43 protein-coding genes and 1 riboswitch are annotated in these 55,674 nt (G+C 47.0%); of the genes, 13 read left to right on the forward strand and 30 right to left on the reverse strand.

Going from position 1 to position 55,674, the window contains the following annotated elements; genetic code table 11:
* Positions 1–123: 123 nt before the first annotated feature.
* The gene (locus K5Q99_RS09150) at positions 124–567 is read right to left on the reverse strand and encodes a copper resistance protein NlpE (RefSeq protein WP_220776689.1); all 444 of its coding nucleotides are present in this window, start codon (positions 565–567) and stop codon (positions 124–126) included.
* A gap of 417 nt (positions 568–984) precedes the next feature.
* Here K5Q99_RS09150 and K5Q99_RS09155 point away from each other — a divergent pair, with 417 nt between their 5' ends.
* From K5Q99_RS09155 to K5Q99_RS09170, 4 genes are all read left to right on the forward strand, one after another.
* Positions 985–2,346 carry a sensor histidine kinase gene (locus K5Q99_RS09155; protein ID WP_220776690.1) on the forward strand — a complete coding sequence of 454 codons (1,362 nt, stop codon included), beginning with the start codon at positions 985–987 and terminating at the stop codon, positions 2,344–2,346.
* 381 nt (positions 2,347–2,727) lie between these two features.
* Positions 2,728–3,618: a glucose-1-phosphate thymidylyltransferase RfbA gene (gene rfbA, locus K5Q99_RS09160; RefSeq protein WP_126491583.1), complete on the forward strand. Its 891-nt coding sequence runs from the start codon at positions 2,728–2,730 to the stop codon at positions 3,616–3,618.
* A complete protein-coding gene (rfbC, locus tag K5Q99_RS09165) occupies positions 3,605–4,144 on the forward strand; it encodes a dTDP-4-dehydrorhamnose 3,5-epimerase (protein WP_126491584.1) in 540 nt (179 codons plus the stop codon). The genes rfbA and rfbC overlap by 14 nt, the downstream gene beginning before the upstream one ends.
* A 33-nt stretch (positions 4,145–4,177) precedes the next feature.
* Positions 4,178–5,272: an NADH:flavin oxidoreductase/NADH oxidase gene (locus tag K5Q99_RS09170; protein WP_126491585.1), complete on the forward strand. Its 1,095-nt coding sequence runs from the start codon at positions 4,178–4,180 to the stop codon at positions 5,270–5,272.
* Positions 5,273–5,389: 117 nt separating this feature from the next.
* Here the strand turns inward: K5Q99_RS09170 and K5Q99_RS09175 are convergent, their stop codons facing one another.
* The 7 genes from K5Q99_RS09175 to panB form a co-directional block, all read right to left on the reverse strand.
* Positions 5,390–7,747: a YjbH domain-containing protein gene (locus K5Q99_RS09175; RefSeq protein ID WP_107948324.1), complete on the reverse strand. Its 2,358-nt coding sequence runs from the start codon at positions 7,745–7,747 to the stop codon at positions 5,390–5,392.
* Complete coding sequence (locus tag K5Q99_RS09180) at positions 7,747–8,532, reverse strand: capsule biosynthesis GfcC family protein (protein ID WP_220776691.1); 786 nt, start codon at positions 8,530–8,532, stop codon at positions 7,747–7,749. The genes K5Q99_RS09175 and K5Q99_RS09180 overlap by 1 nt, the downstream gene beginning before the upstream one ends.
* A 10-nt stretch (positions 8,533–8,542) precedes the next feature.
* Positions 8,543–9,250 carry a YjbF family lipoprotein gene (locus K5Q99_RS09185; RefSeq protein ID WP_107948321.1) on the reverse strand — a complete coding sequence of 236 codons (708 nt, stop codon included), beginning with the start codon at positions 9,248–9,250 and terminating at the stop codon, positions 8,543–8,545.
* Positions 9,251–9,397: 147 nt separating this feature from the next.
* Positions 9,398–9,676, reverse strand: coding sequence for a hypothetical protein (locus tag K5Q99_RS09190; RefSeq protein WP_107948318.1), 279 nt, complete (start codon positions 9,674–9,676; stop codon positions 9,398–9,400).
* A 210-nt stretch (positions 9,677–9,886) separates the two neighbouring features.
* Positions 9,887–11,008, reverse strand: a complete 1,122-nt coding sequence (locus tag K5Q99_RS09195; protein ID WP_220776710.1) for an ISAs1 family transposase — start codon at positions 11,006–11,008, stop codon at positions 9,887–9,889.
* 162 nt (positions 11,009–11,170) lie between these two features.
* Positions 11,171–12,322, reverse strand: coding sequence for a patatin-like phospholipase family protein (locus K5Q99_RS09200; RefSeq protein WP_106651022.1), 1,152 nt, complete (start codon positions 12,320–12,322; stop codon positions 11,171–11,173).
* A 136-nt stretch (positions 12,323–12,458) separates the two neighbouring features.
* Entirely contained in the window at positions 12,459–13,301 is an 843-nt protein-coding gene (gene panB / locus K5Q99_RS09205; protein ID WP_107948315.1) for a 3-methyl-2-oxobutanoate hydroxymethyltransferase, read from the reverse strand.
* Between the two features lie 183 nt (positions 13,302–13,484).
* On the opposite strand from panB, the gene K5Q99_RS09210 reads away from it, so the two are divergent.
* On the forward strand, positions 13,485–14,372 hold the full coding sequence (locus K5Q99_RS09210) for an AraC family transcriptional regulator (RefSeq protein ID WP_107948313.1): 888 nt from the start codon (positions 13,485–13,487) through the stop codon (positions 14,370–14,372).
* Positions 14,373–14,525: 153 nt separating this feature from the next.
* Here the strand turns inward: K5Q99_RS09210 and K5Q99_RS09215 are convergent, their stop codons facing one another.
* The 7 genes from K5Q99_RS09215 to K5Q99_RS09245 form a co-directional block, all read right to left on the reverse strand.
* Complete coding sequence (locus K5Q99_RS09215) at positions 14,526–16,241, reverse strand: proline--tRNA ligase (RefSeq protein ID WP_220776692.1); 1,716 nt, start codon at positions 16,239–16,241, stop codon at positions 14,526–14,528.
* Between the two features lie 166 nt (positions 16,242–16,407).
* A complete protein-coding gene (locus K5Q99_RS09220) occupies positions 16,408–17,052 on the reverse strand; it encodes an acyltransferase (protein WP_220776693.1) in 645 nt (214 codons plus the stop codon).
* On the reverse strand, positions 17,053–17,787 hold the full coding sequence (gene tsaA / locus K5Q99_RS09225; RefSeq protein WP_220776694.1) for a tRNA (N6-threonylcarbamoyladenosine(37)-N6)-methyltransferase TrmO: 735 nt from the start codon (positions 17,785–17,787) through the stop codon (positions 17,053–17,055).
* Between the two features lie 199 nt (positions 17,788–17,986).
* Complete coding sequence (rcsF, locus tag K5Q99_RS09230; protein WP_006082342.1) at positions 17,987–18,367, reverse strand: Rcs stress response system protein RcsF; 381 nt, start codon at positions 18,365–18,367, stop codon at positions 17,987–17,989.
* Between the two features lie 78 nt (positions 18,368–18,445).
* Positions 18,446–19,792, reverse strand: coding sequence for an amidohydrolase family protein (locus K5Q99_RS09235; protein ID WP_220776695.1), 1,347 nt, complete (start codon positions 19,790–19,792; stop codon positions 18,446–18,448).
* Positions 19,792–22,881: an amidohydrolase family protein gene (locus tag K5Q99_RS09240; RefSeq protein ID WP_220776696.1), complete on the reverse strand. Its 3,090-nt coding sequence runs from the start codon at positions 22,879–22,881 to the stop codon at positions 19,792–19,794. Before K5Q99_RS09240 ends, K5Q99_RS09235 begins: the two co-directional genes overlap by 1 nt.
* Positions 22,882–23,096: 215 nt before the next feature.
* Positions 23,097–23,489 (reverse strand): H-NS histone family protein, encoded by a 393-nt coding sequence (locus tag K5Q99_RS09245; RefSeq protein ID WP_006082339.1) that lies wholly within the window; start codon positions 23,487–23,489, stop codon positions 23,097–23,099.
* Positions 23,490–23,800: 311 nt separating this feature from the next.
* Between K5Q99_RS09245 and K5Q99_RS09250 the strand changes: the two genes are divergently transcribed.
* The 3 genes from K5Q99_RS09250 (at position 23,801) to K5Q99_RS09260 (ending at position 27,417) form a co-directional block, all read left to right on the forward strand.
* Positions 23,801–24,550, forward strand: coding sequence for an electron transfer flavoprotein subunit beta/FixA family protein (locus tag K5Q99_RS09250; protein WP_220776697.1), 750 nt, complete (start codon positions 23,801–23,803; stop codon positions 24,548–24,550).
* Entirely contained in the window at positions 24,551–25,477 is a 927-nt protein-coding gene (locus K5Q99_RS09255; RefSeq protein WP_106651011.1) for an electron transfer flavoprotein subunit alpha/FixB family protein, read from the forward strand. It abuts the gene before it with no gap.
* 95 nt (positions 25,478–25,572) lie between these two features.
* A riboswitch (Lysine riboswitch) is annotated at positions 25,573–25,769 on the forward strand.
* Between the two features lie 79 nt (positions 25,770–25,848).
* Positions 25,849–27,417 (forward strand): Na+/H+ antiporter NhaC family protein, encoded by a 1,569-nt coding sequence (locus K5Q99_RS09260; protein WP_220776698.1) that lies wholly within the window; start codon positions 25,849–25,851, stop codon positions 27,415–27,417.
* A 184-nt stretch (positions 27,418–27,601) separates the two neighbouring features.
* Here the strand turns inward: K5Q99_RS09260 and K5Q99_RS09265 are convergent, their stop codons facing one another.
* A complete protein-coding gene (locus K5Q99_RS09265) occupies positions 27,602–29,752 on the reverse strand; it encodes a M3 family metallopeptidase (protein WP_220776699.1) in 2,151 nt (716 codons plus the stop codon).
* A 202-nt stretch (positions 29,753–29,954) separates the two neighbouring features.
* Positions 29,955–32,060, reverse strand: coding sequence for a multiheme c-type cytochrome (locus K5Q99_RS09270; protein ID WP_220776700.1), 2,106 nt, complete (start codon positions 32,058–32,060; stop codon positions 29,955–29,957).
* 543 nt (positions 32,061–32,603) lie between these two features.
* On the opposite strand from K5Q99_RS09270, the gene K5Q99_RS09275 reads away from it, so the two are divergent.
* Together K5Q99_RS09275 and K5Q99_RS09280 are read left to right on the forward strand one after the other, a co-directional pair.
* The gene (locus tag K5Q99_RS09275; RefSeq protein ID WP_220776701.1) at positions 32,604–33,182 is read left to right on the forward strand and encodes a thymidine kinase; all 579 of its coding nucleotides are present in this window, start codon (positions 32,604–32,606) and stop codon (positions 33,180–33,182) included.
* 134 nt (positions 33,183–33,316) lie between these two features.
* Entirely contained in the window at positions 33,317–36,394 is a 3,078-nt protein-coding gene (locus K5Q99_RS09280) for a transglycosylase domain-containing protein (RefSeq protein WP_220776702.1), read from the forward strand.
* A 148-nt stretch (positions 36,395–36,542) separates the two neighbouring features.
* Here the strand turns inward: K5Q99_RS09280 and K5Q99_RS09285 are convergent, their stop codons facing one another.
* From K5Q99_RS09285 to K5Q99_RS09345, 13 genes are all read right to left on the reverse strand, one after another.
* On the reverse strand, positions 36,543–37,760 hold the full coding sequence (locus K5Q99_RS09285; protein WP_220776703.1) for a PQQ-dependent sugar dehydrogenase: 1,218 nt from the start codon (positions 37,758–37,760) through the stop codon (positions 36,543–36,545).
* Positions 37,761–37,916: 156 nt separating this feature from the next.
* Positions 37,917–38,675, reverse strand: a complete 759-nt coding sequence (locus tag K5Q99_RS09290) for a sulfite exporter TauE/SafE family protein (protein ID WP_105252043.1) — start codon at positions 38,673–38,675, stop codon at positions 37,917–37,919.
* Positions 38,676–38,866: 191 nt separating this feature from the next.
* Positions 38,867–39,184, reverse strand: coding sequence for a hypothetical protein (locus tag K5Q99_RS09295; RefSeq protein WP_028761115.1), 318 nt, complete (start codon positions 39,182–39,184; stop codon positions 38,867–38,869).
* Positions 39,185–39,222: 38 nt separating this feature from the next.
* Entirely contained in the window at positions 39,223–39,825 is a 603-nt protein-coding gene (locus K5Q99_RS09300) for a DJ-1/PfpI family protein (RefSeq protein WP_113940987.1), read from the reverse strand.
* 136 nt (positions 39,826–39,961) lie between these two features.
* Positions 39,962–40,984, reverse strand: coding sequence for a hypothetical protein (locus tag K5Q99_RS09305; RefSeq protein ID WP_220776704.1), 1,023 nt, complete (start codon positions 40,982–40,984; stop codon positions 39,962–39,964).
* Positions 40,985–41,555: 571 nt separating this feature from the next.
* Positions 41,556–42,212 (reverse strand): 3-oxoacid CoA-transferase subunit B, encoded by a 657-nt coding sequence (locus tag K5Q99_RS09310; protein ID WP_173243940.1) that lies wholly within the window; start codon positions 42,210–42,212, stop codon positions 41,556–41,558.
* Between the two features lie 113 nt (positions 42,213–42,325).
* Positions 42,326–43,030 (reverse strand): CoA transferase subunit A, encoded by a 705-nt coding sequence (locus K5Q99_RS09315; protein ID WP_063884906.1) that lies wholly within the window; start codon positions 43,028–43,030, stop codon positions 42,326–42,328.
* Positions 43,031–43,099: 69 nt separating this feature from the next.
* Positions 43,100–44,038: a hydroxymethylglutaryl-CoA lyase gene (locus K5Q99_RS09320; protein WP_220776705.1), complete on the reverse strand. Its 939-nt coding sequence runs from the start codon at positions 44,036–44,038 to the stop codon at positions 43,100–43,102.
* A 1-nt stretch (position 44,039) separates the two neighbouring features.
* Positions 44,040–46,082, reverse strand: coding sequence for an acetyl/propionyl/methylcrotonyl-CoA carboxylase subunit alpha (locus K5Q99_RS09325; protein ID WP_220776706.1), 2,043 nt, complete (start codon positions 46,080–46,082; stop codon positions 44,040–44,042).
* Positions 46,082–46,951, reverse strand: a complete 870-nt coding sequence (locus tag K5Q99_RS09330; protein WP_220776707.1) for an enoyl-CoA hydratase-related protein — start codon at positions 46,949–46,951, stop codon at positions 46,082–46,084. The genes K5Q99_RS09325 and K5Q99_RS09330 overlap by 1 nt, the downstream gene beginning before the upstream one ends.
* A gap of 43 nt (positions 46,952–46,994) precedes the next feature.
* Entirely contained in the window at positions 46,995–48,602 is a 1,608-nt protein-coding gene (locus K5Q99_RS09335; protein ID WP_105252050.1) for a carboxyl transferase domain-containing protein, read from the reverse strand.
* A 116-nt stretch (positions 48,603–48,718) separates the two neighbouring features.
* Positions 48,719–49,888 (reverse strand): isovaleryl-CoA dehydrogenase, encoded by a 1,170-nt coding sequence (locus K5Q99_RS09340; RefSeq protein WP_113940993.1) that lies wholly within the window; start codon positions 49,886–49,888, stop codon positions 48,719–48,721.
* 140 nt (positions 49,889–50,028) lie between these two features.
* Positions 50,029–50,436, reverse strand: coding sequence for a MerR family transcriptional regulator (locus K5Q99_RS09345; protein ID WP_006082318.1), 408 nt, complete (start codon positions 50,434–50,436; stop codon positions 50,029–50,031).
* A gap of 315 nt (positions 50,437–50,751) precedes the next feature.
* Between K5Q99_RS09345 and K5Q99_RS09350 the strand changes: the two genes are divergently transcribed.
* From K5Q99_RS09350 to gnd, 3 genes are all read left to right on the forward strand, one after another.
* Positions 50,752–52,710 carry a propionyl-CoA synthetase gene (locus tag K5Q99_RS09350; RefSeq protein ID WP_220776708.1) on the forward strand — a complete coding sequence of 653 codons (1,959 nt, stop codon included), beginning with the start codon at positions 50,752–50,754 and terminating at the stop codon, positions 52,708–52,710.
* A 330-nt stretch (positions 52,711–53,040) separates the two neighbouring features.
* Positions 53,041–53,355, forward strand: a complete 315-nt coding sequence (gene sugE / locus K5Q99_RS09355; RefSeq protein ID WP_011847232.1) for a quaternary ammonium compound efflux SMR transporter SugE — start codon at positions 53,041–53,043, stop codon at positions 53,353–53,355.
* Between the two features lie 207 nt (positions 53,356–53,562).
* Positions 53,563–55,089 (forward strand): NADP-dependent phosphogluconate dehydrogenase, encoded by a 1,527-nt coding sequence (gnd, locus tag K5Q99_RS09360; protein ID WP_220776709.1) that lies wholly within the window; start codon positions 53,563–53,565, stop codon positions 55,087–55,089.
* The last annotated feature ends 585 nt before the right edge of the window (positions 55,090–55,674 follow it).

Consider the following 55,674-nt stretch of genomic DNA (forward strand, 5'->3'; position numbering starts at 1 on the left):
GCCCGATTAGCCTGTGAAGTGAGTGGTGCAACAATGCCGCCAGCAGCAGGAACCCACCGAAGCGAGTCCGGCGTTCGCGCCTAACCGCAGTAGGAATCCTCGTCGTTTACGGCGAGGAGGATGTCAACAACCTTTCTTCTTCAATACATAATGCTCGGCAAGTTCACCGGTAATGCGTTTGCCCTCAGTGTCTAGCATGATGAGTTGGTTTTCACCGACCAAATATTGACTACCATCCGCTAGGGTGATGTTGCGCCCTTGTTCATCCCAAACTGCGGTGCCTGTTACTTTGAAAATCCGCTCATCTTTGCCTAAATAAACAGTCTTTAGCTCGAAGCTGTTATCTGCCCGCAGGCTGATATGGGTTTGGATCCCCTCACAGCTTGCACAGGGAACGACGCCTTCATATTCACCGGGCCAGTCGAGTGCATTTTTGCTGGTATCGCCAAGGGAAATGCTGGCCGTTGCCTCGGTTTGTGCCGCCGTATTTGCACTTGGTTGTGCGGGCTCTGAGCAGGCGGTGGTGAACAGGGCTAAAAAGGTGATTGTTAAGAGTGATTTGTTCATACCCGATCCCATTTGTTGAGTAAAATTTAGCATGTCAGTTGTTATCATACTCGGCAAGGTGTATTGAGCAAAATTTCTCTTATTATCATGTTATAACAATGTGTTATTTGCACCTCGATTGTTTATTTAGCTGATGGAACTTGCCCTTGGTGAAGATAAATTGTTGAAGTGATTGCATGCTCTCGCTCTGATTTTTCACTCTAACGACTCATCATTTGAGTTGAATAATGGCACTTCACTCCTCGTTTCGTGTTTATGAATTGGCAATAGAGAACAAAATTTAATCTCGAAATGTCAACATGGCCTCGTCACTTCCTAGATTGAATCTATACTAAAATCTATCTCTTAGCGCTTGGGAGGTGGGCTTGTGGCGTTATCCAAAAACAATACAGAATCTTTAGGTGGATCAATATCATTATGACGCGCATGTTAGACAGAATTCTATTCGATGTGAGTAAGTCCCAGGTGATCGATCAGGGGGATTTAACACAGGCATCGCAGTTGATTGTGTCATCCGTCTGCAAGGGACTTAATATTTCCCGCGCCGGGATCTGGCTGTGGAGTGAAGATCACCAAAGTATTCAGTGTTTTTTCCTGCTCGATAATGCGCGCGTGCAGGAGCCATTAGTCATAACCCGCAGCCAATATCCTCATTATTTCAGCTTGCTAGATAACGAACGCACTATCGTTGCTAATCACGCGCAAACGGATCTTGCTACCCATGAGTTTTTGGCTGGGTATTTGCAGCCAAATCACATCACCTCAATGCTCGATAGCCCAATACGACGCAGTGGCAAGATGGTTGGGATTATTTGCTCTGAACATCAAGGCACACCCCGTGAATGGACTCGGGATGAAAAAGCATTTGCTTCCGCGCTAGCCGATTTGTTTGCACGTGCAATGAGTGCGAAGGAAATTTTTGATTATCAACAACAACTAAAGGCCATCAATGCGGATCTTGAAAGCCAAGTTGAACATAGAACAAAAGAATTAGAGGCGGCATTAGCTAACCTGAGTGCGACCCAAAACCACCTCGTCGAGAATGAAAAAATGGCGGCACTGGGAAGCTTAGTCGCTGGGGTCGCCCATGAGGTCAATACACCATTGGGGATAGCGGTGACGTCGGTAACCCATTGTTTAGATGAACTGGCGTTATTGAAGGGATTTTTTGAGCGTAATGAACTGGATGAAGATAAGTTTTTAAGTTTTATTAATACTATGCAAGATGGATTAGGGTTAATTGAACGCAATCTTTCACGGGCGGCTGAGTTAGTGCATAACTTTAAACGTACGGCGGCCGATCAGTCCGTTCTGGAGCGTGAACGCTTTAATCTAAAGACCTATATATTCCAAATTTTTAGCTCGTTAAGACCTTTAATGCGCAAGAAAAACATCACCTTAACTGTTGAGTTAGATGACAATATTTTTATCGATTCTTATCCCGGTGCGATTGCGCAAATATTTACTAACTTAGTGGCTAATAGTTTTCGCCATGGATTTCCTGATGATTTTACTGGAGATAAAGCAATCACTGTTCGAGTTGACAAGCTCAATGAACAAATTCGAATGATGTATCAGGATAACGGTGTGGGTATGTCCGATGAGGTTAAGGCTAAGGCGTTTGAGCCCTTTTTTACTACCGCGCGTAAGGAAGGCGGCACTGGGCTTGGTATGTCCATTATTTATAATCTGGTGACTCAGAAATTAAATGGCAGTATTTTGCTTACTTCCCACCCCAATCAAGGCGTGAAAGTCGAAATTCAGATCCCCGAGCGGTAAATAGGACGGCCGTCGGTCTGTTAGAATCTAGGACGCTTCGTTTTAGAATCTAGAACGTTGCTTCGCAACTGCTAGGATGCTCGCAAGCTCGCTGCTAGGATCTTGGAACGCCGCTTTGCGGCTACGGAACGTCACTGCGTGACAGACGGTTTACTGCACGGGCTTCGCCCTGAGGGTGAGTGAACTTGCGAGCGTTCCGCAATCAGTAATCTGTCTTCCGTCAGCGCAGCGTTCTGTCAGCCGTAAACGAAGTGTTCTGTAATCTAGGGTGTTGCTTCGCAACTTCTAGAACCTCGCAAGCCTTTGGCCGGTCTGCTTTTCCATGCGTTTGTATGCTACACTCTTTGCACTTTAATTGAGTCACTAATCCTAGATATATCAATGAGAAAAGGCATTTTACTGGCGGGGGGCACTGGCTCTCGGCTCTATCCTATGACGCAGGTTGTGTGTAAGCAACTGCTGCCAATCTATGATAAACCTATGATTTATTACCCCCTTGTCACCCTAATGCAGGCTGGCATTCGGGAGATATTGATCATTTGCACTCCCCATGATTTGCCGCTTTTTCGTGCCCTGTTAGGGGATGGTTCCCGTTGGGGGATTCGGCTCGAGTATGCCGAGCAGTCGTCGCCAAAGGGCTTGGCTGAGGCATTAATTATTGCCGAGTCCTTTTTAGCAGGGGATGCATGTGCGCTCATCTTAGGTGATAACTTATTTTATGGTCAGCATCTTAGCGCGAACCTACAAAAAGCATTACAAATGCAATCGGGTGCGACTGTCTTTGGCTATCATGTGGCAAACCCTAATGCCTATGGCGTGGTTGAATTTGATGATTCAGGGAAAGCCATTTCAATCGAAGAGAAACCCTTAGCGGCGCGGTCTTCCTATGCGATTCCTGGATTGTATTTTTTTGATAGTCGAGCCTGTGATTTTGCCAAGAGTGTGCATCCTTCGGCGCGGGGAGAGTTGGAGATTGTCGATGTGATCAGCCGTTATTTAAGTTTAGGTGAACTACAGGTTGAGATTATGGGGAGAGGAACCGCCTGGCTTGATACTGGGACGCCCGACGCTATGGCTGAGGCAACACAATTTGTTGCCGCGATTGAAAAACGGCAAGGGCTTAAAATCAATTGCCCTGAAGAAACCGCATTTTATCTCGGCTGGATTGATGTTGTACAGTTGCAAGCATTAGCGCAACCTTTATTGAAAAGTGGTTATGGCGAGTATTTATTAGGACTGCTTAATAAACAGGTATTTAATGAAGTGTATTGAAACTGAGTTAGCAGAGGTGCTGGTATTTGAGCCTCGGGTATTTGGCGATGAACGCGGCTTTTTTATGGAAACCTTTAGGCAATCCTATTTTGATGACTGCCTAGCCAATCGAGGACTTCCAGCTTCTGTTTTTGTACAGGAAAATCACAGCCGATCGCAGCAAAATGTCCTGCGGGGATTACATTATCAATTGCTGCAGCCCCAAGGGAAACTTGTGCGAGTGTGTGCCGGTCGTATTTTCGATGTGGCCGTGGATATTCGTAAACACTCATCGACCTATGGGAAATGGGTGGGGCGAATATTATCGGCCGATAACCACTTGCAGATGTGGATCCCACCCGGTTTTGCCCACGGTTTTTACGTGCTGAGTGATTATGCCGATGTGATTTACCGTTGCACCGATTATTACGCGCCGCAGGATGAATATGTGCTTGCTTGGGACCATGCCGACTTCGGCATCGATTGGCCCTTGCTAGCTGCACCGATTTTATCGACGCGGGATAGCGACGCCAGCGCCGCATCATAAAACCAATCAGGCTTTGTATTAGAAGGAATGACAATGAGCTTATTATTTTCGCCTTTGACCTTAGGTCAACTCGAGCTAGCGAACCGGATTATTATTGCGCCTATGTGCCAGTATTCGGCGGAAAACGGCCAAGCAACCGATTGGCATACGATTCACTTAGGCAGCATGGCGTTATCGGGGGCGGGAATGCTCATTTTAGAGGCGACTGCTGTTTTGCCCAATGGCCGGATCTCCTATGCAGATTTAGGCCTGTGGGATGACAAAACGGAAGCTGCCTTAGATAAAACTCTCAAATCTATCCGCAAGTATTCAAATATGCCGATGGCGATACAACTTGCCCATGCGGGACGTAAAGCATCAACTCGAAAACCTTGGGAAGGTGGCGGCACTATTGCACCCGATGAATTTAATGGTTGGCAAACGATAGCCCCTTCAGCGCAGGCATTTTATCAAGACGCAGTGTTACCCCGGGCGATGACATTCGATGACATTGATGAGCTTATCGCGGCATTTGTTAGTTCTGCACAAAGAGCCGAACGATTAGGACTTGATGGAATTGAAATTCATGCTGCCCATGGTTATTTGCTGCATCAGTTTTTATCACCATTATCGAACCAACGCACCGATAAATATGGTGGTAGCTTAGAGAACCGTCTGCGCTTATTGTTAGCCGTGTTTGATGCCATTAAGGCCGTTATATCACCTAAAATGGTGCTCGGTGTGCGGATTTCGGCAACCGATTGGGTCGATGGTGGTTGGGATTTAGCCCAAAGCCTCGTCTTGGCAAAAGCATTAGAGGCCCGAGGCTGTGATTTTATCCATGTGAGTACCGGCGGGTTAAGTCCACTGCAGCAAATCCCTGTGGCAGAACACTTTCAAGTGCCTTTTGCCGAGGCCATTAAAGCTAAGGTCAATATGCCTGTGATTGCCGTGGGGTTAATCACGGATGCTAATAAAGCGGAAACGATTCTGGCACAGGGGCAAGCCGATGCTATCGCGCTTGCTCGCACTATGCTCTATGACCCCCATTGGCCTTGGCATGCGGCAGCAACACTCGGTGCAACGGTTAAAGCGCCGCCACAGTATTTACGCTCATCGCCACATGGGATCAAGTCGCCAATAGAGTAGAGCGCTTAACTTGATATTTATCGGTGGCATTAAGTCCTCGATTTTTTAAACCGTTTTTATGGGCAGAAAACAAAACGGGCAAGAATTATCTTGCCCGTTTTTAGTTTTAGCTAGGTACTATTTTGCTGGTTCAACACTCGGTCTGGTATACCAGGGCGCACGAGCGTCAGTGACATCAAATAAGTTGTACTTACGGCCGAGCATTTGACCACCGTCGCGGGTCAGCGGCATCCATGATAGGAAGGCGCGGCTGTGGGTGGACTTGATGGTCATTAGATCGAATGGCACCGAAATATAGAAGCCCTTAGTAAAGCTGCCTTCACCATATTCTTCTGCCGATAGGTCAGTCTTAGTCGCAAATGCGCCGACAATCACACCGCTATCAAACTGTTTAGAGAAGTCAACCGTCACGCCTTTATCTTCGGTAAGATACTGCCCCGCGCTTATTCTAAGCAAAGTATTGGGGAACCACTCCGGCTGGTAATAAGCCGTTGCATGCCCAGTCACAACACCGGTTTGCACTCGATAAGCCCGATTGGTTAGAGGGTCAAATTGGTTTTCGTCACTAAAAAAACCGAACATACTGTCGGGATCTCGCTGTTTCGCATAGTTAATATCAAAACCAAATGCCCATTGGCTATTGAGTGGACGATAGAGAAATTCTGTCCCCACACCGCCATACATCATCTCTAAATATCCGCCATAGGCTTGGTAGGAAATGTTATCACTAAGATTATCCATCCATGTCAATTGGAGGTTATTAACCCGCACTGGGTTATCATGAACGTACTGGCGTATTAACGTTCTTACTCGTTTCAAGTCGGTACCGTCTGGTGGTACGTCATATAAAAACTTATCGTAGTTATCGTATAAGTTGAGATAAAGAGAACCGCCAAATTCGAAATTATCGGTAAACTTATAGTTTGCACTCCCAGTAACACCGATATTAAACATGTAGAAGCCTTCTGAGCCTCCGAAGGATTGCACCATAGTGGGAGCAACATCGAAGCCTAATTTATCCAGCCAATCTTCATTAGTACGCGTTACTAACTCACCTTGGGGTAAGCGTGGGACAACAACTTGACTCGCATCAGTAACCTTAGCATTGAGGTAACCAAAGCTGGCTACTTGGGCAAATTTTTCTGCATCAATACGCGTTTCTGTAATCGGCTGGCTATAATGGGTCTCAATTAAGCGATATTCTTTGATTTGAGATAATTCACTATTATTAGCGAGTATAGTAGCGGCCCTTTGATGGGCTTCATTTCTATCACGATATTTAGTTTGCTCTCCAACCACGGTAATACTGTCAGAGTCGAGGTAAATTTTAGCGTTGCTATAGCCTGAAATCGTTTGCAGATCCTGCGCAACCTTATTCCAGTCAATTGTTGTTTTTAACATTGCTTCTTTAGGCTGAACGATTAAATGTGTGTCAGCTATTTCTGCTTTGATGTGTAGAGTGGTGTCAGCCTTCGCAATGATATTTTCTGAAGGGCTAACACTATCTAATGGAATATTGGCTGTTTGCACATGCGTTAATGGTGCCGCTGGTATTGGCTTATATTTAGCTGCAGCAGGATCGCGCTTTATCTGAGTTAAGGTATTGAAATTCGTTTGTAAACTAAAACCGAGCGTCCAAGTATTACCACGTTCATAACTTAAATGCAGATCGCCCCAGTCACCAAATCGGTATAGTAAACCATAGTTGAATTTGCTGTCCTGTGGCATAGCAATATCACCTCGAACAACAGGGAAGTCGGATTGATAATCGTTGCCGTCATATTCAAGCTTTAGACGCAACGGTTTCCATGGAGTTTGATACTCAACGCCACCGAATAGTGCAGCACAGCCCTTAAACCAACGCTGATAATCAACCGTTCCCCCTTTACCTCCATAGGAAGTGTCACGATCGCAGTTATAGTTAAGATCCTTTTTATCTGAAGTTAGGTTGCCGCTATTACCGATATAACCCCAGCCAATCCCTAAGGTGAAGTCTAGTGGGCCGACTCGTTTAGTCGCTGCAATAAACTCGCCATCGAACAAGCCTGTTCCGCCAAAGTCGCGTACACCAATAGAGGTTTCTGGAAGCCAGTTTGTTTCTTCAAGCAACCGAACTTTAAAGTCAATACCTTTATCGGTGTACTTAGTGTTACCACTGAAATTGGGGTCGTTACTATAGAGTAAATCTTGCACTTGGGTGTAACGAACAGTGGTCTCAAACCAAGGAAACAGCTGAACTGAGGCTGTGAAGTGCTGATATTCGTCGTTATAGCTAGTCGCAAAATTAAATTCGCCTTCAGGCGCCATACGGCCTGTGGGCATTTGCATTAAACCAACACCGCCAAAATCTGATTGCGAGGCTAACAGTGTTGGATAAGAAAACTCATCTGCAGTTACCTGGAGTAATGGTAATAATGCCAAAGACAGTGCAGATAATCGGCCTAAGGTATGGATTGTGTGGCTAGACTTTTTCATTACAGAGCCCGATTCCTAAGTAATTCAACAATGTTTTCATTCAGTTGAGTGTAGTCATCAAATAGACTTGAAAACTCAACGTAGAGACTTGCTCCAGGAGCAATATCTTGCTCTTGATGATTCCAATAAGCGATGGGTTGTTTTATCGCTTTGCCATCGGGTTGAATAATCCACACAAAACTTGTTTCAGCATTATCGAGTAACCCTGCTTGTTTGAGGTAATCTTTGCTAGTCTTTTGGCCTTGCCATGTCAAATCCCCTGTTTGAGCTACTGCACCAAGCACTGTGACAGTGCTTGGACGAGGCGGTAAGACTAATAGGAAACGACCATCAATTAGCGAGTTGTATGAATCATTGATACGAATAAGGTCAATATCTAGAGGCTGCATTACGCGCTGCCCAAGTTGTAGACTGCGAATAAGTTGTGCGAGCTTAGCCAGTTTTGCGATGTAAGCACTGTCGTCTTTTACTTGGCCTATTTTAGCTAACTGGCTCAATACTTGCTGACGTTTCGTTTCTAAAGCGGCGGTATTTTGAATATCGAGTAATGCCGCACCTAACCAATAAATAGGAACAATCTCTTTATTCGTGGTTTTATTATATGCTGGGAGTTGCTGTAATCCGTCTTGTACTATTTTATCTATACGCACTGCTGTCGGATAGTTTAGTTGAACCTGAGCATCCTGATTCGTAGATGTACTGATGAATAACTGGGTTTCAGCATGAACGGTTGCCGTTAGTGCTGAACTAAGTACAAGTGCCAATGGCGCGATGTAATATCTCATAATGGTTCCACTAAGATGCAAATGGCTTAAGTAAAGTTATATCGATAAAAGGCAGATTGGGTGCTATCTTCTGGCGGCTTTTAATGACGTGCCCATTATCCGGTTTTAACCAAAACTCATTTAAATATTGAATATTAAGACCTTCAACAGATACTAACTCGCTGTAATGCAATGCTTGAGTGGGAGTATCATTTATGAGTATCTTTTCCTCAGCGATAAAATCAAACTGTGAATTAAGTTTATACCCATAATGGTAGCCGGGTTGCCAGTCAAGTGTGCGAGTCCAAGTTTTAGGCGTACTATTTAGATGCAGACCTAGGAGAATAGGATCAGGTTCTGAACTTTCAATCGCGGCTAAATTGCCTGAGAGCAGACTATGAGTTCTCACCAAGCGCCCGTTCACTGTCACTAACATTGCTTTATCTGCAGAGAGCCATTTTAGCTCCATTGCTTCTGGCGCCGGTCTGACAGAGGTAAGAGTTTGTTTTGGTTCAGCAAATGCTAAAACTACAAATGCTTGAGGTGTCCCTTCTATCTTGACATAGATGCTGGAGTAGGGATTGGCTTTTATTTGCTCGGTGGTGAGCTTAATATCGTTCTCTCCAATAAAAGCCAACTTCATCGTATCGTTGAGGGCGCTAATTCGTTGACTACAGCCAGCAATACTCATTAATGCAATTGAGGCTGTGAGTAAGAGTAGTTTTTTATTTATACGCATCCGAGTTGCTTATTCTCAATAGTAATAAATATCTAATGTAGAGATATCTGAGACTTATTTCAATGAATGAAGTGATTCTCACTTTCTCTAAACGAGCAAAAAAAACAACCGCCAATAGGCGGTTGTTTAAAAGTCATTAATAACTGATTAGTTGCCAGTACCAGTGGTAGTATTAGTACCTGTGCTAGTGATAGGGTTACCATCAGAGCTGTTAGATACGATTACAGCCCCAGCAATCACTGCTCCAGCAGCAATACCACCTGCAGCAATACCACCAACTGCGCCACCTACACCGCCGCCAGATGCACCGCCAGCAGTAGTACTTGTAGTAGATGTAGTAGATGTATTTTCTTCACCTACCGCCTGAACTGCAACTGAACTGAACATAGCGATAGAAGCTATAAGTGCTAGTGAAGTTTTTTTCATCGTGATTCCCTTTTAGAAAAAATTTAAGTGATTTTAGCTAATCTAGTAAAACATGATAGGGGATACTAGCTAAATGATCAATCTTAAATCCTAAAGAGGATTCAGGCTTTCGATTGAAATTTTACTCAACTTTAGCTAAGCCCATTTATTTTAATGAGTTATTTATATTTGCTATGAACACGCCATAGATCAGGGCAACCGCATGAATGTTTAAAATTCGTCCAACTGCAACCCTGCTAATAGAACCGATTCTAGATATTCAGGTTTCATCCAAGCTCTTTTCTGTTTCGCCGGAATGCTTCCCTTAGAAGGTTCTGCCCTAAGCATATTGAGTGATATTTGCCTAAGCATGGCCCAATTTTCTGCCCCATGATGTTGGTAAATCTGGCAACTATCTTCTTTCATTGAGACATCTAGCACCCAGTGTAAGCTGTTTTCAATACCCCAATGGCCACGAACTGAATCGGCTAACTGTTGCTCATCGAGTGTGGCTGAACTGATATAGTAACGGTAGGTCAGCTCTGCTTCTTTCCCTTTTGTATGCCGATAACTCAAACACATTCCTAATGTGTTCAATTTCATCCACTTAGGAAAATTATCTTGGAGCTGGTTTGCAGGCATTACATAGTAGGCTCTTGCCTCGATACGGCCTCTATTTTTCTCGATAACGAGCCCATCAAGAGGATTGCTTCGCGCTTCACTGAAAGCAGAAATGATTGCCTCATGCAAGCAACCTTGGTTCGCCTTCACTGCAAGTAGATAGTCCCCTCCTTGATTTACAATCTGCGTTGCAATCTCTGTCTGGCAACCCATGGCGTCGATTGATACCAGTGCTCCTTCCACATCTAACAACTGGAGCAACTCTGGGATTGCGGTTATCTCATTGGATTTATTGTCAGTTTTTACTTGCCCCAGTACCACTTTATTGGCACAGGCAAACGCATTGACCATATGAATGGTTGAGCGCCGATCTTCACGATTGTATGAGGCTCGAAGCGTTTTACCATCGATAGCAATAAGATTACCATCACTCATCTCATGGACGGCTCGCATCCAATTGGCGAAGCACAGTCGGAACTGTTCCGGCTCGATACGAGAGATAATACGTGCAATGGTGTCATCGACAGGGACACCTTCGGTCAGAATTCCCTTTTCTTTAAACCAATTATGGTGCCCGACAGCATAATCGTGGATCTCAGACCAACCTTCGGCGCCAGCAATCACACCACACAGAGTGACGAACAATACATCATGCAACGGGTAAGTCACTTTGGCAGATTGTCGGCTGTCAGCAATCGAGTTGAAATGTGATGTGAAGGCTTCAAGGTACATGCTCTTATGCTCTCTATAAGAAAAAGAGAGCATAAGATCATAATCGATGCCGTCCGTCAAATTTAGCTCAGAACGGTTAAAATATATTCACGATCTCGCCCTGCGCCATAGATACTTGCCATTATAAATCTGCTTTAGTCAATGAGTGCTGCATCATAGCTGTTAGCGATGAGATTCTGCGCTATTTTCTGACTTTAAACCAAAAAACGCTTTTAGTTCGTCGATTTGCTCCATGGCATCTTTGTAGCCTAGGTCGATCAACGCGCTGGTGTAGGTTTTTTCGAATAGTAGGTAAGACACTATACTCGAGTCGGATTGTCTATCAATGCCGATAAAACCGAGTAAGGTTTTTACTGCCCATGGCATGTCATCGTAGAAGCGGGCGGCAATTTTACTGAGGTCTTCGCTGGGCTTGATGACTAAGGTTTTAATCGGATGTAAGGCGAGCTTGTTACGGCTTGACTCGGGGATCAGGCTTAAGGTGTTATTGATCCTTTCGAGCCGCTCAAGGTCACTGTTTAAGGTATCTGAAAAGATAGTATCGAGCAGGTGGCCTGCTATGGTTGCTGTTTTCGGGTGATATTCCAGTTCCATTGGGAAGTGTTTGTGTGGGCTCTCTAGGTTAATGACTAAGAGTTTTTCAGCGCCTAAATGGATAGGGCTTGAGAGTGGTGCTAGCTGGTGGACTGAGCCATCGCCATAATAGGCTTGGTTGAGTTTAATCGAAGGAAACACCATAGGGATGGCCGAACTGGCGAGTAAGTGTTCAGTATTGAGCATCATACGTTCGCCGCTGCGCCGAGCGCGGGTCCAGTTTTCGATATCCCGTGAAGCTTGGAAAAAACTCACCGAACGTGAGTTGTTGTAGCAAGAGGCATCGACACTGAGAGCTGTGAGTGCGCCGCTGCGAATATTACGGTCGATGCGTTTGAAATCGATTAATTCATTGAGCAGTTTTCGCAGTGGATCGTTATCGAGCAGACTGCCCGCATCGGTATTCACCTTATCATCCTGCATGCCTTTGAGAGCCATTTTCCCAAGATGGCCAAGCACGCCTGTGATGGATGCGCGATAGACTTTGCGAGTTTCAAAATGGCGCCACACCCATTCGAGCTTTTTGACGCCAAGATGAAAACAAGAAGCATGAGTGGCAATAGAAGTACCATTGATGGCGCCTGCCGAGGTGCCACAAATGATTTTAAAGGGAATGCCGTGATTACGCGGATAAAGCTGAACCAGTGCTTTTAGCACGCCGACTTGATAGGCGGCTCTTGCGCCGCCGCCACCTAATACTAATGCAGTTGATGTAGGCAATCTTCAGACTCAATTTATTGTTTTAATAGTTTTATTAAAGCAACGCCGCCCTATAAAAAGCAAGTCGATAGACTTAATTAGTTGTAAATTTCGATTTCTCCTTTATTCGATTGCGACAACATTTCGCTTTAGACAATTAATCAGTACTTACCTTCGTTGTTGGGCTGAGGCCAAAGCAATGCTCTGCTGTTGGAAACTCAGCGGTTCTGACTTCTCTGGCGTATTCGGCGCAGGCGTGAGTGATTAAGGGACCTAAGTCGATATAGCGTTTAGCAAATTTAGGCGTGTAGTCAGAAAATAAGCCTAAAATGTCCTCAGTTACGAGCACTTGACCATCGCAGGCGGGGGAGGCGCCAATGCCGATGACTGGGATTGAGACTTCAGCGGTCACTGTGCGCGCCGCGAGTTCGGAGGTGCCTTCTATCAGTATGCTAAAAGCGCCAGCCTGTTCAAAGTCTTTCGCTAAACTAACGAGGGCTCCGATAGCGGCAGTATCCCTTGCTTGGGTTTTAAATCCACCCAATTGATTCACGTGCTGCGGCATTAATCCTATGTGTGGCATCACAGGGATCCCTCGCTGGGTTAAAAAGCGAGTGGTGTCGAGCATCTCTGCGCCACCCTCGAGTTTTACCGCCTGCGCTCCAGTACGTATCAACACTTGGCTGGCATGTCTAAAGGCTTGCTGAGGCGATTCTTGATAACTTCCAAAGGGCATATCGATAATCACGCAGGCATGTGCTGCGCCGCGAGTGACAGCAAGGCCATGATTAATCATCATTTCTAAGGTAACTCCGAGTGTGGAGTCTTGCCCATAAACCACCATGCCGACGGAGTCGCCGACGATAATCATATCCACATGGGGATCGATAAGTTCCGCCATCGGTTTTTCATAGGCGGTGAGGGCGACTATTGGCGTTTTGCCTTTCATTTTCTGTAAGGTCACGGGCGTGACTCGGTTTTGATTCATGTGGATGCTCATGTCATCTCCAATTTGTTAAATCTGAGAAAGCATGTTAGCGCTTGCCGCTTTGGCATTCGCTCGATAAATTGACTTAATGTCTAGATAAAAAGACATTTCTTAAAATAAAAGACGTTGCTAAATTGGCGTTGCTAAATTGAGAGGCACGCTAATACGAAAAGAAGCTTCGATATAAAAATCACCTTGGGCGATAACACCTTGAATCAAGCCAGCGACACGCATTTATCCCAGCAGCATATTACTCAGCACACTCAGGTCGCACCTTCACGTTTAGCCGCCGCAGGGCTAAGCGCGTCCATCATGTTGCTTAAGCGAGCGCTCAAGCCGTTTGAACATGTGCAGCGCCATAGTCATTCTTGGGGACAGGTCATTTATGCCAGCCAAGGCGTGTTGAGTGTGATTACGCCTGCGGGGCGTTACATAGTGCCGCCTGAACAAGCTGTGTGGGTGCCGCCCTTTGTCGATCATGAGGTTATCGCGCTAAGTCAGGTGCAATTGAGCAGTCTGTATTTGGATGACACCCAAATCGGCGGGTTTCCACCCGACTGTACTTGTTTGAGTGTGAAGCCTGTTTTGCAGTTGTTACTGCAAGAGGCTAATGCCTTGATGAGGAGTGAGGCTGGGCTGATTGAGCCTGATGATAAGGATAGCGTCATGCGACTCTTGATGGTGATCCGTGACTTTATGGTACTCGCCCCTAAGGTCGCCTTGGATTTACCTTATCCTAAGGATAAAAAATTACTGCGCATTACCGAGGCTTTGCTTGCAGATCCGAGCGAGCAACGCACTTTGGTGGATTGGCAGCGGGAGGTCGGCGCCTCGGCCCGCACGTTAGCGAGATTATTTAAACAGCAAACAGGGCTGAGTTATAGCCAATGGCTGCAAAGGCTTAGATTGCAGGTGGCGATTCAAATGCTCAGTCGAGGTGAATCTGTGCTCACTACAGCGTTATCTTTAGGTTATGCCTCGGGTTCAGCCTTTGGTTATATGTTTAGGCAGTTGATGGGCGTCGCTCCGAGTCAGTACCTGTTAGCGCAAAGTACCTTGCCAAAAGTACAGTGCCAAAAATAAAAAGATAAACAGCCACAGATAAAAAGTATTGTCGCGAGTGATCGACGAAGGTCAATAAAAGTCCAATAAAAAGCCAAGAAAAAACGCACTTAAGCTGGGCTTAAGTGCGTTTCGTTTTTGATCGTTAAGCTTTTCTATATTTCGCGTTGAGGCTTAGCCTTTCACTGCGTTTTTCAGGAAGTCGAGCAGTTGATCAAATGGAATATCTTGCTTTTCACCGGTACGGCGGTTTTTGTATTCAAATACGCCAGCATCGATATTGCGATCGCCAATCACCACTGTGTGTGGGATACCAATCAGTTCCATATCGGCGAACATCACACCTGGGCGTTCTTTACGATCGTCCAGTAACACGTCAATACCCGCTTCGTTTAAGTCTTTATATAACTGCTCGGCGATATCGGTTACGCGGTGCGACTTGTGCATGTTCATTGGCAGAATGCCCACGCTAAATGGTGCAATGGCTTCTGGCCAAATGATGCCACGGTCATCGAAGTTTTGCTCGATGGCTGCGGCCACAATACGGCTTACGCCGACGCCGTAACAACCCATCAATAGCACCTGTGACTTGCCGTTTTCGTCAAGTACAGTCGCGTTCATCGATTTAGAGTAGTTAGTACCCAGTTGGAAAATATGACCCACTTCGATACCGCGTGCCATAGCATACGTGCCTGAACCATCTGGTGTTGGCTCGCCTTCGACTACGTTACGGATATCGGCAACTTGCGCTAATGGCAGATCGCGTTCCCAGTTGATACCAAAATAATGTTTGTCATCCACATTCGCACCGGCGGCAAAATCGCTCATGACGCTAACGCTGTGATCGATAACGATAGGGATGTTAAGACCGATAGGGCCAAGTGAACCAGGACCTGCGCCAATGGCGTCACGGATCAGCGCTTCTGGCGCCATTTCTACTGGTGATGCCACTAAGTCTAACTTGTCGGCTTTAACTTCATTGAGTTCATGGTCACCGCGAACAATCAGTGCCACTAACGGCGTCGCTTCTGATGCACCGACGACGATCAATGTTTTGACGGTTTTAGTGATATCCAGATCAAACTGCTCAACCAATTCAGCAATGGTCTTCGCATTTGGGGTATCGACTAAACGCAATTCTTCAGTGGCTGCGCCGCGAGGCTCAGTGGGTACTGGTGATTCAGCTTTCTCAATGTTAGCCGCGTACTCGCTGCCCGTTGAGTAAGCAATTAAATCTTCACCGCTTTGGGCCAGAACGTGGAACTCGTGTGACATGCTGCCACCGATAGAACCTGTGTCAGCTAATACTGGACGGAAGGCTAAGCCCATGCGCGTTAGAATGTTGCTATAGGCGTTGTACATGGCCTCATAGGTTTCATTCATGGTATCGACGTCAAGGTGGAAAGAGTACGCGTCTTTCATCAAGAATTCGCGTGAGCGCATCATGCCAAAACGTGGACGAACTTCGTCACGGAATTTGGTTTGGATTTGGTAAAGGTTCAGCGGTAATTGCTTGTATGAGCTGACTTCTTTACGGATTAGATCGGTGATCACTTCTTCGTGGGTTGGGCCCAGTACGAAGTCGCGATTATGGCGATCTTTGAGGCGCAGCAGCTCGGGACCAAACTTTTCCCAACGACCTGTTTCTACCCACAAGTCTGCCGGTTGCACCATAGGCATTAGAATTTCAATTGCACCGGCTTTGTTCATTTCTTCACGAACAATGGCTTCGACTTTACGCAGTACGCGTAAGCCCGTGGGGAGATAGCTATAAAGGCCCGACGCATTACGACGGATCATGCCCGCACGTAACATTAATTGATGACTAATGACTTCTGCGTTGGCAGGAGTTTCTTTCTGTGTTGATAGCAGGTACTTGCTGACGCGCATTACCGATGTCCAAATTTGAGTTGAATGGTCGCCATTTTATCACCTGCTTTGATGATGTCACCTACGTATTTAGGTTAAATTCAACTAGCTGGGAGACAAATAGCATTTTTGAGAAGATTACTGAGGCAAAGGAAAGCGATTTTATCGGCGATTTGTACCAGCCGATTTAGCTTTTATCACGCCTATCGCCAATCACTTTGGCAGGGTTGCCAGCCACTATCGCCCAGTCGGGCACATCTTTAGTTACTATGCTACCCATACCCACCACAGCGTGATCGCCAATCGTCACACCATCGACTATGCCGGCCTGAGCGCCAATCCACACATCTTTACCTATAACAATGCCTTTGGAGTTGGCAGCTTGTTGATAGATGGGCGTATCTGGCGCCATGCCATGGTTGAAGGCATAAATAGTGACATTATTAGCGATGCGGGTCTGGCTGCCAATCTGAATACCGACTCTACCGCCATCGAAGGAGCAACCATGATTAATCGCCACTTCATCCCCTAGCGTGATGGGCCCGTGTAAAAAACAGTCGGCGGCGATCATGCAGCGATTACCCATGCGGATATCGCGATTGGGTTCGGCAAATAACTGCGCTTCGGGGGCGATAAAACAGTGCTCGCCGATGTTGACTGTTTCGAGGGCACAAAGCATTGCTTGGATCTCATCCTGCCAAGGTTTTGCCCAGACTAAATGTTTCTCTTTTAAAGAAAAATACAGCCACGGCATCCAAGAGAGACGCTTTTTATGCTGGCTTTGATAATCAGGCAAAGATGTCGGCTCTGATCTAGGCGTTGGCGCAGACATTTAGCCACATTTCCCCGGTTTGAGTTCTAATACTAAGATGTATTCTTGGTTATTATCATCGACCGCCATGTGCCAGAACACATCTAAATCATAGAGCGCGACTTGATATAACTTAGGATCATCCTTGGCTTTTTTATAGGCGGGGCGCGGATCTTGCCCCAACACTCCGCGGATAAGTACGGCTAAATCTGTGTAGGTTTCCTGCTCGGCGTAACGTTCAATCTGCGCCTTAGCATGGTCAGAATACACCACTGAAATCAGTTTAGGGGCATCTTGAGCAATGCCGCCCACTGCATCGGTAATCGAATCCGAGAAAGGGATGTAAGGCTTAATATCGATAATCGGCGTGCCATCGACCAGATCCATACCGGAAATTTCGAGGCACACTTTGCCCTTGCGTTGTACTACGCCGTGCAGTTTCACCACTGACTGACCTATGCCATTAGGGCGAAAAGTGGAGCGAGTGGCGAATACGCCGAGTTTTTCATTGCCGCCTAATCGCGGCGGCCTGACTGTGGTTTTCCAACCTTGGGCAAGATTTTCATGGAAGTAAAACAGCAACCAGAGATGGGAATATTGCTCTATGCCACGCACCGCATCGATATGATTGACATGGGGTTCAAGTTCGACATAGCCGCGTGCCTCAACGAGTCCGGGTTGTCTTGGAATGCCAAACTTTTGTTTATACGGCGTGCGGCATGTCGCTACTGCGACAATTTGGTTGGTAAATGTCATGCAAAAAATTACCTAAAAAGATAAATATAACAACCGCCTAAGCTCATCATTCTAAACTCATCATTAAGGCCCATCTTTGAGCGCTAATTATGTAGCGTTAGCCATGAAGCGTTGGTCATGAAACATTAGCCATTAAGCGGTTGATACGGGCAATCTCAGATCATCGAATAGCGAGCAGTTTGTTTGCTCAGCGTGGGATTTACTCTGCGGTAGCCGTTTTAACTGCTTGGCCGACGCACAGGGCGCGGCTGATACAACCTTGGGCGGCTTCATCTAACATCACACATTGTTTGATGATAATGCCGTTAGCGCCTTTATCTGCGGCGTTACGGCGGGCTTCAGTTCTGGCATCGGCTAATGACGCAGGTACGCTGTTGACATCGGCCTGACAGGATTCCCCTTGGACCAAACCTTTTAATTCGTAATGACCTTTTGGCAAGGTATCGCCTTCATAAAGGGTGACATCGGATGCCTTGAAATAGTCATTGATCGCCTCACCGTCCAAATTACTGTTAAAACTGTAGTCGCTTGCACAGGCACTGAGTAGGAGCACTAATGCACTTGAGAGGATAATTTTCATGGTTTGACCTGACATTGAGGGGAAAACTGCGCAGCCTTGGTAGGCTGCGCCGATGCGATATTATTATCTGAGTAAATTCTACCGCTTAAGGTACTTTTGATAAAGCTGCTGATGGCGATTATTCAGATCTATCTGCCGTCCTTCAATCCAGATAGCCTCTATCTTATTGGTCATAGGGTCGAGAATGTCCCCCTCGGACAGTACAACACTGCCTTGGTATCCCACGGCAATCGCCCCTAAATCCTCGACACCTAACAGTTTTGCGGCATCTAAGGTGATCGACTTAAGCGCTTGCTCAGGCGTTAAACCATAGGCGGCGCTATAACCTGCTGCATAGGGTAAGTTACGGCTATTCCAGTCCGATGAGAACCCAAGGGCGAAGGGAACTCCTGCATTGGCGAGCAAGGAGGGGATTTTAAAGGGCAAATCCACCGGCTCATCTTTACGCTTAGGCAGACTCAAGGTATGAGGATAAATGACCCCCGCCTTAACTTCCCTCAGGCTTGAGGCCAAACGCCATGCATCGTATCCGCCGACAATCACCAATTTGAATTGGTATTTTTTCGTCAAGGCAATCACTTGCTCAATTTGGCCAACACTGTCGGCATGGGCAAACAGTGTCGCTTTACCTTGGTATAGCGGCAACATGGCCTGCCAGCGCAGGTTGTTGGTCGCGGACTGTGGATCTTCATCCTTGGTTTTATCTTTGCCCTTGGCTTTATCACTTAAGAAATAGCGATAGCCATCCTCAAAGGCGATATTGAGCTGGTCGATCGCCTGCTGATTTTTCTCGATGGCTTTGGCTTTCTTTTTTTCATCTTCTGGCATGCGTTTAATTTGCGGCCAGTAGACATGGAACTGTCCTGCACTTTGTGTCAGTGCATCCTCAATCGTCCACGCATCGAGATCCACTAGTACCGATTGGCCAGCAATACCATCGCCGCTCGGGACGATTTGCGCGTGGGTGATGCCGTTGAACCGTATGGTAGGGATGAGCTCCGAATCCGCATTGTAAGCTGTGGCTGAGCTGATCTGCGGATTGATATAACCCACCTCGGCGTTATCGACCGTGGGGCGGCTCATTTCAATTTCAACTAAGCCCAAGCTGGTATCGAGGGCAATTAAGCCCGGATACAAGTGTTTACCGCTGGCATCGACGACTTGAGTGTCACTGGTTTCTGCGGTTGCACTGTTGGTTTGGCTGGTGAGTTGAGGTCCAACGGCCGTGATCTTGCCATTTTCAATCAAGACATCAGTGTTGCTGAGCACGCCTTGACTGACTGTGTGCACTGTGGCGTTTTTTATCAGTACGCTGCGGATTTGTTTAGGTGTAGGCACGATATCGCTGGCCATAACTGGGGCCAGCGTGGTGCAAATCGCGCCCAGTAGCGCCGCAAACAAAACGGGTTTAGATGAATGTTGCATTATTTGGCTCCCTCATGAGTGTGGCCCCATGCCTGATAGTGGGTGTCGCAGTGCCACTGTGGCTCGTTAAGTGGCGTGACTTTTTCACCCGCTTTGGCTTGCTCATCACTGCTGAGAATTTTTTGGATCAGTGCGGCGCGCTCGTTGACTACGGCGAGCTGGGCGACTTGGTCTTGGTCGCGGTCAAAGTAGCGTTTTCCTTCAACCCATGCCTGAGTCACTTTGGCATAAATCGACAGAGGCTCTGCGTTCCACAGTACGATATCGGCCATTTTGCCTGGGGTGAGTGAACCAACAAATTCATCGACTCTTAATTGCTTGGCTGGATTGATGGTGACCATGTTCCAAGCACCTTCCTTCGACATATTGCAATACATCATAGACTTCGCCGCTTCTTGGTTGAGTCTGCGCTGCATTTCATAGTCGTCTGAGTTTATGCTGGTGGTCACGCCTTTGTTTTGCATCAGGCAAGCGTTTTGCGGAATCGCGTCGTACACCTCAAACTTATAGGCCCACCAATCGGCAAAGGTCGATGCGCCAGCGCCATGGGCGGCCAGTTCACTCGCCACTTTGTAACCTTCGAGCACATGGGTAAAGGTTTGCACTTTAAAGTGATAAGCCTCGGCTAAGCGGATAAACATCAGGATTTCTGACTGCACATAGGAATGAATGTGCACATCACGCTGCTGATTTAATACTTCGGCCACTGCTTGCAGACGGTAACTTGGGCGCGGTGCAACGGTTTTTTTCTTATCGCTGGAGCGCAGGTCATCATAGGCTTTTAACGCATTTTCATAGGCGATGGCGGCATCGAAGGTCTCTTCAAATAACGCTTTGACTCCCATACGCGTTTGCGGGAAGCGTTGTACAAATTTCTCTCCCCAGTTGCTCTGCTTAACGTTTTCACCAAGCGCGAACTTGATACTGGCGGGCGCGTTAGCAAATTTAAGTTGCTCGGCCGTTTCGCCCCATTTCATTTTGATCAGTTGCGATTGGCCGCCAATAGGATTGGCGCTGCCGTGCAGAATTTGTGCGCTGGTGACGCCGCCCGCTAAGGCGCGATAGAGTGAAATATCGTCGGGATTAATCACATCACCAATCCGTACCTCAGAGGTTACGGCATCCGTGCCTTCGTTGGTGCCACCATTAATGGCGATATGCGAGTGTTCATCAATAATGCCCGCAGTAAGATGCTTACCCGTTGCATCTAGGACTTGATAACCAGAAGGCGTACTGAGTTGCTGGCCAATTTTTTCGATGCGGCCATTGGCCATCAAGAGATCTGCATGTTCGAGAATGCCTTGCTTATCCGAGGTCCACAGGGTGGCATTTTTTATGTGCAGCTTCTCAACCTTAGGCGCTTCGCTCAGTCCGTAAGCGACGTTAGGGTAGGTGAGGTGACTCACTAGACTCGTGTTGGCTTTATCCTTGGGCGTTTGATTGTCTGCTTGAGTGGCATTATCAACCGCTGCAGTTTGCGCTATCGCAATACCGGCAACATTTGTGGTGCGACTCTTAGCGTCGACCATGCGGCCCTGAATACCGTCATCGGCCATCCACAGCGTAAAGCGGCTAAGGCCATTGATGCCTGCGGCGCTCAAATCGGCAGTAAAGCTTAATCGACCGTCGTCATCTAACTTAAGTTGAGTGAGCGCGATGCTTTGTTCGCCACTGCTTAAGCTGCCTTGGATTTTGGGTTTATCCCCTTTACTCACATCTTGCAGCGATAAATCCAGCGTGAGGTTATTGAGGCTTAATTGATAATCGCCCAGTAATCGTGCTTGGGGCAGTGAGCGAAGACTTTGCTGCTGACCTTGCAACCAAACACTGTATATCTGACCTTCTTTAAAAATATTGCCCTTAGTGACTACAAAGTCTGCCATGTAACCGGGGGCGAGTTTGCCGGTAAAATCGGCGGTGCCTGTCATCTCGGCGGCTTGGGTGGTCAGTGCGGCTAAGGCTTGCTCTTCACTCAAACCTTGAGCAATGGCTTGGCGCAGGCGCGGCCAAAAAGCATCGGTCTTAATACCAAATTGCGTTAGCGCGAAGGGAATACCTGCTTTGGCAACTTCTGCTGGATTGGTTGGCGCACGTTCCCATTGTCTTAAATCCGCCAGGGATACTTCACGATCGGCATCATCTGTCCCGACATCGGGCGCCTGTGGATAGTTTAAAGGTAAGATTAACGGGTAGTTCAGCGCCTTTAACTCATTGATGCGCGAGTATTCTTGACCATTACCGAGCAGGTTGGCTGGCAATTTATGTTCTTTGAGTAAATGGGCGGCACGCAATTGATCGTTGAGATTTTTGGTTTCAAAGATAATTTGCTTATCGGTTAAATCATCTAAGCGTTCAAAGGCGATATTAAATTCGACTTGATTGTTTATTGCGCCATTGCCTTGTTTGTTTTTATTTTGGTTATACCAATTGGCGTCGGCAAAGGTTTGTCTAATAAGTGCAATACTGCCCATTAATGATGACGGATAATCTTGTTCAGATGAGCCTTTATCGAATGCCATAAAAGGTTGACTGCGGGCACGATAAATCACTTCGTTGGCGGTTTTGTCTGCTAATGACAGGCTGACAGCCGTCCCTCGGAAGATTCCGTCGAGTTTGCTACTTTGCACACTCGTAAAACCATTATTGATCCACTCTTTCGCGCGTTCTTTATTGGGATAAACGTAATTAAACCATTCTTTTTCAGAATGAATTGCGCCATTGTCTGCATTGCCGCCGATACGTTTAATATCGTAGACAGGACGAGTGAGCCCAAGTTTTGGATATTCGAACTCAATCCCATAATCGGTGAAAGGATCGATAAATCCAGGGTAAATAGTATAACCACTCAAATCGATTTTAAATGCGCCAGCGGGAATGTCACCGTGCTCAATAATGGCTTTAATTCGATTATTTTCAACCAATAAAGTGGCATCGCTTAAACGCTTACCCGGCGCAATCATTAATTCAGCATGGGTAAAAGCCGTGAGTTTATTGGAGGTTGTCCCTGTATTGATTTGGGCATATGTGGTCTGTGAGACTAAGCTAGCGATCATGCTGCAGCTTATAATTATCTTATTGTTTATCTGCATTATTTTATTCAATCGAGTGAGGGTGAATAAAGAGTAACTGAAAGCAGATGTAAATACTAAGGTTGAATTGTAACGCAATTTGAGCGGGAATGAGGTGTGGGATTAACGCTTGTTGTTTTAGATTGCAGCCAATAATGGATATAAAAAAGCCCGCAATGAATGCGAGCTTTTATGCAAATAGGTGTTGGTTACTCGAACCGCCACACCGAATTGGATTAGATTAAGAAATCTTCCATAGAACGACCTTTGTTGATCTCGTTCTTAAATACGGTTGGCATACGGCCTTGGCCAGTCCACTGAACCATTTCACCGTCAACTTCGATTTGGTATTTAGCTGGACGAGGAGCGCGTTTTTTCGCGGTTGCTTTAACAGCTACGCCACCTAAGTCATCAATGGATAAACCAACGGCTTCCATTTGTTGACGGATTTCTTCAATCTTAGCATTACGAGCTGCCATGGCTTGTTCTTCTTCCTCAGCCATAGACTCGCGTTCTACTAAAATTTTATCTAATTTGTCGGCTAAATCACGTAACTCTTCAACGCTAAGTTCTTTAACTGCTGCTTTAAAACGACGGCCGTGAGTTAATATCTCTAAAAATTCGCTCATATCTATTTTCGTCCCACTCTAATTTTTAATACAGGATAATGGTGAACAACAGCTAAATGATAGAAACTAATATAGCTCGAATCAAATAAAATTATGCATTTTAAGTAAATTAAATATTATTTATATTTTGAACTTTTCTTATTTCCTCAAATAAGTGTTCAAAAAAGTAGCCGTTGCTGAGGATTAAAAAATGCAAACAGGCGTTTGACTTTGGTTGACGTTAACGTTAACAGGACGTAAAGTTGCTCTATCCTGCATTGGTATTAACCAATGTTTTGTCCATGTACATGAAAGTGTAGGAAGGAAACCCTATGAAAGTATTGGTGCCCGTTAAGCGCGTTGTTGATGCCAATGTGAAGGTCAGGGTCAAAGCTGACAATACAAGTGTTGACACCGCAAACCTAAAAATGGCGTTGAACCCTTTTTGTGAAATCGCAGTAGAAGAAGCGGTTCGTTTAAAAGAAGCGGGTAGCGCAACTGAAGTGGTTGTTGTCAGTATTGGTAATAAAGCCGTTCAAGAACAATTACGTACTGCGCTCGCATTAGGTGCAGACCGTGCGATCCATATCGATACTGAAGACGAACTGGTGCCAGTATCTATCGCCAAATTGCTCAAAGCGGTACAAGACAAAGAACAAGCCGAACTGGTGATTTTTGGTAAGCAATCTATCGATGGCGATAACAATCAAACCGGTCAAATGTTCGCAGCGCTGATGGATATGCCACAGGCGACCTTTGCTTCAGAAATCAAATTAGAAGCGAATACATTACAAGTCACCCGTGAAATTGACGGCGGCATGCAAACTCTCAAACTGCCTTTACCTGCTGTCGTGACCGCCGATCTACGTTTGAACGAACCCCGTTACGCTTCACTGCCTAACATTATGAAAGCCAAGCGTAAGCCATTAGAAGTCTTTACTGTGGCCGACTTAGGCGTGACATTAAAGAGTCACCAAACGGTCGTGAAGGTCACTCCGCCAGCAGAACGTAAAGCAGGCATCATGGTAGCGTCGGTAGCTGAGCTAGTTGAAAAGTTAAAAAATGAAGCGAAGGTGATCTAAATGGCCATTTTAGTATTAGCTGAACATGATAATGCCGCACTGAAACTCGATACGGCAAAAATCGTCACTGCCGCTCGCGCCATTGGCGATGAAGTGCATGTACTGGTTGCGGGTCACCAATGTGGCGCGGTTGTCCAAGCTGCACAAGCACTTCAAGGCGTTAGCCAAGTGCTCGTTGCCGATGCTAGCGTGTATGAAGCGCATTTAGCGGAAAATTTTGCCAAATTGCTGGTGGACTTAGCCCCTAACTATAGCCACATTCTGGCTTCGGCTTCGAGCTTAGGTAAGGACACGCTTCCGCGCGTAGCGGCATTATTAGATGTTGCGCAAATCTCTGAAGTCATTACCGTCGTCAGTGCGGACACTTTTGTGCGCCCTGTGTATGCGGGCAACGCCTTAGCGACAGTGCAAAGCCATGATGCAATCAAAGTGATGACAGTGCGCGCCAGTGCCTTTGACGCTGCGCCAGAAGGTAACAGCGCGGCTGTGACGACACTCGATAAAGTGTTTGAAGCGAGAACTCAGTTTGTTTCTCAATCTTTGACGGTATCAGCCCGTCCAGAATTAGGTAATGCTGGCATTATCGTTTCTGGCGGCCGTGGTATGGGCAGTGGTGAAAACTTCGGCATGTTAGAGCAGCTTGCTGACAAGCTCGGTGCTGCGGTTGGCGCATCACGCGCGGCAGTTGACGCTGGCTTTGTGCCTAACGATTTACAAGTCGGTCAAACCGGTAAAATCGTTGCGCCTAACTTGTATATTGCCGTCGGGATTTCTGGCGCGATTCAACATTTAGCGGGCATGAAAGACGCAAAAGTCATCGTTGCTATTAACAAAGACGCGGAAGCGCCTATTTTCCAAGTTGCCGATTATGGCTTAGTTGCCGATTTATTTGAGGCGGTTCCTGAGCTGATCACAAGTCTCGGTTGATTTAATCTGTGATCTAGGTCACATTAAGTGGCTTTGCGGTAGCATCTGCTAAGCCGCTTATGTTTTTATGTGCCTCACGCCCGCGTACGGGCGTTCTTAGAAGTAGAGGCGCGCCAAATATTAGTAGTGATCAGTAGGGTGATTCCGTTGATCGATTGCGAAAGGATTTGGTGCCGAAGTGGTTCGATTTATCACGATCAACTGCTGGGGTTGCACTTAATAGGTGCAACACTGCCATAGTATTTTCCGATACGGATGTTGGAAATAGTTACTATGGAGCGCTACTGATAGGACAGGTGACCTTGGGTATCTATTGCCTTTCCCCACCAGTTCAGTCGCCCTCCATTCGTATTTAACGAAGATAATAATCAATGACTGTTATGAATTATGCCGATTCGGCACTTTCCTTGCTGCCGCCTGCGGTGGCTATTGTGTTGGCGATCTTAACTCGCCGTGTACTGCTTTCTTTGGGGTTAGGTATTTTAATTGGTGCTTTATTGCTCAATCAATTTTCACCTGTAGCGACGGGTGAATTTGTATTTAATGGCGTTAAAGGACTTTTTTGGACGGGCGATGGCCTTAATTCGTGGAACTTATATATTCTCGGTTTCTTAATTGTACTGGGAATGATCACAGCGTTAATTACCGTAAGTGGCAGCGCGCGGGCTTTTGCCGATTGGGCTCGTTTACATATACGTAATAAACGTGACGCTAAATTATTAACCATGTTTTTAGGGTGTGTGGTTTTTATTGACGACTATTTCAATAGCTTAGTCGTAGGTTCGGTCGCTAGACCTGTTACCGACCGTTATTATATTTCCCGTGCTAAGTTAGCTTATTTATTAGATTCAACTGCGGCACCTGTGTGCGTTATTTCTCCAGTATCAAGTTGGGGCGCGTATATTATTGCACTTATTGGTGGAATATTAACGGCCCATGGTTTTGCTGATACTGGCCATTTGAGTATTTTTATTCAAATGATCCCAATGAACTTCTACGCAATCTTCTCTTTGTTATTATTACTTTTCGTTGTCTTTATGGGATTAGATGTTGGGCCAATGCGCGAGCATGAACTCAATGCCCAACGTGGTAATTTATACGATGAGTCAAAGGGATTACCGCCTGGAGCCAATGCGGATTTACCTGAGGCCGAAACCGGTAAGATCTTAGGTTTATTCCTGCCGATTACAGTATTGGTATTTGCGACCCTGTATTTTATGATCAACAGTGGCGCTCAAGTACTTGCCACTGAAGGGATTGAATTTAATATTATTTCAGCGTTTGAGAAAACCGATGTCAGTTCATCCCTTTTCTTTGGTGCATTAATCGGTTTAGCGATTTCGTTGATATTGAATTTAGTCCAAGGCGTTGAGAAATCAATGATAGTCAAAGGCATAGTGCAGGGCGCTCGCTCTATGCTGCCAGCGATTTATATCCTGTTATTTGCTTGGACTATCGCAGGCGTGATTGGCCAGCTCGAAACCGGCAAGTTTATGGCGAGTCTCGCGACGGGCAATATTCCGTTCGCCTTTTTGCCAGCCCTAATGTTTGTGTTAGCGGGTATTACTGCGTTCTCAACCGGTACTAGCTGGGGCACGTTCGGTATCATGTTGCCGATTGCTGCGGATATGGCGATGGGAAGTCACACTGGTATGATGCTACCTATGCTTGCTTCTGTGCTGGCGGGCGCGGTATTTGGCGATCACTGTTCACCGATTTCCGATACCACGATTTTGTCGTCTACGGGCGCGAGTTGTCACCATATCGACCATGTCGTCACTCAGCTACCGTATGCATTGATTGCGGCGTTTATTAGCTTAACGGGTTATGTCGTACTTGGATTTACTGAGTCAGTTGTCGCAGGTTTAGTGGCCTGTAGTGTGGTGTTTGTGGTTAGCATCATCGTACTTAAGATCAAATCTAAAGGCGCAATTAGCTAAACGTTAATTGAAACCTTGCACGGCAAAGGTTCACTACGAATAAGTCAAAATAAATCAGCCAGCATTATGCTGGCTGATTTTTTGGTTAACGCTCTATCTCTATCTCTATCTCTATCTTTAACCTAATCGCATTAAGGCTATCAGTACTTAACTTAGGCTACTTGCCGCTTAGGTTTTTTGTAGCTTAAAGTGTTTGGTCTAGCCCGCGGCGTTTTAGCAATCCTTGTGTCGTTGGCTCTTGTCCACGGAAGTTTTTGTAGGCTTCCATTGGCGCTATGCTATTGCCCACTTCACGAATGGTTTTGCGGTACTTCATGCCGATTTCACGATTGAGCCCGCCTTGGGTTTGCACATAGGCAAAGGCATCAGCCGCTAAAATCTCACTCCACATATACGCGTAATAACTTGCCGAGTAACCACCGGGGAAGGCGTGGGCAAAGTAGGTCGACTTATAGCGTGGCGGCACGGCGCTGATGTTTAAGCCGTGCTTTTTCAGGGCATTGGCTTCAAAGGTGGCCACATCTTGCAGTGGTGCATCTGGGCTTAATGAATGCCACTCCATATCCACTAATGCGGCGGCCATGTATTCCAGTGTGTCGAATCCTTGGTTAAAGCTGCCAGATTTCAGCAGTTTTTGCAGCAATTCATCGGGAATGGGTTTGCCCGTTTCATAGTGTTTAGCGTAGTTGGCCAACACTTTGGGATGGGCCGCCCAGTCTTCTTCGAAGGTTGATGGGAATTCGACAAAGTCACGGGAAACCGAAGTGCCTGCCAGACTTGGGTAAGTCACTTTGGAGAACATGCCGTGGGTACCGTGGCCCATTTCATGGAACATAGTGGTGACTTCGTCATAGCTGACGAAGGTGGGTTCACCCTCTGGCGCTTTCTTAATGTTCATCACGTTGACGACCACAGGTTTAGTGCCTTCGAGGAAGGATTGGCCGACGAACGAACTCATCCAAGCACCACCACGTTTGCCTTCACGGGCAAAATAGTCGGCGTAGAAAATGGCCATGCTTGAGCCATCGGCGTCAAACATTTCGTAGGCTTTCACATCGGGATGGTAAACCGGTAAATCTGGGCGAGGTTTTAGGGTGACGCCATAGAGTTCTTTGAGTGTGTAGAACACGCCATCTTCGAGGACGCGGTTAAACTCAAAGTATGGGCGAATGCTATTACCATCGAGGGCGTATTTTTCTTGGCGGACTTTCTCGGCGTAGAATTCCCAGTCCCATGGCGCCAGTTCAAATTCGCCGCCAGTCTTGTCGATCATGGCTTGAATATCGGCCGCTTCTTTCTCTGTATTTGCGACTACGGCTGGCACCATAGAGCCAAACATGCTGTAAACCGCTTCTGGTGTTTTGGCCATTTGCGGCGCTAGGCGATAACTGGCCCAGTTTTCATAACCTAATAGCGCGGCGCGCTCAGCGCGCAGTTGCGCTAAACGAGATACCAGTGACGCCGTCTCGTTTTCACCACTTAAGCCACGGTTAGCCGAGGCTTCCCAGATGCGTTGGCGCAGTTCACGGTTTTCCAGTGAGGCCAATACGGGCTGACGAGTGGTGTTGGTGATATTGATCAGATACTTGCCATCGTGACCCGCAGCTTTAGCATCGTTTGCGGCCGAAGTGATGTCGCTGTCAGTTAATCCTGCAAGCTCATTCTTTGATTCCACGATAACGGCGATTTCTTTAGTTAGGCGCAGTAAACGCTGGGAAAACTCATTGGTCAGTGTTGATTGTTCTTCATTTAATGCACGGATTTTCACTTTTTGTTCGTCGGTGAGTTTTGCGCCCGCCATGATAAAGCGTTGATGATAGACCTCAACCAAACGCACAGCTTCTGGGGTTAAACCTAGGTTGGTGCGATCGTTATAAATGGCTTCGATACGGGCAAATAGCGCTGGGTTTAAGTTAATGTTGTCCGAGTGGGCCGCCATTTTGGGCGCCATTTCACCTTGAATTTTACGCAGCTCTGGATTGCTGTTCGAACCCGCTAAATTATAAAACACACTCGATGCACGGCTGAGCAGGGCGCCACTTTTCTCCATAGCCACAATCGTATTATCGAAACTGGCCGCTGCGGGATTATTCGCAATCGCGAGGATTTCTTGATAGTGCTCGGCCATGCCTTGCTCTAGGGCAGGCGTAAAATGCTCATTCTTGATGAGGCTAAAGTCGGGCGCTTGATATTGTAGACTACTGACTTGAAACAAGGGGTTTTGGACTTGTACCGACATGGCGTTAGGGGCTTTGCTTTCTGTGTTGCTACAACCTGCCATAAATCCGGCGGTGAGCGTGGCGCCGATGGCGATGGCAATAAAACGTTTACGCATAATTGAGTGACTTCCTTTGAATTGTTGTTTTTTAGGACTGTAACGTTAGTAACTTAAATGGGACTGAAAATGGCTTGTTATGGGGCTGTATCTAAATAAAAAGGAGTCCCGTGTTGATGAGACTCCTTTGGCGATTTCCTTGCAGGGAAAATCGGTACCGCTTTTTACTGACTATTTAATCATGCGATGATGAAATGATTAATTAGCGAGTAAACTTGTGGTATTTATCAATACCAGAGCTTCTACCTGTGTTATGACATACAGCACAGGATTCAGTCGTTGGTTGTTTAAACCAATCTGCCACGCTAGGAACGCTGATCTCACCACCGTTGCTCACCATGTGCGCTTTCGCAGAATCAATCGTATGGCAGGCATAGCAGTTTGCAGAAACAGGGCTGGTCATCTTGCTGCCGGGTTCTAAAATGTATTGATTTGGAATTTTATCTAAATCAATCGCTTTATCATGGCAGGCAACACAACTGGTGACAGGATTGATCGCCCCTGCACCGTTAGCCGCATTCGCTTGAGTTCCATCCGCTTTCATTTCACCGACTTTAGCGCCATTACCCCAGTGCCAGCTGTGAACCATAGGGCCAAAACCTGCGCCTAAGGCGGCTGATGTCCGTGCCATGCCGTTGTCATGGCAAGCAATACAGCCATTACCGCCGTCATCGAAGGCCCCATTTTTGTGGAATGCAGTGGCATCGTTATGACAAGTAGTACAGCTGTTAGCGCTCACTATCTCACGACGCTCGAAGCCAGAGACTTTTTGAGTCGTGACTGGGTTAACAACGTCTGAGTAGGCGGTAAAGGATACGCCCATAGAACCGTCATAACCTGTCGCTCTTAGGCTGCCATTACTTTGATAACGTTGATTGCCATCATATTCCATCCAACCTGCGGTACTGAATGTCACGCGGGCAGAGTAAACATAGTTAGCATTCACTGCGCTGATATCCGTCAGTAAGTGACAGATATTCTTAGTGCCGTCGGTGTTGTAACCATAGTAATAGTTAGTACGGTTACCTGGGCGGCCCACTAAACTGCCATTGTCATAGGCGTGCAGATAGGCACTGGCATAGACCAGCGGTTTCTTGGCATCAAACACCAGCGGATCTGAGTAGTTGAAGTTATCTTTGATACTAAAGATATTGCCATCAACATCCTTTACAGTAAGTGTTGTACACCAGCCTGGGGCGGCGACTGCGGCGGCAGCACCTGTTGGCGCATAGTGATCTGTTTTCGTTGATATATCATCGACTTTAACTGGGGCCGCTAATGTCACTTTGTACTTAGCGCGAATAGCTTGGCGCTCAGTAATGCCTGACTTACCTTCATGCATAGTACGGACATCGGCACCATTACTTGGGATAATGACGCCTGGTACACCACCGCTATCATGGCAATCGATACAACCGGGTCCTGCTACGTTGATGTTAGTTGGGGCTTCAACGTGACAGGATGTACAGTTTTGTACTGAAAAGTCTTTAGTAAAATCTTGGTGATTAACATGGCCAATCTTAGACAGGGTGTTAGTCGCATAGCCACCCACAGAGAAACCTTCCGCATTGACAGCGCCGCGACTCACTGAGCCGTGACACGCTAAACAGCCTTCTACGAAAGTGACTTCACCGTCCATACCGGTTGCAACATAGCTTGCATGGCGGCGAGGACTGGTTGCGTAATCGACGTGACATGAATAGCAACTATCGGTTGTGGTGGAATGAGTGCCTTCGGGTTTATTGACCACTAAGGGAGCTGAACGTGCGATACCTGTTGCGCTATTGCCACCAACGCGTAACCACACAATGCCTTCAGTACTAGGATTGACGCCTAACATTGGGGCCACAAAAGTGTAGTGACCGTCGCCTAAAGAGGTCAGTGTCGCACCTTCAGTCGCTTGAGTTGCCGCGCCACCAATATGCACATTATCTGCAATGCCATTGAGATCATTTTCGGTACGGTTATTAATGAAACCCTTATCGGTTAACGCCGCGACTTTAGCCTCTGCGTTTTGCAGCCCGTTGATTAAATTATTATTCTCATCGGTAATTTCAAATTCGTAACTGATACTGCCTTCGCCAAAGCTGTAGTTGATCACTTTGACGTTCGTCAGCGTTGAGCTGGTGACTGGCGGTGGTGTTCCAGGTTCTCCAGGGGTGCCTGGCGTGCCAGGTGTTCCCGGAATACCTGGCGTGCCTGGTGCGCCATCGACACCATCTTTGCCATCATCGCCACAACCAACAAGAGCACCAGTTAGTGCTAGAGCCACTAAGTATGCCAGTTTTCTAGAGGTGAAAATTCTCATCATTATCTCCATTTGATCCAATATGCGCATAAAGGACGGAGTGGAGCACTAAAGTTTGCAGGGTAGGTTAGTGCTTTGACCGTTAGCCTTAATTTGCAAGCTATCGAATACTTTCTTTTTTTTTAAATGAGCACGATTTGTCTCGAATGAAATATTACTGTTAACAAGATGTTTGTTTTTTGAGCGCAAGCCCATTAACACTTAATACTTTGGAGGTAGATCTCACTTTTGAAATTTAGCTTTATTTACTATTTCCTTATAAAACAGTATTTAAGGTTAAATTAAGCTTGTGTTAACAAAATTTAATCATTTGGTGGCTGGTGATGGCTTTTATCGTGCTAAGGATTAAATAAAGTGAGCTGGAGTAGGTTAAGTCGACGATGGGGGAGTAAAACGCTGGATAAGTCAGCGCAGTTGCAGTAATTCATGATAAAAGCTTAGTCGCTGCTAGTGTTCTGATGTGAAGCGCAATGTTAGACTAGCGGCCAATTTGGCTCCGATGGCAGACGCGTAAGCGCTAACGTTTTTTAAAGGGTATAAGTCTTGGCACAATTGTATTTTTATTATTCGGCGATGAACGCTGGTAAATCCACTTCCTTATTACAGTCATCCTATAACTACCGCGAACGCGGTATGAATACCTTAGTGATGACAGCCTCCATAGATGACAGATATGGCAAAGGTAAAGTGGCCTCGCGCATCGGCATTGAAACGGATGCACAGGTTTTTAGCAGCCAAGATGATCTGACTCAGATGATTAGCGATGTGCATCAAGCCGCGCCATTAAGTTGTGTGCTGGTGGATGAGTGCCAGTTTTTGAGTAAAGAACAGGTTAAGCAGCTGACGCATGTGGTCGATAATATTGATATACCTGTACTCTGTTATGGTTTAAGAACGGATTTCCAAGGCGAACTCTTTAGCGGCAGTCATTATTTATTAGCGTGGGCCGATAAGTTGGTTGAGCTGAAAACCATTTGCCATTGTGGCCGCAAAGCTAACATGGTGGTGCGCCTCGACGGCGAGGGAAAAGTGATGCGCGAGGGTGAACAAGTGGCGATTGGTGGAAATGAAAGCTACGAGTCCGTTTGCCGTAAACATTTTCGTGAGTTCATCTGGGATTAGTCTTTGCTAGCTGGGTGTCGTTGGCGGTGAGTTTTTTGTGTGGCTTAATGAGTTGATGTCTTGTTTTACTGAGTGGCAACGGATTTGCTGAGTTGCATGAAAGATATTTATTTTAGTGTTTTTTTGGAGCTGTTTTGCCTAATTCCCCGTCAGAGATGAAGTTCGAAAATTATCGTCCTCGTCCACCACAACCCGAACCTAAGGTGAAGGTTAAGACTCCGCGTAAAGCCAGATCAAAGGGCAGAGTCTGGTTCTTATTTTTTATTTTGATTTGCTGTATCGCATTATTGATTGGCCTTGAAGTGAAAACCTCGTTTTATCAAGCCAAATACATCAATCAATATGCTAAGACGCTCACCTATGAATTAGAAAACTCACCGAGCACAGCGGTGATTTATCCAAGTTATGGCCCCTTTGATGAGCGCCATGGTTATAGTAAGTTACCTCAGTATATCGACCGATTAATGCAACGGAATTTTCAGGTGACGCAGCAAGTGGCGTTTTCGCCTGCCTTGCAGGAATACGCGCAGCTGGGATTTTTCCCGCCTTATCACGAAAAGGCGCAATCTGGCTTAACGCTGCTCGATTGTCGCAATACCGATTTGTACGAGTTCGCCTATCCTAAACGGGTTTATCAGGACGACGATAAGATCCCCAATGAAATCGTTAATACCTTATTATTTATTGAAAACCGCGAGTTATGGACCACGGAAGATAAACTCAATCCCGTGATCGACTGGCCACGTTTTGTGGTGGCGGGGATGAGCCAAATTGCAGAGATGGTCGGCATGAATGTGTCTACCGCCGGTGGCAGTACGCTGGCGACTCAGATTGAAAAATTCCGCCATTCTTCCCAAGGCTTAACCTTGAGCATCAAGGATAAGTTATTACAAATTGGCTCGGCCAGTGTGCGCGTGTACCAGCAAGGTGAGAATACCGAACCTGCACGTAAGCGCATCGTCCAAGATTATTTAAACACAGTGCCATTATCCTCGGCGCCAAATCATGGTGAAGTGCATGGTATTGGTGATGGGCTGTGGGCCTGGTTTGGCACCGATTTCGATACCGCAAACAAGCTGTTAGCATCGCCACAAATCAAGGGTAATGCCGCCAAGCGTGGACAAGTATTCCGCCAAGTGGTCGCGCTGATGATTGCCCAGCGTCGCCCTTCATACTATTTATTACAAGGTCATGAAGATCTTGAAAATTTAGTCGATAGCCATATCCGCTTACTCGGCCAATATTATTTGATTGATCGTGGTCTGCGCGATGCCGCACTCGCGCAGAAATTGCAGTTTAGGGTCACTAAGCCGCAACGAAATACGCAATCGGGTGCCGATAAGGGCGTGAATACAGTGCGTATTCGTACCGCGGGCATGTTAAATGTGGGGCTGTACGATTTAGACAGGCTCGACTTGACGGTCAACAGTAGCTTACACAGTGATTTACAGCAGCAAGTGAGTCACTACTTGCGCAGTCTGGCGCAAGCGTCGACCGCAGAGCAAGTGGGTTTATTGGGCGAGCGTTTACTCGAGCCAAGCCAACTGCAAAACGTGCTGTATAGCTTTACGCTTTACGAGCGTACCGACACCGCCAACCGAGTCCGCGTGCAGACCGACAGTACCGACCAACCCTTTGATATCAACGAGGGTAGTAAGTTGGAACTGGGTTCAACCGCTAAATTGCGGGTGATGGCGACCTACTTAGAAATCATCGCCGAGATCCACGAAAAATATTCTAAAAAACATGGTATTGAACTGGAATCTATCATTATCGAACCTAGGGATCACTTAACCCGTTGGGCGATTGATTACTTGATTGTGAATCCTGATAGACGTTTAGATCGCATGTTAGATGCGGCGCTACAGCGGGAATATTCTGCCTCAACCAGTGAGCAGTTCTTTACCGGTGGCGGTTTGCATGTGTTTAATAACTTTAAAAAATCGGAAGATGTTAAAACACCGACACTCTACCAAGCATTGCAGGATTCGATTAACTTGCCGTTTGTGCGCCTCATGCGCGACATAGTCAATTACAGCAGCAGTATGCAAAACGAGGGCAATATGGCCCAGTTGCTGCGTAACGATAAAGATCCGCGCCGCGACGAATACCTGCGGGTATTTGCCGATAGAGAGGGCAATACCTTCGTCACTAAGTTTTATCGCAAGTATAAAAAAGTGGCCGCGAATGAGCGTTTTGGGATGTTCTTCGACGGTTTATCCCAGTCGGAGCAACAATTAACGTCGGCGTATCGCTACCTCTTGCCCGATGAACCTATGTCGGCATTTAAGGCTTTTCTGCAGCAAAGATTGCCGCAGGTGAGTTATACCGATGGTCGTATTAAGAGCTTATATAACAAGTACGGTCCTGATAAATATAACCTGCCGGATCAAGGTTATATCGCACGGGTGCATCCGTTGGAATTGTGGGTGCTGGATTATCTTAATCACAATCCCGATGCCAATTTGAACGATGTGAAACAGGCGAGTGAAGCACAACGCCAAGAGGTTTATCGTTGGTTATTTAGGACGCGACATAAAAACGCCCGTGACGTTCGAGTGCAAGTGATGCTCGAAGTGGAAGCCTTCCTCGACATACATCAGCGTTGGGCGCGTTTAGGTTACCCCTTTGATGCTATGGTGCCATCCTTAGGTTCGGCGCTCGGCAGCTCGGGTGATAGACCAGCGGCCTTGGCCGAACTTATGGGCATTATTCAGAATGATGGCTATCGTTTGCCTACCGTGCGTATCAATCAGCTGCATTTTGCCGCGGATACACCATACGAAGTGACGCTGGAGAATCAGAACACCCAAGGTGAGCGAGTCATGCGCCATGAAGTCGCGCAAGCCTTAAAAGCGGCGCTGGCGAACGTAGTGCAAAACGGTACTGCCCGTCGTTTGAAGGGCATTTTTACCGATGAAAAAGGCGAGATGTTAGCCATAGGTGGGAAAACTGGCACCGGTGATAACCGTATCGTGACTCAGATGCAGCAAGGAAAAAAAGTGGCGACCACCGCCATGAACCGCACCGCGACCTTCGTGTTTTATCTGGGGGATAAATACTTCGGCACTTTGACGGCCTTCGTGCCCGGCAGTAAATCCGATGATTTTAGTTTTACTTCGGCGCTGCCATTACAAGTGATGAAAGGCATGATGCCTATTTTAGCTCCCTATGTACAAACCGAGCAGGGCATGTGTGTGGTGAACGAATAAAGGCATGAATTAATAAGTGCCACGCCAACGACAAAGAGTGTTCCTGATGAACACTCTTTGTCGTTTTAAGGCTTAAATTATCTATCGATTGAGTTTATTGCTGTGGTTAACATGGTTTAGTTAAAGCACTGTGATAAAAGTGCAGCGATTAAGATTGCTTCGGCGATAACTGGTAAATTTTTGATTTAGCTTCATCGGTTACGAGATAAATCAGTCCATCTGGCCCTTGTACTACTGAACGCAATCTTTGCCCTAATTCAGTTTTCAGCAGCCGTTCTTCTTTAATTATCTTGTCGCCATCAAGCACTAAACGCACCAGTGTTTTTCCCTTTAGGCTGGCGAGTAACAGATTATTTTGCCACTGTGGAAATTTATCACCTGTGTAAAACATAAAGCCCGCCGTGGCAATCGAGGGAACCCATTTGTAGACGGGTTGCTCCATTCCCGCCTTATGGGTGCCTTCGCCGATGTTGCCGCCGCCATAATTCTCACCATAGGTAATCACTGGCCAGCCATAGTTTTTAGCCGCTTGGTCGATATTGAGTTCATCGCCGCCCTGGGGGCCATGCTCGCCCGTCCACAATACTTTACTGACGGGATTAATCGCCGCGCCCTGCATATTGCGATGACCAATAGACCAGATCTCGGGTAAGGCGCCAACCGTATTGACGAAGGGGTTATCCTTAGGCACTGAACCATCGGCATTAATCCGCACCACTTTGCCTAAATGATTGTCTAATGTTTGGGCGCTATCTTTTTCGCTGTAGCGGTCGCCGAGTGTGATAAACAGTGTGCCATCAGGCGCCCACACTAAACGAGATCCAAAATGGTGGCCGCTGTTGATTTTGGGGTGCTGACTAAAAACGCGGGTGAGATTTTCAAGCTTGTTACCATTGAGCGTGGCAAAACTGACCGCTGTGCTATTGAGCTCGCTTGCATCACCTTCAGCGGGTTCTGAATAACTGAAATAGATTTTTTTGCTGCTGGCAAAATCTGGCGCAAGCACGACATCAAGTAAACCACCTTGACCTTTGGCATACATAGGCGGTAAACCCGTTAAGGGTTCACCCACTTTGCCTACGGTGCTGACAATGCGCATTCTGCCAGCTCGTTCAGTCACTAGCATACTGCCGTCGGGTAAGAATGCCATACCCCAGACATTCTCTAACCCTTGGGCTATGGTTTTTACCTGAATATTACCCGTTTCCGTTTTGACGCTAATGGTCGCTGCGCTAGCGGTTTCGGTGTAAATAGCCGGTGAGCATGCAATAAGACACAGGGCAAGATTTAAGGTGCTTAGCTTCAAGGTCTTTGGCATTAATTTACTCAGTCTCAAGGTCCTCAGTTTCAAGGTCATCAGTTTCATCGCTATCCTTAATCACACTGTTCTCCTATAGGATGGATCAGAGTAACAAGTCAGTCACATAAGGGCAATTTATCGGTGAGACCTTGTATCGAAAACTCGCCTGTCCAGCTTTTATGAGTTTAAGCTTCACAAATCAAAAGCCTAACGTATGAAAAACTAGCGCATGAAAAAGCCTAAGGCCATCGCTAAACCGACGATTACAATAAAGCCGCGTAGCAAGGGCTGTGAAATGCGGTAGGCCAGCGCCGCCCCCACATAACCACCGACAATCGCCATAACGGCAAGCAGCAACAGATATTGCCCATCAATAACATTGCCCGCGGCATAAACCACAACGGCGATGGCGGTGAGCAGGGCTGAAATCAGATTTTTAAGTCCGTTCATCCCATGTAGATTGGTTTGCCCCATCAGGCCAAAGCTTGCGAGTAGTATGATGCCTAAGCCACCATTAAAATAACCGCCATAGATACACACAGCCGACAGCATTATCAGTGCCGTTATCGGACTTAACATTGGCGTAGAGGTGTTTTCGCCTTGCTCAGCGATTCTTCGTTTGAGTAACCAAGGGCCAACAATAAAGGCCGCGGTGGCCAGTAGAATCAGCCAAGGGATCAGCTTTGCGAAGACTTGCTCGCTGGTGGTCAGCAAAATACCCGCGCCAATACTGCCGCCAATTAAAGCAATTAAGATCAGATTTTTAAGGCTAAGACTCGCCGGATATTCGATATCCTTTCTAAAACGCCATGCGCTGGCGATATAACCAGGCAGCAGCGCGGCTGTCCCCGTGGCATTCGCCGCAATCGGTGGAACCCCGACAAACACTAACGCTAATAGGGTAATAAAACTGCCTCCACCGGCAACTGCATTGAGCATGCCGCCTAAAAAGCCCGCGAGTGCAATAATAAGCCAGTCCATAGATACCGCTCCTTTGGACAATGAGAGAGTTAAATAGAGCGCTAAAAATGTGTCTGTTATTATGAGTCAATCTAAGCACTCACCCTAACAGGATGATTTCGATATTGAAAGTCGCGTAATGATTCGTTACATATCGCCATTCGTGAAGGTGAAGATATAGGATGAGTGAGCAGGCTTTTACTTGCTTAGTGCTAGGGGACTTGATCCCAAATGCCAGACATAAAAATAACCGCAGCGATGGCTTCACTTTGCTCGGTAAAAACATCTTCTCCCCAACAGTTTTGTCCACGTTCTTGGTAATAAACATGAAAGGTACTGAGCATAGGTGTTCGAATGCAATACCAACCATCGAAGGTATTCTTAGCAAAATTGACCCAATACTGCGCATCAGCAGTTTGGATTTGCTGAATGAGTAATTCATTTTGCGATAGCAAAGCCACAAGTTCATTCTGGGTGGTTATTTGATGCTCGGCTTTTATAGCCTCGAGAAGACTTTTAAGTTTTATCATGGGATCTTTTTCATTCATCGAGAGTATCTACATCACTTTTAACGAATGGCCGCGGAGATGGAGGATTGGATTAATGCTTCAAAAATATCTGTTTGCCCGGCAGGAATAAGCTGCCTGTGAATTTCGCGGCGTTTCGCACTGTCGAATAAACGCTCCGCAACCCAACCCGTTAAATAGAGTGAGGAAAGGCAGCCGCCCGCAGTGGCAATATTGCCATTAATCACGAGGGCGCAGTCTTCTACATCGACGCCCATGGCAACTAGGGCAGGTTTTGCATCGGGGTGAGTCGTTGCCGAGAGATTGTCGAGTAGCCCTAATTTGGCAAAGAAGAATGACCCAGCGCAGATACTGCCAAGCAATTGTCGTGTGGGATCTAATTTAAGGGCGGACATAAACTCAGTATCAGCAAGTGCCGCAGGTACGCCTTTGTAACCACTGCTGAATAATACCACGTCGGCATCAGCGACTTCGGCCACATGACCATCGGTTGCAACCGTCATCCCCAAGCTTGATATGTGGCTAGGTTTGGTCCCGAGTACTTTTACTGTCCAATCGGTTTTTGTCCTGCCGAGAATATCGCGCATTAAGAAGAAATCGATATCGGTAAATTCATCAAATATCACAATCGCAATCTGGTACATAAGCTTTCCTCTGGCTTGCATTGTGGATGACTTAAGGCTTGAATATGCTCAACCTTAAGCCTTGGGTCCTCAATATGAATAGAATCATGATTTTATTGGTTATCCATTTTTTATGAAAATTTGGTTAATCAAAATCTTAACCAGCACTAAACGATGGCAGTCGCTTGGCGAAAATAGCATGGGCATCAAAATCTTGGCTTTGCATTCTGGTTAATGTGTTGGTTAACACTTCATCGGCTGCATCTTCAATCCGCAGGATCTTCTCTGCTGCGACATAGTCGCTAAACGCTGTGCAGACTTGTTCAAACAAAGCCGTTACATCGCCAAAGGCCGGATGACTGAACTGCGGATTAGGCAAGCCCCTGAGGTCACGAAGCTTTAGCAGCATTAACGCCGTCAAGGGTATGTATGATAGATGTCCATTGTGGAACTCAAAAAAACACTTTTTATCCCCGATGATCGCTTGTTCTACCTGATCATCGCAGAGGGTTTGCAGCATAGTGCTGATGAATTCGATATCCTGTGTATCCCAGTTATCTAAAAATGACGCATAGGAGAAAGGAGCTGTTTTTCGCAGTGTCACTTGCACTTCAGTGGTAAAAGGCGGCTCGATATGCCCCAGATAACGGCCATACAGCAGCACCAAAAAATCGCCAATAAAGCCATGGGAGCGAACAATCCAGCCCGAACGCCGCGCGGTTGCATCAGCGTGGTACAGCTCGTCCGCCTCGCGTTTAAGCCCAGCTAACAGCATCAGCACAAGCCGAAACACGCTGATTGTAGACCACATAGCGTTTGCTATCCCGCCAGTTTTTTCTAGCGATGAGCAATATTTATAGTAATCAATGGCGGTTGCAAAATAACCGTAAGCAAGCGAGCACATAAGCGGCTTAGGCTCAAGCAAGCCCGATTCAATATAGGTAAGTTGGGCTACATAGCCCCAATGACACTCGGGTACACCAAACTCAGCTCCAAATAATTCCCACTGGCGAAAATCCTCATCAAACTCACGATATTGTTTCACTCTCTCGAAACCATCTGTCATCCCACTGTCGATATAATCGGTCAGTAAATACTGGTCATATTCAAAGACGTTTTTGGCATAATCGCGCATATGTTTACGACTGCGACTGCGCTTATTGAGAAACTTGGCTAACATCTTGAGCATCCTTATTATTTAGGCTGCGGCAAGTTTACCGCAACGGCGCTAAATATCACTATCTGTAGCACTTTTGAAGCAAGCATTAAGCGACTCCGTTGTAGCGATGGTGAACACACATTCGCCAGCAAAGAACCTTGCTAACATATGGTGTTATCAGTTTAATGCGCGACATTGTTCATTATTGAATATGCTGGGATGGGGAGTAAACCGCACTAATGCGTTGGCGACCATCGGAAAAAGGGATTTTTTCGTTGAGCCCCCAAGGATGGGTTTACGGCGTGTCGCCAGAGCATTAGTGCTGTTTATGGCGATAAGCTCTCAAAAAGTACCTAGACTGCAAAAGCTCACAAAAAACAAGGTTTGTAGTGAACAAGCTGGTGGTGAATTTTACTCATGGTTCCCCGTTTTCGCGGGGATGACAAAAGCAACGAGGCCCAGAATCATTTTTTGGGCCTTGTTGGTATCGTAAAACGTCGGTTAACGCTCAAAATTCTTTAGGTTAAAGCTTCAAACTAACTTGAGTTTCAACCTTAGCCGCTATACGTTACTTGCACATTTTAGAGAACGCTTAAAACACCATTTCTGGTACATGCTCTGGCACGATTAACTTACCGGCGGTTTTGCTGACGATTTCTTCGACGCTGACGCCTGGGGCGCGCTCGAGTAAATGGAAGGCGCCATCTTTGATTTCGATAAAGGCTAAATCTGTGACGACGCGTTTAATGCAGCCGTAACCAGTCAGCGGCAATTCGCATACGGGCAGTAGCTTAGAATTACCGTATTTATCGGCGTGCATCATAGTCACGATAATGTTTTCGGCGCCGGCGACTAAATCCATCGCGCCGCCCATGCCTTTGATGAGTTTGCCGGGGATCATCCATGAGGCGATAGAGCCATTGACATCGACTTCAAAGGCGCCGAGTACGGTTAAATCCACATGGCCGCCACGGATCATGGCAAAGCTCTCGGCTGAAGAAAAAAACGACGCGCCTTTCACTGCGGTAACGGTTTGTTTGCCCGCGTTGATTAAATCTGGGTCGATGGCGTCTTCGGTAGGGAATTCACCCATGCCGAGTAGGCCGTTTTCCGATTGCAACATGACTTCCATGCCTTCGGGAATGTAGTTGGCCACCAGTGTTGGAATGCCAATGCCGAGGTTGACGTAGTAGCCATCTTTTAATTCTTTGGCGACGCGCTGAGCCAGTTGTTCTCTTGATAATGCCATGATATCTATCCTTTCTATTTGGCTTTGACGCTTTGGTCTTTACTCTTAGTTTTTACTTTAGGGAGCTAAGTGCCAATTGCGTTAACTGTGTTTCAAGGTTTTGCCAGCGCCTTTTATTTCGCGGCTTTTACCGTGCGCTGCTCGATACGTTTCTCGAACTTGCCTTGAATAACGCGGTCAACATAGATGCCCGGCGTGTGGATATGATCTGGATCTAGCTCGCCCGGCTCAACAATAAACTCGGCTTCAACCACAGTGATTTTGCCCGCGGTCGCCATCATAGGGTTAAAGTTGGCGGCGGTTTTACGGAACACCAAATTACCCATGGTATCGGCTTTCCATGCGCGCACTAAGGCAAAATCTGCGGTCAGCGACTCTTCTAATACGTAATGGCGACCTTTGATTTCGCGGGTTTCTTTGCCATCAGCGACTGGCGTGCCGTAGCCTGTAGCGGTGAAAAATGCCGGAATACCTGCGCCGCCTGCGCGGATCTTTTCCGCCAGCGTGCCTTGGGGCGTTAAAATCACGTTCAGTTCGCCAGAGAGCATTTGTTGCTCGAAAGTGGCGTTCTCGCCCACGTAAGAGGCGATCATAGTGGCGATTTGGCGATGTTTTAACAGTAAGCCAAGGCCAAAGTCGTCAACGCCAGCGTTGTTTGATATCGCCGTTAAACCGTTAACGCCCATCTTAACCATTTGATTGATTAAGCCTTCGGGAATGCCGCACAGGCCAAAGCCGCCGACCATAATGGTCATGTCGTTTGATAAGCCGTTTAACGCTTCTTCATAGCTGCTGACGACTTTATTGAGTCCTGCCATTGTGATGTCCTTTTATGCTGTATAAAACGCGCAGGAAATAACGCGCGTTTTCAATAACGGTTGTTGTCGTTAATTATTGTTGTTCTGTTTTGCTAACAGGGCCGTGGCCACTTTCGAGCCGTTGTTGCGATTCAACTGCGTGCTGATAGCTTGTCCTGCTAACGCGAGTTTTTGTAAATCGATACCCGTTTCGAATCCCATGCCGTGCAGCATATACACTAAGTCTTCGGTGGCAAGATTGCCCGATGCGCCTTTGGCATAGGGGCAGCCACCAAGACCCGCAACCGAGGAGTCGAACACCCGTACACCTAAGTCTAAGCAGGCCAAAATATTAGCGAGTGCTTGGCCATAGGTGTCGTGAAAGTGTAGCGCCAGTTTTTCGACTGGGACGCGTTCAGCCACAGTTTGCAGCATTCTACGGGCTTTTTGCGGCGTACCTACACCTATGGTGTCGCCGAGCGATATTTCGTAGCAGCCCATTTTGTAAAGGATTTCAGACACACGGGCCACTTCACTGACCGCTATCTCACCTTCGTAGGGGCAGCCGAGCACGCAAGACACATAACCGCGCACTGGAATATTGTGTTTTTTTGCTAATTCCATCAAAGGGATAAAGCGTTCAATCGACTCTTCTATCGAGCAGTTGATATTGCGCTGACTAAAGCTTTGTGAGGCGGCGCCAAATATTGCCACCTCACTCGCTTTTGCATCCAGTGCCAGTTCAAAGCCTTTGACGTTGGGTGTGAGCGCGCTATACACCACGCCGCTTTGACGCTGTATTTGCTTGAGCACATCGGCAGAATCGGCCATTTGTGGCACCCATTTAGGTGACACAAAGCTGCCTGCTTCGATACGCTTAAGCCCTGCATCAGCCAGCGATTCAATCAAGGCGATTTTAGCTGCCGTCGGCACTGCGACTTCGTTTTGCAGGCCGTCGCGTGCGCCCATCTCGAAGATACTGACCCTGTCTTTGGCGTTCGCTGCTTGGCTTAGATTGGCTAACGACATCTTAGGCTTCCTTGATCGCGGTTGGCTCGTTTGTCTCTAACGGCTCAACGTTAAGCAAGGTTGCGCCATCGGTGACCAGCTCGCCCGCTTTAAAGTAGAACTCAGTGACTATGCCATCAAAGGGGGCTTCGATGGTGTATTCCATCTTCATGGCTTCCATCACCAGCAAACCTTGGCCCGCTTTAACTTGTGTGCCGACATCGACTAAATGGGTCACGACAGTGCCGTTCATGGGCGCTTTTAACTTGTCAGCATTGCTGGCTTGTTCTTCGACCACGAGTGTTTGCACTGCTTTAAAGTGGTAACTGCCAGAGGATAAAAACAGCGTAAAGTCATCACCTTGGGCACTAACGGGCACTTTACTCTTATGGCCGTTGATTTCTGCGAGCAGTAAATCTTGTTTCAGCTCGCCATTTAGCAACCAATCTTGTCCGTGCAGTGGTAGCTGATACATGCCGCCTAAATCGAGCATCACTAACTGCTGCAATTCATGGGCATCATCGAGTAGGGCAATATTGTGCTGGCTGCAACTGTTGAGTCTAAAGCCGCTCACTTGACCCCAAGGAGAGTAAGGATCGGCGCTGTTGACAGCTTGCGCTTTGGCGGCTTCTTTACGGGCAAGCACTTGATACAGCGCGGCAAAGGCAAGCGCAGTGTCAGCTTCGCTTGAAGCTGTGCCAATTAAGGTGTCGCCATAACGGCCAATAAAGTCAGTGCTAAAGTCGGCATTGGCAAACGATGGGTGCTCGGCAATGTTCGCCAAAAACTCAATGTTGTGCTTAAGACCGCTGATTTGATACGACTCTAACGCATGCACTAAACGTTGCAGGGCGCGCGGACGCGATTCATCCCAGACGATAAGCTTGGCAATCATAGGATCGTAGAAGTTACTGATCACATCGTTTTCGCGAATACCCGAATCGATACGGACAAACTTACTTTGCTCGGGTTCACGCAAAAAGTTGAGCTTACCGCTGGCGGGTAAAAACTCATTTTGCGGATCTTCGGCGTAAATACGCACTTCAAAGGAGTGGCCGTGAATACGCACTTCATCTTGCTTAAGGGGCAGTGGCTGACCACTGGCGACCAGCAATTGCCATTTCACTAAATCTTGGCCAGTGACCATTTCGGTGACGGGATGCTCAACCTGTAGACGGGTGTTCATCTCCATGAAATAGAAGCTATTGTCCGTATCTAACAGAAACTCTACCGTCCCCGCGCCAACATAATCGATGGCTTTAGCTGCCGCGACGGCCGCATCACCCATTTGGGCGCGCAGTGCATCGCTTAAGCCCGGTGCCGGCGCCTCTTCGACCACTTTTTGGTGGCGACGTTGAATCGAGCAATCGCGATCCGATAAGTAAATCGCGTTGCCAAAGGTGTCGGCAAACACTTGCACTTCGACATGGCGCGGCTGGCGTAAATAACGCTCCATCAATAACTTATCGTTACCAAAAGAAGAGGCCGCTTCACGGCGCGCCGAGTTAACGGCTTCCATGATTTCGCCTTCGTTCTCGACGATACGCATGCCTTTACCGCCGCCGCCATAAGCCGCTTTAATCAGCATAGGGAAGCCGATTTTCAGAGCCTCCGCTTTTAAGGTCGCATCGGTTTGGTCATCGCCGTGATAACCCGGCACTAAGGGCACGTTTGCCGCAGTCATAATAGATTTAGCGGCGCTTTTGCTGCCCATGGCATCAATAGCATCACTGCCTGGGCCAACAAAGGCGATGCCTGCGGCTTCACATTTACGGGCAAAGTCGGCATTTTCAGACAAGAAACCATAACCTGGGTGAATCGCTTGTGCGCCCGCTTTTTTGGCGATGTCGATAATCAAATCGCCCTTTAAATAGGAGTCTGCCGGCGCGCTGCCACCTAAATAGAAGGATTCGTCGGCCATGGCGACATGGCGCGCTTCTTTATCGGCATCGGAATATAGGGCAACGGTGCGAACGCCCATGGCATGGGCCGTTTTGATGATGCGACAGGCGATTTCACCGCGGTTAGCAATCAATAGTTTGGTAAACATGTGCTTGGTCAACATCAAAGGGCTCCTTGGGTATCACTTGGCTTTTGCATGGGCTTGGAGGGCGTTGAGTGTGCTTGTTGCCAGTTAGGCTGACGTTTCTCAAAAAAGGCGTTTAAGCCCTCTTGGCCCTCGGTTGATACCCGAATGCGGGCGATACGCTCGCTAGTGTAATCAATGGTGTTTTGGTCTATCACGCCATCTTCAAGATGCGACAGCAGTGTTTTTACCCATGCCATGCCTTGCGGGCTATTGGCTCGCAGCGCGTCAATCATAGGCTTTGCGGCGGCGTCTAAGTCATCGCTGATCTCATGAATGACGTTAAGTTTTAATGCGGTTTCTGCACTAAAACGCTCGGCGGTCAGCATGTAGCGGCGCGATGCACGATTACCCATGGCGCGGGCAACATAAGGGCTAATTACTGCTGGAATTAATCCGAGTTTTACTTCGCTTAAGCAAAAGCTGGCGCGCGTCGTGGCGATAGCGATATCGCAGGCGCAAATCAGCCCCAGTGCGCCGCCAAAGGCTGCGCCTTGCACTAATGCAATGGTGGGTTTTGGAAAGGTATCTAAATCCTGCATCAGTTTTGCTAAGGCTTTGGCATCATTTAGATTTTGCTCAAAGTCCATTTTGGCTTGTTTGCGCATCCAATTGAGATCGGCGCCGGCGCTGAAGTTTTTGCCGTTTGCTTTGAGTACCAGCACTTGGCATTGCTTGTGCTCAGCAAAATAGCTAAGGACGCTAATCATCTCGCTAATCATCACTTCATCGAAGGCGTTGTGTACATCGCTGCGGTCAAGGATAAGCTCGGCAACACCGTTATTGAGCGTGTAACTCACGTACTGCAAGTTGCTTAATTCCTGTAGCGTTATTGGTAAATTTGTCATAACTGTTTCCCTATCTTATTGATTTGCTGTGTATACGTATGGTTTACATACGGAACACACCAAAGCGGGTGTCTTCGATAGGAGCATTTAATGCCGCCGATAGGGCAAGGCCGACCACATCGCGGGTTTGCGCTGGGTCAATAATGCCGTCATCCCATAAACGGGCGCTGGCATGATACGGATGACCTTCTTTATCGTACTGGGCGACAATTGGCGCTTTAAAGGCTTTTTCATCCTCAAGTGACCATTCTTCACCTTTACGGGCTAAACCGTCGCGGCGTACTGTGGCGAGAACGCCTGCGGCTTGCTCTCCGCCCATCACAGAAATACGGGCATTAGGCCACATCCACATCATGGTCGGTTCGAACGCGCGGCCACACATGCCGTAGTTACCCGCGCCGTAGCTGCCGCCGATAATCACAGTAAATTTAGGCACATTGGCACAAGACACCGCGGTTACCATTTTGGCACCGTGTTTGGCTATGCCTTCGTGTTCGTACTTTTTACCCACCATAAAGCCGGTGATATTTTGTAGGAACAGCAGCGGAATTTTGCGCTGGCAGCACAGTTCAATAAAGTGCGCGCCTTTTTGCGCAGACTCCGAGAACAGAATGCCGTTGTTGGCGACAATGCCGACGGGGTAGCCGTGAATACGGGCAAAACCGCAGACTAAGGTCGCGCCATAGTTGGCTTTAAACTCATCAAAATCAGAATCATCGACGATACGGGCGATCACTTCCTTGACATCAAAGGGCTTTTTCAAATCAGTGCCGACAATGCCGTACAGTTCGCTAATGTCGAACTTCGGTGGTTTGACAGGACTTAAGAGTGATTTGATTTCTTTTTGATGATTCAGGCGTGATACGGCGCGGCGGGCAAGCTCTAACGCGTGCTCATCGTTTTGGGCTAAATGATCCGCTACGCCGGAAATTTTAGTATGCACTTCGGCGCCGCCTAACTCTTCGGCGCTGACTTCTTCACCTGTGGCCGCTTTGACTAATGGTGGGCCGGCTAAGAAGATAGTGCCTTGATCTTTTACGATAATCGATTCATCCGCCATGGCCGGCACATAAGCACCGCCTGCAGTACATAAGCCCATCACCACTGCAATTTGCGGTATGCCTTTAGCGGACATTTGCGCTTGATTGTAAAAGATGCGGCCGAAATGGTCGCGGTCGGGGAAGACTTCATCTTGGCGGGGCAGGTTAGCGCCGCCCGAGTCGACTAAATAGATACAAGGCAAGTGACAACGGCTGGCAATATCTTGGGCGCGTAGATGTTTTTTAACGGTAATCGGGTAGTAAGTACCGCCTTTAACTGTAGCGTCGTTGGCGATGATCATGCACTCAACACCGCTCACTCGGCCGATACCGGCAATAATGCCCGCTGCGGGCACTTCTTCGTCATAGACTTCAAACGCCGCAAATTGCGATAGCTCTAAAAAGGGTGAGCCTGCATCAAGCAGCTTTTCAACACGTTGACGTGGCAGCAATTTACCGCGAGATAAATGGCGCTCTAGCGCCACAGGGCCGCCACCGAGTTCGATTTTATTGAGTTTAGTTTTAAGATCGGCCACTAGGGCGGCCATATCGTCTGATTTTGCTTTAAATTCATCGCTACGGGCGTTGATACGACTGCTTAATTGCGTCACTTTGATTGTCCTTATAAAGCGGAAACTCGGTATCACCTTGCTCGAATGGGTGGCGCAAACTGTAAATTACAGTGAGGGGCTACCCATTCACTTGTGAGAGATTATTGGAACTCGCGTTATTTCGACTCATTGAACAGTTCGCGGCCAATCAGCATGCGGCGAATTTCTGAGGTGCCTGCGCCGATTTCATACAGCTTGGCATCACGCAGTAAGCGGCCGGTGGCGTATTCGTTAACATAACCATTGCCGCCGAGCAGTTGGATTGCATCCAGTGCCATTTTGGTTGCGAGTTCTGCACTATACAGAATGGCGCCCGCGGCATCTTTACGGGTGGTTTCACCGCGATCGCAGGATTTTGCCACGTTATAGACATAGGATTTGGCGGCATTCATGCCTGTGTACATGTCGGCTAACTTGCCTTGCACTAGTTGGAATTCACCGATGGATTTGCCAAATTGCTCACGCTCGTGGATGTAAGGCACAACGATGTCCATACAGGCATTCATGATCCCCAGCGGACCGCCAGACAGTACGACACGCTCGTAATCTAAGCCGCTCATCAGCACTTTTACGCCGTTATTGAGGCCGCCTAAAATGTTTTCTTCTGGTACTTCTACATCTTCAAACACCAGTTCGCAGGTGTTAGAGCCGCGCATGCCGAGTTTGTCGAGCTTTTGCGCTTGGCTAAAACCTTTCGAATCACGTTCAACGATAAAGGCGGTAATACCGTGTGCGCCTTTGGTTAAGTCGGTTTTCGCGTAAATGACATAGGTGTGTGCATCTGGACCGTTAGTGATCCACATTTTGTTGCCGTTTAAGATGAATCGGTCACCTTCTTTACGGGCATGTAGCTTCATCGAAACCACGTCAGAACCTGCGTTTGGCTCACTCATGGCCAGCGCGCCAATATGCTCACCGCTCACCAGTTTTGGCAGGTACTTGGCTTTTTGCGCTGCATTACCGTTACGGTTGATTTGATTGACACACAGGTTTGAGTGGGCGCCGTAACTTAGGCCGATAGAAGCGGATGCGCGGGAGATTTCTTCCATTGCGACGACGTGGGCTAGGTAGCCCATGTTTGCGCCGCCGAACTCTTCGGGTACAGTTACTCCGAGCAGCCCCATTCCTCCTAGCACAGGCCAAAGTTCATTGGGGAAGGCGTTGTCGTGATCCACTTTCGCGGCAATTGGAGCGATTTCATTCGCGGCAAAATCCTGCACTGCATCGCGCAGCATATCGACGTCTTCGCCTAGACCAAAATTCAGACTTGTGTAGAGAGAGTTCATTGCTTGTGTCCTTTCAGATGTTCTAATTTCAGATTGTTATAGTTTTTATGATTTTTAGGTGCTTGAGTCTTTTAAATCTTGTACTTAAATCCGTAGTCGTTATCGCTATCAAATTGATTTGATTTTGTGTCAACGGAGATTTAGGCTTTTGCCGTTTTGTTATCTTCTAAGGCTAAACGGCACTGCTGCTCGGCGGAATTGAGTTCCATCAATACGACTTTGATGTCGTCCATTTGCTGTTGTAGTGCGGACTTCTTTTCTTCCACTAGCGCCAGCATGGTATTGAGCTGTGAGGTGCTGCTCTTGTCGGCATCGTATAATTCGAACAAGCGACGGGTTTCTGCCAAAGAAAAGCCCAAGCGTTTACCGCGAAGAATGAGCTTGAGACGCACCCTGTCTTTGAGGCTATAAATACGGGTTTGGCCGCGGCGTTTAGGTTTAAGCAAACCTTGGTCTTCGTAAAAACGAATACTACGAGTAGTGATATCAAACTCTTTTGAGAGATCACTGATCGAGTAAGTCGTTTGTGGTGTGTTCGTTGCGCTCATTCATGCACCCTAAATAATCAGTTTTAAGCAAGATATATGAAGTTTACGTAAAGGTAAAGATTTTGGCTTTTATTCTGTTGCCATAAAAGTGTCAATCCCAATTGCCATAAAAGTGTCAATCCCAATTGCCATAAGCCTGTGCAGCGAGATTAAAACGTGTGCTTTAAATTAGTGTTCTCACATAAAACCACAAATATCTTCTGGTTATAGGCTAACGTCTAATAGTGGGCTTTAGACCTCCTTGCTAATAATAGAAGCAGGAAGGGGTAGTTATTGCGGCTGACGATGTGAGTCGCAGTCCTGATTGGAGGACATATGTTGACCGAACAGCAAAATGCATCTGTAGCGCAAGTCGCAAATCAAAAACAGAACCAACAAAAACATCAAGCGTTGCACCAAGCATCCTTGCTTAATAAAGCCGAATTCTGGGGAGAAGCGGCGAAGACGCTCGATTGGATTAAGCCGGCGCAAACGGTACTCGATGAATCGCAGGCGCCGTTTTATCACTGGTTCGCCGATGGTGAGATGAACACTTGTTATAACGCCGTTGACCGCCATGTGTTGGCTGGACGCGGTGATCAAGTGGCGATCCAATATGTGAGCCCAGTGACAGACACTGAATACGGCATTAGCTACGCGGAGTTACAGGCTCAAGTAAGCCGACTCGCGGGCTTTATGCAATCTATTGGGATAGAGAAGGGCGACCGTGTGGTGATTTATATGCCTATGGTGCCGGAAACCGCCTTCGCTATGCTGGCCTGTGCTCGCATAGGTGCGATTCATTCTGTGGTTTTTGGTGGTTTTGCCGCCAATGAACTCGCGACTCGGATTAACGATGCTAAGCCTAAATTGGTCTTGTCGGCATCTTGCGGTATCGAACCCTCAGGTGTCATTCCTTATAAACCTCTGTTAGATAAAGCGTTAGCGCAGTCAGTGCATCAGGTTGATCACTGCCTAATTTTGAATCGTAGCCAGTATCAGGCCGATTTACTTGAGGGTCGTGACTTAGATTGGCAAGCCGTATTAGCAACTGCACCTAAGGCCGATTGTGTCGTCCTCAAGGCTACCGATCCCTTGTATGTGCTTTATACCTCAGGCACCACGGGTCAGCCTAAAGGTGTGGTACGCGATAATGGTGGCCATGCCGTGGCTCTGGCTTGGTCGATGCAGCATATTTACGATATTCAAGCGGGCGATGTGTTTTGGGCGGCGTCCGATGTGGGCTGGGTTGTCGGTCATTCTTACATTGTGTACGGACCGCTGCTGGTGGGCGCTACAACCTTAATGTATGAAGGCAAACCTGTCGGTACGCCCGATCCCGGTGCTTTTTGGCGTACGATTGCCAAATATAAAGTCAAAAGTTTTTTTACCGCGCCGACGGCTATTCGCGCGATCAAGCGTGAAGATCCTGATGGCGAGTATCTACAAGGTGTTGATTTAGCTTGTCTTAAAAATGTGTTTTTGGCAGGTGAACGTTGCGATCCCGACACTTTAGTTTGGGCACACACTAAACTCGCTAAACCTGTTATCGATCACTGGTGGCAAACTGAAACGGGTTGGCCTGTCGCGGCAAATTTGATGGGCACAGCGCCCGTCGCCATTAAGCCGGGTTCACCCGCTTTACCTGTGCCTGGTTATGCGGTTGAAGTGGTGGATGAATTGGGTGAGCAAGTTGCGCCCAATACCTCGGGGAATGTGGTGATCAAGCTGCCTTTGCCGCCGGGAACCTTAACTACATTGTGGCAAAATGATCAACGCTATCAAGATAGTTACTTGTCTATGTATCCAGGTTATTACTTAACTGGCGATGCGGGTTATACCGATGAAGACGGTTATCTCTACATTATGAGTCGTATTGATGACATCATAAATGTAGCAGGACACAGGCTATCGACCGGACGTTTTGAAGAAGTATTGTGTCAACACCCTGATGTGGCCGAAGCGGCTGTGATTGGGGTGGATGACCAGCTTAAAGGCCAAGTTCCCCTCGGATTAGTGGTACTCAAGAAAGGCGTGACGATCAGCGATGAAGAGCTGCATAAACAGTTAATTGCGCTGGTACGCCAAGAAATTGGTCCTGTCGCCTCCTTTAGGTTAGTCAGTGCGATTCAAAAATTGCCTAAAACGCGCTCGGGTAAAATTTTACGCGGTACTATGCGAAAAATTGCCGATAATCAGCAATTTACTGCACCAGCGACCATAGAAGATCCACAAACCTTAGAGCTAGTGCGCACCGCGCTCACTCGCATGGGTTATGCCGATGCCTTAGTGTAAGAAATAGAGCGTAAAGGCTTTTATAGAAAGAATGTAAAGGTCTTATTGAGAGTAGAAATATCAAGGCGATAGTAAACTGACCAAGCTTGCTATCGCCGTTTTGTTTACGGCACTTTTATTCAGTTAGGATCAGATTACTTAGGTAGGATCAGAGATTGAAGTTTCTACCTTCAATTTGCTAGTCTTGCAGGCTCATCATGAGCAGCTATTACGTACTGTTATCATGTACAGCTATATCACCTACAGTTTTTACGGTAATCACATGGCTTAGGGACGACCCTAAATACGCCTAATCTAACATGGGGACGACCCCTTTTTTGGGAGTTCACTATGAGTTGGTTCTTATTAGTCCTTGCGGGTTTATTCGAAATTGGTTGGGCCATAGGGCTTAAATATACCGAAGGTTTCACGCGTTTGTGGCCAAGTATCTTTACAGTGGCGTCGATGGCTGTGAGTGTGTTGCTACTCGGACTCGCGGTTAAGCAATTGCCCATCGGTACTGCTTACGGTGTGTGGGTCGGTATTGGCGCCATGGGTACTGCTATTGCTGGAATTATCCTGTTAGGAGAAGGAGTTAGCTTACTGAAAATCGCCAGTTTGATACTGATATTACTGGGGGTTTTAGGGCTTAAACTCGCAAACTAAGTTGTCGATATACGTGCCAATACAAGTATCACTTGGGCTAAGTTCTAACTAACCCGTTTCGCAATACGGGATTGGCAATCTCACTGTAATCGAGATTGCCAATCGTATGCATCGCCTTTTCTCTCTGGTAATTAAGTTACAAAGATCGGTATAATTACCCCTCAAAATTGGTTAGTTCTAACCTCTGTGACCCGTGGGAATTATATAATGCAAAACCACAGCAATCTTAATGATATCGGCGTAATTGGCCTTGGCGTTATGGGTAAAAACCTCGCGCTAAACATCGCGGATAACCAATATCACGTCAGCGCATTTGACCTCGATCCTGTTAAAGTTAATGGTGTTATACAGCAAGAAAAACAGGAACGCGCTGGACTCGAACCTCGTATTCTTGGCTGTGCTAATCTTACCGAAATGTTAGCCAGTCTCACAAAACCCCGCATTCTTGTGCTTTCTGTTCCCGCGGGTGCACCCGTCGATGGTGTCTGTAGTGCCTTGATTTCTGCCGGAATTGAGTCCGATGATATCGTTATCGATACTGGTAACAGCCTATGGACTGACACTGTTGAGCGTGAAGCGCGCTACAAAGGTCAGTTTGTATTTTTCAGCTCTGCGGTTTCGGGCGGTGAAGTCGGTGCGCGTTTCGGCCCATCACTTATGCCAAGCGGCGATATCGATGCATGGCATCACGTTGCACCTATTTGGAAAGCCATTGCCGCTAAGGTTGATGCGAGTACAGGTTTACCCATAGAGCGCTTCGAACCGGGTAATCCAGTGACAGAAGGCGAGCCATGCACGACTTATATTGGTCCTGCGGGTTCTGGCCATTACGTGAAGATGGTGCATAACGGTATTGAATACGCAGATATGCAGTTGATTTGCGAAGCCTATCAAATGCTGCATGGCGGTTTAGGCATGAGCGCTGCAGAAGTGGGCGATGTGTTTGAACGCTGGAACAAAGGCAGCTTAAACAGCTATTTGATGGGGATCAGTGCCGAAGTCTTAAAACAGGCCGATCCATTAACGGGTAAACCGTTGGTGGAAATGATCTTAGATAAAGCGGGCCAAAAAGGCACGGGTTTGTGGACGGCCGTAAGCAGTTTACAAATTGGTTGTCCGGCACCGACGATTGCTGAAGCTGTATATGCTCGCGCCGTAAGTACCCAAAAATCCTTACGTTTACAACTTAGCCAGAAATTGGCTGGGCCAAATGCACCTGCTATCGATGATGCGCAAAAAGCGCAGTTGATTGAGGCTCTAGAAAGCGCGTTATATTGCGCGAAAGTGTGTTGTTACGCGCAAGGCTTCCAGTTGATGGCGATGACGGCCCATGAACAAAAATGGCAGTTAGACTTTGCTGAAATTGCAAAAATTTGGCGTGCGGGTTGTATTATTCGCGCGACTTTCTTGCAATCAATCACTCAAGCCTATGAAGACAATGCCGAGCTTAGCAATCTGTTGATGGCCGACAGTTTTGCGTCAGCCTTATCTGAAAAGCAAGGCCTATGGCGCACTGCGGTAGCGACTGCGGTAATGCAAGGTATTCCAGCGCCGTGTATTAGCTCAGCACTGGCATATTACGACAGTTATCGCTGCGAAACATTACCAGCGAACTTGCTCCAAGGTCAGCGTGACTTTTTCGGCGCTCACACCTTCGAGCGGATCGATACGCCAGCTGGCGAGAAATATCACTTAGATTGGAGCGCTAAAGAGCGCACCTTAGCTAAGGTCTAATGTTCGTGAAAACTGGTATATAGTATTTTATAAAGACCCTCAATATTGAGGGTTTTTTTATGCCTGTTCTACATTGATTGGAACTGACAGTTAACTCATTAACGCCAAAGATAACAGCTTATTATTTTACCGTAGTGGTCTATTATTTTTTCGCGATTAATCTTATGCCTAGGGTTATATACTTAATTAAATTAAGAGTCAGTAAGAACATGTCTGTCGTCATTAATTTTCTGTATATTCGGCTTGCAGATAATCATATGCAATATTGAGTTTCAATCCACCTTAAGAATTGTTTTATACATAATATTGTTGCTAAATATTTTAGACGCAGCATGCTTTCTATACAAGGCTTAGCATATTTATTTAACCACTAATGAGTATGCTATGTTGTTAATGCTGTTGAATTTTTAAAAGTGTAACAATTTATTTTTAAATTTCAAATACACTAAAAAAGTGATTCTATTAATTCCAGTATTCAATTTTATCTCGTAAGTATTTGATTTTAAAGCACATTAATTTTATAAATAAGGTGTGCAACTCCGTTTCTTAAGTTTATTGCTACTGTAAATACAACTAGGGAATTTA

Origin of the sequence: Shewanella hafniensis (genome assembly GCF_019655335.1) — a bacterium.
Taxonomy (GTDB): Bacteria; Pseudomonadota; Gammaproteobacteria; order Enterobacterales; family Shewanellaceae; genus Shewanella; species Shewanella hafniensis.

Excerpts from the sequence above, each read along its gene's own strand:
- K5Q99_RS09150 (WP_220776689.1), bottom strand. The coding sequence starts at position 567 with ATGAACAAATCACTCTTAACAATCACCTTTTTAGCCCTGTTCACCACC.
- K5Q99_RS09155 (WP_220776690.1), top strand. The coding sequence starts at position 985 with ATGACGCGCATGTTAGACAGAATTCTATTCGATGTGAGTAAGTCCCAG.
- rfbA (WP_126491583.1), top strand. The coding sequence starts at position 2,728 with ATGAGAAAAGGCATTTTACTGGCGGGGGGCACTGGCTCTCGGCTCTAT.
- rfbC (WP_126491584.1), top strand. The coding sequence starts at position 3,605 with ATGAAGTGTATTGAAACTGAGTTAGCAGAGGTGCTGGTATTTGAGCCT.
- K5Q99_RS09170 (WP_126491585.1), top strand. The coding sequence starts at position 4,178 with ATGAGCTTATTATTTTCGCCTTTGACCTTAGGTCAACTCGAGCTAGCG.
- K5Q99_RS09175 (WP_107948324.1), bottom strand. The coding sequence starts at position 7,747 with ATGAAAAAGTCTAGCCACACAATCCATACCTTAGGCCGATTATCTGCA.
- K5Q99_RS09180 (WP_220776691.1), bottom strand. The coding sequence starts at position 8,532 with ATGAGATATTACATCGCGCCATTGGCACTTGTACTTAGTTCAGCACTA.
- K5Q99_RS09185 (WP_107948321.1), bottom strand. The coding sequence starts at position 9,250 with ATGCGTATAAATAAAAAACTACTCTTACTCACAGCCTCAATTGCATTA.
- K5Q99_RS09190 (WP_107948318.1), bottom strand. The coding sequence starts at position 9,676 with ATGAAAAAAACTTCACTAGCACTTATAGCTTCTATCGCTATGTTCAGT.
- K5Q99_RS09195 (WP_220776710.1), bottom strand. The coding sequence starts at position 11,008 with ATGTACCTTGAAGCCTTCACATCACATTTCAACTCGATTGCTGACAGC.
- panB (WP_107948315.1), bottom strand. The coding sequence starts at position 13,301 with ATGAGCATCCACATGAATCAAAACCGAGTCACGCCCGTGACCTTACAG.
- K5Q99_RS09215 (WP_220776692.1), bottom strand. The coding sequence starts at position 16,241 with ATGCGCGTCAGCAAGTACCTGCTATCAACACAGAAAGAAACTCCTGCC.
- K5Q99_RS09220 (WP_220776693.1), bottom strand. The coding sequence starts at position 17,052 with ATGTCTGCGCCAACGCCTAGATCAGAGCCGACATCTTTGCCTGATTAT.
- tsaA (WP_220776694.1), bottom strand. The coding sequence starts at position 17,787 with ATGACATTTACCAACCAAATTGTCGCAGTAGCGACATGCCGCACGCCG.
- rcsF (WP_006082342.1), bottom strand. The coding sequence starts at position 18,367 with ATGAAAATTATCCTCTCAAGTGCATTAGTGCTCCTACTCAGTGCCTGT.
- K5Q99_RS09235 (WP_220776695.1), bottom strand. The coding sequence starts at position 19,792 with ATGCAACATTCATCTAAACCCGTTTTGTTTGCGGCGCTACTGGGCGCG.
- K5Q99_RS09240 (WP_220776696.1), bottom strand. The coding sequence starts at position 22,881 with ATGCAGATAAACAATAAGATAATTATAAGCTGCAGCATGATCGCTAGC.
- K5Q99_RS09245 (WP_006082339.1), bottom strand. The coding sequence starts at position 23,489 with ATGAGCGAATTTTTAGAGATATTAACTCACGGCCGTCGTTTTAAAGCA.
- K5Q99_RS09250 (WP_220776697.1), top strand. The coding sequence starts at position 23,801 with ATGAAAGTATTGGTGCCCGTTAAGCGCGTTGTTGATGCCAATGTGAAG.
- K5Q99_RS09255 (WP_106651011.1), top strand. The coding sequence starts at position 24,551 with ATGGCCATTTTAGTATTAGCTGAACATGATAATGCCGCACTGAAACTC.
- K5Q99_RS09260 (WP_220776698.1), top strand. The coding sequence starts at position 25,849 with ATGACTGTTATGAATTATGCCGATTCGGCACTTTCCTTGCTGCCGCCT.
- K5Q99_RS09265 (WP_220776699.1), bottom strand. The coding sequence starts at position 29,752 with ATGCGTAAACGTTTTATTGCCATCGCCATCGGCGCCACGCTCACCGCC.
- K5Q99_RS09270 (WP_220776700.1), bottom strand. The coding sequence starts at position 32,060 with ATGAGAATTTTCACCTCTAGAAAACTGGCATACTTAGTGGCTCTAGCA.
- K5Q99_RS09285 (WP_220776703.1), bottom strand. The coding sequence starts at position 37,760 with ATGAAACTGATGACCTTGAAACTGAGGACCTTGAGACTGAGTAAATTA.
- K5Q99_RS09290 (WP_105252043.1), bottom strand. The coding sequence starts at position 38,675 with ATGGACTGGCTTATTATTGCACTCGCGGGCTTTTTAGGCGGCATGCTC.
- K5Q99_RS09295 (WP_028761115.1), bottom strand. The coding sequence starts at position 39,184 with ATGATAAAACTTAAAAGTCTTCTCGAGGCTATAAAAGCCGAGCATCAA.
- K5Q99_RS09300 (WP_113940987.1), bottom strand. The coding sequence starts at position 39,825 with ATGTACCAGATTGCGATTGTGATATTTGATGAATTTACCGATATCGAT.
- K5Q99_RS09305 (WP_220776704.1), bottom strand. The coding sequence starts at position 40,984 with ATGTTAGCCAAGTTTCTCAATAAGCGCAGTCGCAGTCGTAAACATATG.
- K5Q99_RS09310 (WP_173243940.1), bottom strand. The coding sequence starts at position 42,212 with ATGGCATTATCAAGAGAACAACTGGCTCAGCGCGTCGCCAAAGAATTA.
- K5Q99_RS09315 (WP_063884906.1), bottom strand. The coding sequence starts at position 43,030 with ATGGCAGGACTCAATAAAGTCGTCAGCAGCTATGAAGAAGCGTTAAAC.
- K5Q99_RS09320 (WP_220776705.1), bottom strand. The coding sequence starts at position 44,038 with ATGTCGTTAGCCAATCTAAGCCAAGCAGCGAACGCCAAAGACAGGGTC.
- K5Q99_RS09325 (WP_220776706.1), bottom strand. The coding sequence starts at position 46,082 with ATGTTGACCAAGCACATGTTTACCAAACTATTGATTGCTAACCGCGGT.
- K5Q99_RS09330 (WP_220776707.1), bottom strand. The coding sequence starts at position 46,951 with ATGACAAATTTACCAATAACGCTACAGGAATTAAGCAACTTGCAGTAC.
- K5Q99_RS09340 (WP_113940993.1), bottom strand. The coding sequence starts at position 49,888 with ATGAACTCTCTCTACACAAGTCTGAATTTTGGTCTAGGCGAAGACGTC.
- K5Q99_RS09345 (WP_006082318.1), bottom strand. The coding sequence starts at position 50,436 with ATGAGCGCAACGAACACACCACAAACGACTTACTCGATCAGTGATCTC.
- K5Q99_RS09350 (WP_220776708.1), top strand. The coding sequence starts at position 50,752 with ATGTTGACCGAACAGCAAAATGCATCTGTAGCGCAAGTCGCAAATCAA.
- sugE (WP_011847232.1), top strand. The coding sequence starts at position 53,041 with ATGAGTTGGTTCTTATTAGTCCTTGCGGGTTTATTCGAAATTGGTTGG.
- gnd (WP_220776709.1), top strand. The coding sequence starts at position 53,563 with ATGCAAAACCACAGCAATCTTAATGATATCGGCGTAATTGGCCTTGGC.